General features: G+C 72.1%; 52 protein-coding genes. 16 read left to right on the top strand and 36 right to left on the bottom strand.

Annotated features, from left to right (window positions below; genetic code table 11):
• Both ACFYOB_RS37915 and ACFYOB_RS37910 read right to left on the bottom strand, forming a co-directional pair.
• Positions 1-641: ABC transporter ATP-binding protein (locus ACFYOB_RS37915; RefSeq protein ID WP_388568634.1), on the bottom strand; the 641-nt coding region annotated here is incomplete at its 3' end.
• A gap of 32 nt (positions 642-673) precedes the next feature.
• Entirely contained in the window at positions 674-1,345 is a 672-nt protein-coding gene (locus tag ACFYOB_RS37910) for a DUF4097 family beta strand repeat-containing protein (RefSeq protein ID WP_388568643.1), read from the bottom strand.
• 243 nt (positions 1,346-1,588) lie between these two features.
• On the opposite strand from ACFYOB_RS37910, the gene ACFYOB_RS37905 reads away from it, so the two are divergent.
• A complete protein-coding gene (locus tag ACFYOB_RS37905; RefSeq protein ID WP_388568640.1) occupies positions 1,589-2,338 on the top strand; it encodes a helix-turn-helix domain-containing protein in 750 nt (249 codons plus the stop codon).
• 15 nt (positions 2,339-2,353) lie between these two features.
• On the opposite strand, the gene ACFYOB_RS37900 is transcribed toward ACFYOB_RS37905, so the two are convergent.
• The 8 genes from ACFYOB_RS37900 to ACFYOB_RS37865 form a co-directional block, all read right to left on the bottom strand.
• The gene (locus ACFYOB_RS37900) at positions 2,354-3,619 is read right to left on the bottom strand and encodes an FAD-dependent monooxygenase (protein WP_388568631.1); all 1,266 of its coding nucleotides are present in this window, start codon (positions 3,617-3,619) and stop codon (positions 2,354-2,356) included.
• A gap of 16 nt (positions 3,620-3,635) precedes the next feature.
• The gene (locus ACFYOB_RS37895) at positions 3,636-3,908 is read right to left on the bottom strand and encodes an acyl carrier protein (RefSeq protein WP_328930729.1); all 273 of its coding nucleotides are present in this window, start codon (positions 3,906-3,908) and stop codon (positions 3,636-3,638) included.
• Positions 3,909-3,938: 30 nt separating this feature from the next.
• Positions 3,939-5,201: a ketosynthase chain-length factor gene (locus ACFYOB_RS37890; RefSeq protein WP_388568627.1), complete on the bottom strand. Its 1,263-nt coding sequence runs from the start codon at positions 5,199-5,201 to the stop codon at positions 3,939-3,941.
• Positions 5,198-6,466: a beta-ketoacyl-[acyl-carrier-protein] synthase family protein gene (locus ACFYOB_RS37885; RefSeq protein ID WP_388568624.1), complete on the bottom strand. Its 1,269-nt coding sequence runs from the start codon at positions 6,464-6,466 to the stop codon at positions 5,198-5,200. The genes ACFYOB_RS37890 and ACFYOB_RS37885 overlap by 4 nt, the downstream gene beginning before the upstream one ends.
• Before the next feature lie 108 nt (positions 6,467-6,574).
• Positions 6,575-7,546, bottom strand: a complete 972-nt coding sequence (locus ACFYOB_RS37880; RefSeq protein ID WP_388568622.1) for an aromatase/cyclase — start codon at positions 7,544-7,546, stop codon at positions 6,575-6,577.
• Positions 7,546-8,349, bottom strand: a complete 804-nt coding sequence (locus ACFYOB_RS37875) for an SDR family NAD(P)-dependent oxidoreductase (protein ID WP_388568620.1) — start codon at positions 8,347-8,349, stop codon at positions 7,546-7,548. Before ACFYOB_RS37875 ends, ACFYOB_RS37880 begins: the two co-directional genes overlap by 1 nt.
• Positions 8,346-10,061, bottom strand: a complete 1,716-nt coding sequence (locus ACFYOB_RS37870) for an FAD-dependent oxidoreductase (protein ID WP_388568617.1) — start codon at positions 10,059-10,061, stop codon at positions 8,346-8,348. The genes ACFYOB_RS37875 and ACFYOB_RS37870 overlap by 4 nt, the downstream gene beginning before the upstream one ends.
• A 70-nt stretch (positions 10,062-10,131) precedes the next feature.
• A complete protein-coding gene (locus tag ACFYOB_RS37865; protein ID WP_388568613.1) occupies positions 10,132-11,733 on the bottom strand; it encodes a class I adenylate-forming enzyme family protein in 1,602 nt (533 codons plus the stop codon).
• 104 nt (positions 11,734-11,837) lie between these two features.
• Between ACFYOB_RS37865 and ACFYOB_RS37860 the strand changes: the two genes are divergently transcribed.
• Entirely contained in the window at positions 11,838-12,299 is a 462-nt protein-coding gene (locus ACFYOB_RS37860) for a nuclear transport factor 2 family protein (RefSeq protein ID WP_388568610.1), read from the top strand.
• 13 nt (positions 12,300-12,312) lie between these two features.
• Here the strand turns inward: ACFYOB_RS37860 and ACFYOB_RS37855 are convergent, their stop codons facing one another.
• The 11 genes from ACFYOB_RS37855 to ACFYOB_RS37805 all read right to left on the bottom strand — a co-directional run bounded on the left by ACFYOB_RS37855 (position 12,313) and on the right by ACFYOB_RS37805 (position 23,317).
• Complete coding sequence (locus ACFYOB_RS37855) at positions 12,313-13,575, bottom strand: beta-ketoacyl-[acyl-carrier-protein] synthase family protein (protein ID WP_388568607.1); 1,263 nt, start codon at positions 13,573-13,575, stop codon at positions 12,313-12,315.
• The gene (locus ACFYOB_RS37850; protein WP_388568605.1) at positions 13,572-14,333 is read right to left on the bottom strand and encodes a thioesterase II family protein; all 762 of its coding nucleotides are present in this window, start codon (positions 14,331-14,333) and stop codon (positions 13,572-13,574) included. The genes ACFYOB_RS37855 and ACFYOB_RS37850 overlap by 4 nt, the downstream gene beginning before the upstream one ends.
• Before the next feature lie 44 nt (positions 14,334-14,377).
• A complete protein-coding gene (locus ACFYOB_RS37845) occupies positions 14,378-15,199 on the bottom strand; it encodes a BTAD domain-containing putative transcriptional regulator (RefSeq protein ID WP_388568602.1) in 822 nt (273 codons plus the stop codon).
• Between the two features lie 271 nt (positions 15,200-15,470).
• Positions 15,471-16,241 (bottom strand): 4'-phosphopantetheinyl transferase family protein, encoded by a 771-nt coding sequence (locus ACFYOB_RS37840; protein WP_388568599.1) that lies wholly within the window; start codon positions 16,239-16,241, stop codon positions 15,471-15,473.
• Positions 16,238-17,902 (bottom strand): beta-ketoacyl synthase N-terminal-like domain-containing protein, encoded by a 1,665-nt coding sequence (locus ACFYOB_RS37835; protein WP_388568597.1) that lies wholly within the window; start codon positions 17,900-17,902, stop codon positions 16,238-16,240. Before ACFYOB_RS37835 ends, ACFYOB_RS37840 begins: the two co-directional genes overlap by 4 nt.
• A gap of 16 nt (positions 17,903-17,918) precedes the next feature.
• Entirely contained in the window at positions 17,919-18,605 is a 687-nt protein-coding gene (locus ACFYOB_RS37830; protein ID WP_388568595.1) for a phosphopantetheine-binding protein, read from the bottom strand.
• Positions 18,606-18,640: 35 nt separating this feature from the next.
• The gene (locus tag ACFYOB_RS37825; RefSeq protein WP_388568593.1) at positions 18,641-19,300 is read right to left on the bottom strand and encodes a ScbR family autoregulator-binding transcription factor; all 660 of its coding nucleotides are present in this window, start codon (positions 19,298-19,300) and stop codon (positions 18,641-18,643) included.
• A gap of 67 nt (positions 19,301-19,367) precedes the next feature.
• Positions 19,368-20,234 (bottom strand): BTAD domain-containing putative transcriptional regulator, encoded by an 867-nt coding sequence (locus ACFYOB_RS37820; RefSeq protein WP_388568591.1) that lies wholly within the window; start codon positions 20,232-20,234, stop codon positions 19,368-19,370.
• Positions 20,235-20,510: 276 nt separating this feature from the next.
• On the bottom strand, positions 20,511-21,170 hold the full coding sequence (locus ACFYOB_RS37815) for a ScbR family autoregulator-binding transcription factor (protein WP_388568589.1): 660 nt from the start codon (positions 21,168-21,170) through the stop codon (positions 20,511-20,513).
• Between the two features lie 111 nt (positions 21,171-21,281).
• On the bottom strand, positions 21,282-21,953 hold the full coding sequence (locus ACFYOB_RS37810; RefSeq protein ID WP_388568586.1) for a ScbR family autoregulator-binding transcription factor: 672 nt from the start codon (positions 21,951-21,953) through the stop codon (positions 21,282-21,284).
• A gap of 101 nt (positions 21,954-22,054) precedes the next feature.
• The gene (locus tag ACFYOB_RS37805) at positions 22,055-23,317 is read right to left on the bottom strand and encodes a cytochrome P450 (RefSeq protein WP_388568584.1); all 1,263 of its coding nucleotides are present in this window, start codon (positions 23,315-23,317) and stop codon (positions 22,055-22,057) included.
• A gap of 461 nt (positions 23,318-23,778) precedes the next feature.
• Here ACFYOB_RS37805 and ACFYOB_RS37800 point away from each other — a divergent pair, with 461 nt between their 5' ends.
• Positions 23,779-24,783, top strand: coding sequence for a ScbA/BarX family gamma-butyrolactone biosynthesis protein (locus tag ACFYOB_RS37800; RefSeq protein ID WP_388568582.1), 1,005 nt, complete (start codon positions 23,779-23,781; stop codon positions 24,781-24,783).
• 50 nt (positions 24,784-24,833) lie between these two features.
• Here ACFYOB_RS37800 and ACFYOB_RS37795 read toward each other — a convergent pair whose 3' ends face one another.
• A complete protein-coding gene (locus ACFYOB_RS37795) occupies positions 24,834-25,790 on the bottom strand; it encodes an NAD-dependent epimerase/dehydratase family protein (protein WP_388568579.1) in 957 nt (318 codons plus the stop codon).
• 68 nt (positions 25,791-25,858) lie between these two features.
• Here ACFYOB_RS37795 and ACFYOB_RS37790 point away from each other — a divergent pair, with 68 nt between their 5' ends.
• Positions 25,859-26,626: an SDR family NAD(P)-dependent oxidoreductase gene (locus ACFYOB_RS37790; RefSeq protein ID WP_388568577.1), complete on the top strand. Its 768-nt coding sequence runs from the start codon at positions 25,859-25,861 to the stop codon at positions 26,624-26,626.
• A gap of 39 nt (positions 26,627-26,665) precedes the next feature.
• Here ACFYOB_RS37790 and ACFYOB_RS37785 read toward each other — a convergent pair whose 3' ends face one another.
• The gene (locus ACFYOB_RS37785) at positions 26,666-27,310 is read right to left on the bottom strand and encodes a dihydrofolate reductase family protein (RefSeq protein ID WP_388568575.1); all 645 of its coding nucleotides are present in this window, start codon (positions 27,308-27,310) and stop codon (positions 26,666-26,668) included.
• 124 nt (positions 27,311-27,434) lie between these two features.
• Positions 27,435-28,271, bottom strand: a complete 837-nt coding sequence (locus tag ACFYOB_RS37780; RefSeq protein ID WP_388568572.1) for an alpha/beta fold hydrolase — start codon at positions 28,269-28,271, stop codon at positions 27,435-27,437.
• 169 nt (positions 28,272-28,440) lie between these two features.
• Here ACFYOB_RS37780 and ACFYOB_RS37775 point away from each other — a divergent pair, with 169 nt between their 5' ends.
• Complete coding sequence (locus ACFYOB_RS37775; RefSeq protein ID WP_388568637.1) at positions 28,441-28,854, top strand: MarR family transcriptional regulator; 414 nt, start codon at positions 28,441-28,443, stop codon at positions 28,852-28,854.
• Positions 28,855-28,867: 13 nt separating this feature from the next.
• Here the strand turns inward: ACFYOB_RS37775 and ACFYOB_RS37770 are convergent, their stop codons facing one another.
• On the bottom strand, positions 28,868-29,686 hold the full coding sequence (locus ACFYOB_RS37770) for a thioesterase II family protein (RefSeq protein WP_388568570.1): 819 nt from the start codon (positions 29,684-29,686) through the stop codon (positions 28,868-28,870).
• Positions 29,683-31,044, bottom strand: coding sequence for an AMP-binding protein (locus ACFYOB_RS37765; RefSeq protein ID WP_388568567.1), 1,362 nt, complete (start codon positions 31,042-31,044; stop codon positions 29,683-29,685). Before ACFYOB_RS37765 ends, ACFYOB_RS37770 begins: the two co-directional genes overlap by 4 nt.
• 159 nt (positions 31,045-31,203) lie before the next feature.
• Between ACFYOB_RS37765 and ACFYOB_RS37760 the strand changes: the two genes are divergently transcribed.
• Positions 31,204-31,701, top strand: a complete 498-nt coding sequence (locus ACFYOB_RS37760) for a DUF1772 domain-containing protein (protein WP_388568564.1) — start codon at positions 31,204-31,206, stop codon at positions 31,699-31,701.
• A gap of 4 nt (positions 31,702-31,705) precedes the next feature.
• Here ACFYOB_RS37760 and ACFYOB_RS37755 read toward each other — a convergent pair whose 3' ends face one another.
• Entirely contained in the window at positions 31,706-32,251 is a 546-nt protein-coding gene (locus tag ACFYOB_RS37755; protein ID WP_388568562.1) for an anthrone oxygenase family protein, read from the bottom strand.
• A gap of 99 nt (positions 32,252-32,350) precedes the next feature.
• On the opposite strand from ACFYOB_RS37755, the gene ACFYOB_RS37750 reads away from it, so the two are divergent.
• Entirely contained in the window at positions 32,351-32,848 is a 498-nt protein-coding gene (locus ACFYOB_RS37750) for a GNAT family N-acetyltransferase (protein WP_388568559.1), read from the top strand.
• On the opposite strand, the gene ACFYOB_RS37745 is transcribed toward ACFYOB_RS37750, so the two are convergent.
• The 4 genes from ACFYOB_RS37745 to ACFYOB_RS37730 all read right to left on the bottom strand — a co-directional run bounded on the left by ACFYOB_RS37745 (position 32,841) and on the right by ACFYOB_RS37730 (position 35,591).
• The gene (locus ACFYOB_RS37745) at positions 32,841-33,836 is read right to left on the bottom strand and encodes an AraC family transcriptional regulator (RefSeq protein ID WP_388568556.1); all 996 of its coding nucleotides are present in this window, start codon (positions 33,834-33,836) and stop codon (positions 32,841-32,843) included. The two genes, ACFYOB_RS37750 and ACFYOB_RS37745, sit on opposite strands and share 8 nt — an antisense overlap.
• A 21-nt stretch (positions 33,837-33,857) precedes the next feature.
• Positions 33,858-34,694 (bottom strand): NAD(P)H-binding protein, encoded by an 837-nt coding sequence (locus tag ACFYOB_RS37740; protein ID WP_388568552.1) that lies wholly within the window; start codon positions 34,692-34,694, stop codon positions 33,858-33,860.
• Between the two features lie 67 nt (positions 34,695-34,761).
• Positions 34,762-34,971 (bottom strand): DUF4287 domain-containing protein, encoded by a 210-nt coding sequence (locus ACFYOB_RS37735; RefSeq protein WP_388568550.1) that lies wholly within the window; start codon positions 34,969-34,971, stop codon positions 34,762-34,764.
• Positions 34,972-35,039: 68 nt separating this feature from the next.
• A complete protein-coding gene (locus ACFYOB_RS37730; RefSeq protein WP_388568548.1) occupies positions 35,040-35,591 on the bottom strand; it encodes a dihydrofolate reductase family protein in 552 nt (183 codons plus the stop codon).
• A gap of 163 nt (positions 35,592-35,754) precedes the next feature.
• Here ACFYOB_RS37730 and ACFYOB_RS37725 point away from each other — a divergent pair, with 163 nt between their 5' ends.
• Entirely contained in the window at positions 35,755-36,564 is an 810-nt protein-coding gene (locus tag ACFYOB_RS37725; protein WP_388568545.1) for an alpha/beta fold hydrolase, read from the top strand.
• Positions 36,565-36,637: 73 nt separating this feature from the next.
• Positions 36,638-37,186 (top strand): flavoprotein, encoded by a 549-nt coding sequence (locus ACFYOB_RS37720; RefSeq protein ID WP_388568543.1) that lies wholly within the window; start codon positions 36,638-36,640, stop codon positions 37,184-37,186.
• 28 nt (positions 37,187-37,214) lie between these two features.
• Here the strand turns inward: ACFYOB_RS37720 and ACFYOB_RS37715 are convergent, their stop codons facing one another.
• The 3 genes from ACFYOB_RS37715 to ACFYOB_RS37705 all read right to left on the bottom strand — a co-directional run bounded on the left by ACFYOB_RS37715 (position 37,215) and on the right by ACFYOB_RS37705 (position 40,131).
• Positions 37,215-37,721, bottom strand: coding sequence for a DinB family protein (locus ACFYOB_RS37715; protein WP_388568540.1), 507 nt, complete (start codon positions 37,719-37,721; stop codon positions 37,215-37,217).
• 33 nt (positions 37,722-37,754) lie between these two features.
• Positions 37,755-38,927, bottom strand: a complete 1,173-nt coding sequence (locus ACFYOB_RS37710) for an epoxide hydrolase family protein (RefSeq protein WP_388568538.1) — start codon at positions 38,925-38,927, stop codon at positions 37,755-37,757.
• 418 nt (positions 38,928-39,345) lie between these two features.
• A complete protein-coding gene (locus tag ACFYOB_RS37705) occupies positions 39,346-40,131 on the bottom strand; it encodes a TetR/AcrR family transcriptional regulator (RefSeq protein WP_388568535.1) in 786 nt (261 codons plus the stop codon).
• A gap of 92 nt (positions 40,132-40,223) precedes the next feature.
• Between ACFYOB_RS37705 and ACFYOB_RS37700 the strand changes: the two genes are divergently transcribed.
• From ACFYOB_RS37700 to tpg, 7 genes are all read left to right on the top strand, one after another.
• Entirely contained in the window at positions 40,224-41,471 is a 1,248-nt protein-coding gene (locus ACFYOB_RS37700; RefSeq protein WP_388568532.1) for an FAD-dependent monooxygenase, read from the top strand.
• 105 nt (positions 41,472-41,576) lie between these two features.
• A complete protein-coding gene (locus ACFYOB_RS37695) occupies positions 41,577-42,035 on the top strand; it encodes a carboxymuconolactone decarboxylase family protein (RefSeq protein ID WP_328930769.1) in 459 nt (152 codons plus the stop codon).
• A gap of 213 nt (positions 42,036-42,248) precedes the next feature.
• Positions 42,249-42,896 carry a ScbR family autoregulator-binding transcription factor gene (locus tag ACFYOB_RS37690; RefSeq protein WP_388568529.1) on the top strand — a complete coding sequence of 216 codons (648 nt, stop codon included), beginning with the start codon at positions 42,249-42,251 and terminating at the stop codon, positions 42,894-42,896.
• A gap of 170 nt (positions 42,897-43,066) precedes the next feature.
• Positions 43,067-44,323 carry an AAA family ATPase gene (locus ACFYOB_RS37685; protein WP_388568526.1) on the top strand — a complete coding sequence of 419 codons (1,257 nt, stop codon included), beginning with the start codon at positions 43,067-43,069 and terminating at the stop codon, positions 44,321-44,323.
• On the top strand, positions 44,320-45,246 hold the full coding sequence (locus tag ACFYOB_RS37680) for a ParB/RepB/Spo0J family partition protein (protein WP_388568524.1): 927 nt from the start codon (positions 44,320-44,322) through the stop codon (positions 45,244-45,246). Before ACFYOB_RS37685 ends, ACFYOB_RS37680 begins: the two co-directional genes overlap by 4 nt.
• A 123-nt stretch (positions 45,247-45,369) precedes the next feature.
• Positions 45,370-47,625: a telomere-associated protein Tap gene (gene tap, locus ACFYOB_RS37675; RefSeq protein ID WP_388568521.1), complete on the top strand. Its 2,256-nt coding sequence runs from the start codon at positions 45,370-45,372 to the stop codon at positions 47,623-47,625.
• Between the two features lie 3 nt (positions 47,626-47,628).
• Complete coding sequence (gene tpg, locus ACFYOB_RS37670) at positions 47,629-48,183, top strand: telomere-protecting terminal protein Tpg (RefSeq protein WP_388568518.1); 555 nt, start codon at positions 47,629-47,631, stop codon at positions 48,181-48,183.
• Between the two features lie 138 nt (positions 48,184-48,321).
• Here tpg and ACFYOB_RS37665 read toward each other — a convergent pair whose 3' ends face one another.
• Together ACFYOB_RS37665 and ACFYOB_RS37660 are read right to left on the bottom strand one after the other, a co-directional pair.
• Positions 48,322-48,795 carry a MarR family transcriptional regulator gene (locus tag ACFYOB_RS37665; RefSeq protein WP_362403307.1) on the bottom strand — a complete coding sequence of 158 codons (474 nt, stop codon included), beginning with the start codon at positions 48,793-48,795 and terminating at the stop codon, positions 48,322-48,324.
• Positions 48,792-49,508 carry a hypothetical protein gene (locus ACFYOB_RS37660; RefSeq protein WP_328930776.1) on the bottom strand — a complete coding sequence of 239 codons (717 nt, stop codon included), beginning with the start codon at positions 49,506-49,508 and terminating at the stop codon, positions 48,792-48,794. Before ACFYOB_RS37660 ends, ACFYOB_RS37665 begins: the two co-directional genes overlap by 4 nt.
• Positions 49,509-50,657: the final 1,149 nt, after the last annotated feature.

Here is a 50,657-nt window from a genome sequence, read left to right as displayed (position 1 = left end):
CCGTCGTGGAGCACGGCGATGCGGTCGGCGAGCTCGTCGGCCTCCTCCAGGTACTGGGTGGTGAGGAAGACGGTGACGCCGCCCGTGACGAGCTCGCGGATGATCTGCCACATGTTGTGCCGGGAGCGCGGGTCGAGCCCGGTGGTCGGCTCGTCGAGGAAGATGATCCGCGGGTCGCCGACCAGCGTCATGGCGATGTCGAGACGGCGCTTCATGCCGCCGGAGTAGGTGGAGGCGGGTTTCTTCGCGGCCTCGGTGAGGTCGAAGCGCTCCAGCAGCTCGGCGGTGACCCGCCGCCCCTCGCTCTTGGACAGGTGGTGCAGGTCCGCCATCAGGAGCATGTTCTCCTCACCGGTGATCAGGCCGTCCACGGCGGAGAACTGCCCGGTGACACCGATCGCGGCACGCACCGCCTGCGGGTCGGCGGCGACGTCGTGGCCGCCGACGTGGATCTGGCCACCGGCGGGGTCGGGGGAGATGAGGGTGGAAAGGATCTTGACGGCGGTGGTCTTGCCGGCGCCGTTGGGGCCGAGCAGGGAGAAGATCGTTCCTTCGGGGACGGCCAGGTCGACGCCGTCGAGGACGGTCTTGTCGCCGTAGGACTTGCGCAGCCCGTTCGCCGCGATGGCCAAGCTGGTCATGAGGGTGCTCCTTCTGCAGGCTGCGGGCGGTTTCAGAGGCTGCGGGCGGTGATGTCGCCGTAGGCGGTGGTCGCGTGGATGTTCAGGCCGGCGGCGGCGCGGTCGGTGTTGTTGAGCGCGTTGTGGATGCGGCCGTAAGAGGTGCCCGCGTCCAGCGAGGCGGAGACTCCACGGGCGGCGCCGACCGAGATGTCACCGGCCTCGGTGCGCAGTTCGACCGTGCCGCGCACGGCCTCGGTGATGCGCAGGTCGCCCTTCTGGGTGCTGATCTGTGCGGGGCCGCCCAGGCGGCCGACCGAGACGTCACCGGCCTGGAGGGTGAGGTGGGCGCTGTCGGTCTCGTCGAGCTTGACGGTGGCCTGTGCGGCCTCGAAGGCGACGTCGCCGAGACGTCCGACGCCGCGCAGTTCGGCGAGGGCGGCCTTCGCCTCGACGCGGGAGCCGGCCGGCAGCTGGACCGTCACCTCGACGGAACCGGAGTTGCCGAGGATCCGGTTCTTCGCGGCCGGGGCCCCGATCCGCAGGACGCCGTCGGCGTATCCGACCTCGATCTGCTCCGCCGCCTTCACGTCACGGCCCTTGGAGGCGTCCGCGGGCAGGACCTCGACCGTGGTGTCGGCCCGGTCCGCGGCGATGAACCGGATACGTCCCGCGGGGATGTCCAGGACGGCGGCGATCGGCGCGGCGGTGTCGAACTTCTGCAAGGCGTTCTCCTTCATCAGTAGCGGGCGCTCCGTCGGCCCGCTCTTTCCGATGAGGGAAAAGCTACGTTGCGTTCAAAGACTGGGCAACACACTCGTTGCGCAGAATTGCTATCATTGCAGGTCATGGCAAGGAAATCGTTGCAACAGTCTGAGATCTAACGCAACAAACCCCACCCCGTTCGTTGCAATGGATTGGAAGTGAACGCTATACTGGAGACACCACGCACCACGAAGGAGATCGCGATGCCGGGAGGCAGACTCACCCAGCAGGAACGTCAGCAGATCGCGGTGGGACTGGCCGACGGCCTCGCCTACGCGGAGATCGCCAGACGCCTCGACCGCCCCACCTCGACCATCACGCGTGAGGTGATGCGCAACGGCGGCCCCACCGTCTACCGCGCCGACCTCGCCCACCGCGCCACCGAACGCCGCGCCCACCGCCGGCAGTCCGTACCCCGGGGGTCGGAGGCGGCACCGCAGGCCCACGGACGCGACGCCGAGGCCGTGCGCGAGTACGAGGAGGCGTTCACCAATGTCGTCACAGCAACGGGCGCGCCCAAGATGATGTCCCGGGTGCTGGCCTGCCTGTTCACCACCGACTCGGGCAGCCTCACCGCGTCCGAACTCGCCCAGCGCCTCCAGGTCAGCCCGGCGTCCGTCTCCAAAGCGATCACGTTCCTGGAGAGCCAGGGCCTCATCCGCCGGGAACGCGACGAACGCCGCCGCGAGCGCTACGTCGTCGACGCCGACGTCTGGTACCAGTCGATGCTGGCCAGCGCCCGCGGCATCGCCCAACTCGTCGACACCGCACGGCAGGGCGTCGACGTCCTCGGCCCCGGCACCCCGGCCGCCACCCGCCTCGAGAACGTCGCCCGCTTCCTCGACTTCGTCGCCGAGAGCACCATCCGCGCCGCGAACCAGGCGCGCGACATCCTCCACACGAAACCCGCAACGGCCACGGCCAGCACTGCCACGCCGAGCCCGGACCACTGACGGACAGCCCTCCGCCTAGACCTTCGCGGCAGCCGGGCGGACGGTGAACAGGTCGGTCCGCACCCCGAGCGGATCGGTGCCGTGGGCGACCCTGCGGGCGATCCGGGCGCCGACCGGGGTGCGGCTGACGGCGGCGGCCGCCCGGGTGCGCACGAGGTCCGTGAGCGGGCCGCCGCCCGCGCCGAACACCGCGCCGGTCTGGACCCGCTGCATCCGGTGCACCGCCTGCGCGACGGGCCAGCGCCGCCGCTGGTAGGGGGCGAGCCGCTCCCGGGAGACCTGGCCCGCGTTCAGCGCGTCGACCAGGACGGGATGCAGGGCGGCGGCGTCCTGGAGGGCCAGGTTGACGCCCTGGGCGCCGACGGGCCCGTGCGTGTGCGCGGCGTCCCCGAGCAGGACGAGGCCGTCGCGGGCCCATTCCCCGGCGTGCGAGGCGAACACGTCGAGCAGGGTCAGCTGGGCCGGCGAGGACAGCTGTTCGTGCAGCAGATCGGCGAACTGCGGGAGCGTCCGGGTCAGTTCCCGGCGTACGTCGGTCATGCCCCGCGCGACGACGTCCCGCCAGCTGCCGTGCGGCAGGGTCCAGCCCACCCGCAGCCGGTCGGGATGGGACTCGTGGACGAGCACGACGCTGCCGCCGGCCCGGTGCACCCTGACCCTGCCCGTCGTGCGCCCGGGCGCGTGCAGCGAGAACCACACGGCGTCCTGGGCGAAGGCCTCCGAGCGCCCGGCGGCGATACCGGCGAGCGCGCGGGTCTTGGAGTACCGCCCGTCGGCGCCGACGACCACGCGGGCGCGGACCTCGGTGGGAGCGTGGTCGGGTCCGCGCGTGACCACTCCGGTGACCGGGGCGCCGGGACGCTTCTCGACGAGCGACGCGAGCCGGTGGCCCTCCAGGTACGTGAACCCGGGCAGCGCGCGGCAGGCATCGAGGAGTTCACCGAGCAGGAAGGGCTGCGGCAGGGCCAGCAGATGGTCGTACGGGGCGGGCAGGCGCCGGTAGTCGATGTCGAGCAGCAGCCGCTCGCCCTGGACGACCTGGAACCCGTCCAGGATCCGCGAGCCGCGGCGCCGGGCCGGTGCCAGTACCCCGAGGTCGTCGAGGACGCGCTGTCCTCCGGGCTGCAGGATCTCGCCGTGGAAGTCCCGGCGGAAGGCGGTGGCCCGCTCGACCAGCGTGGTGCGCACCCCCGAGCGCAGCAGCATGAGGGCCAGGGCGAGGCCCGCCGGACCCGCGCCGACGACGCACACGTCGCTCTCCCGTACCTCCGTTCCGTGCACGGCCCGTACGTCCATGTCAGACCGCGGCCCGCGAGGCGGACAGCGCCCGGTTGACCATGTCGAGGTAGCGGCGCGGCGTGTAGGCCTCGTCGAGCTCCTCCTCGTCGAGCATGACCGCGTAGTCGCGCTCGACCCGGCCGGTGATCTCCAGCAGGGCCAGCGAGTCGTAGCCGAGGTCCCCGAAATCGCAGTCCAGGATGTCGCCGTCGAGGTCGGTCCCCTCGGCCTGGCCCGCGCACTCGCGCACCAGCCTGACCAGGTCCGCCAGTTCGATCTGCTCCTGTCCCATGGACGTCTCTCCTCTGTGTCGGTGGTGGTGTCAGGCGGCCCGGACGACGGCCGCCGCGTTGAAGCCGCCCCGGCCCCGCGCAAGTACCAGGACGGTGCGCAGCGCCACGCCCGTGCGCGGAGCGGTGGTGACCAGGTCCACGGGACAGTCGGCGGCGGGCCGCTCGGTGCCGGTGGTCGGCGGGATCACCTGGTCGCGCAGGGCGAGCAGGGCCGCCGCCAGGTCGAGTGCGGCGCCGCCCGCGGACAGCCGCCCGGCCATGCTCTTGGGCGCGGTGACCGGCACCCCGTACGGTCCGAACACGGAGGCGATGGCCTCCGCCTCGGCCCGGTCGGCTGCCCGCTCCCCCGCGGCGTCGGCGAACACGAGGTCGACGTCGGCCGGTTCCAGCCCGGCGTCGGCGAGCGCCAGGCGCGCGGCGTCGGCCAGCCGCGGCCGCTCCGGCGAGGCGTCGAAGGTGGCCGCGTGCCCGGCCAGGCTCCCGTACACGTGGGCCCCGCGGCGCTCCGCGCTCCGCGCGTCCTCCAGGACGAGCAGGGCTCCGCCCTCCCCCACCACGTGGCCCGAGGCGTCCTCGGCGAACGGCAGGTAGGCCCTGGCCGGGTCGTCGACGGTGGTCATGGAGCCGCCGGCGAGGTGCGCGGCCCAGCCCCAGGGGCACAGGGCCGAGTCGAGGCCGCCGGTCACCACGAGCCGTGCGCCCTTGCGGAGCTGTCGGCGGGCGTGCGCCACCGCGTCGAGACCGCCGGCCTGTTCGGAGACGACGACGCCCGACGCGCCGCGCAGCCCGTGCTTGATGGAGATCTGGCCGCTGTTGACGGCGTAGAACCAGGCGAAGGACTGGTACGCGCTGACGTGCTGCGGGCCCTGGCTCCACAAGGCCTGCAGTTCGCGGTGGCCGAACTCGAATCCGCCGGAGGAGTTCGCGGTGACCACGCCCGCCCCGTAGGCGGGCAGTTCCGTGACATCGGCGCCCGCGTCGTCGAGTGCCTCCTGGGCGGCGGCCAGCGACAGCCGGGTCACCCGGTCGGTCTGCGGCAGCAGGCGGCTGGAGACGTGGTCCTCGTCGACGAAGCCGGGCACCTCACCGGCCAGCCCGGCCGGGTAGGGGGAGGCGTCGAAGCGGGTGACGGGCCCGATGCCGCTCTCGCCGCGGAGCACGGCGGCCCACCAGGTCTCGGTGCCGAGCCCGCCCGGGGCCGCCACCCCGATCCCGGTGAAGACGGCTGTGGTCACCGGGGCCGCGGCGGTGTCGGTGTCTGCGGGGGACGCGGGGGCTGCGACGGCGTTCATGCGGCTGCTGCCTTCAGGCTCGGACGGGTGAGGATCATGGCGCTCTGGAAGCCGCCGAAACCGCTGCCGACCGTCAGGGCGGTGTCCGTGCGCTGTTCGCGGGCGGTGAGCGGGGTGTAGTCGAGGTCGCAGGCCGGGTCGGGCTCGTGCAGGTTGGCGGTCGGAGGCACCACGCCGTGCTCGATGGTGAGCGCGCAGGCCGCCACCTCCAGGGCGCCGACGGCCCCGAGGGAGTGACCGATCATCGACTTGATCGAGCTGACGGGCACCTCGTGGGCGCGGGCACCCAGGCTCTTCTTGAACGCCTCGGTCTCGTGCCGGTCGTTCTGCTTGGTGCCGGAGCCGTGGGCGTTGATGTAGTCGACCGCGCCGGGGTCCAGTCGCGCCTCGTCGAGCGCGGCGCGGATGGCCTCGGCCATCTCCGCTCCGTCGGCCCGCAGCCCCGTCATGTGGTAGGCGTTGCTGCGCGAGGCGAAGCCGGCGATCTCGGCGTAGACGTGCGCGCCGCGCCGCCGGGCGTGCTCGAACTCCTCGATGACCAGGACGGCCGCGCCCTCGCCGAGCACGAACCCGTTGCGGGTGCGGTCGAAGGGGCGCGAGGCGCCGGCCGGATCGTCGTTGCGCGGGGTGGTCGCCTTGATCGCGTCGAAGCAGGCCAGGCTGATGGGCGAGATGGGCGCCTCGCCGGCGCCCGTGACCATGACGTCGGCGCTGCCCTCGCGGACCAGGTCGACGGCGTGCCCGATCGCGTCCAGGCCGGAGGTGCAGCCGGTGGACACCAGGGAGACGGGTCCCTGTGCCCCGGCGGTGCGGGCGACCTCGGCCGCCATCGAGGACGGCACGAAGTAGTCGTACAGGTGCCGGGCGGCCCGGCCGTGGTCGACCAGCCACCGTCCGCCCCGGTCGCTGATGACGGCGTACTCGCGCTCCAGGGCGGTGGTGCAGCCGAGCGCGCTGCCCAGGGTGACCCCGCACCGGGCGGGGTCGAAGGATCCCGCCAGCCCGCTGTCGGCCAGCGCCTCGCGGGCGCTGACGACGGCGAACTGCGCGGCCCGGTCCAGGCGTTCGGCCTCGGCGGGGCCCAGCCCCTGCTCCAGCGGGTCGAAGTCCGCCTCGGCCGCGACCCGGGAGCGGTACGGCGCGGGGTCGAGGAGCGTGATGGCACGGGTGGCGGTGCGCCCGGAGGTCAGCAGGGACCAGAATTCCTTGGTCCCGGGCTTCCCCGGGGCGACGACCCCGATGCCGGTGATGACCACACGTCTCATCGCCTTGCCCCCACGAGTAGTTTCCGCTGACGCTCCTCCCGAGCCTCGACGACCGCGCTGGAGGGCGGCTGGAGCCGCCGCCCCCGGCCCGATCCGCGGGCCGGACCGTCAGCGCGGCGGCGCTGCCAAGCTCTCCGCGTGCCGCTTGGCGTACGTGAGCGTGGCGGTGCTGTTGCGCCCCAGCGCCGTACGGATGTAGTCGCGGGCGGAGCGCAGGTCGGCGCCATCCCCCAGGACGCGGGTGATGGCCTCCTCGCGCACCACCACCCGGTGCTGCGAGGTGGCGGTGGTCCCGTGCTCGTCCCCGGTCACCGTCCAGCAGCCGGTGTGGGCCTCCATCAGGGCCGGCGTGCGCGTCTGCTTGTAGACGATGCGGCCGGTCGCGGGGAAGCAGACCCGCACCGATTCGGTGGTGTGCGCGGACCCGTCCGCCGTCAGGGTGTCCATCGACATCACCTGCACCGCCCCCCGCTCGGTCACGTCGAGCCGCGAGACGTGCGGCAGCAGCCGCGGCCAGTCGCCGACCCGCTCCAGGAAGGCGTAGACCGCCTCCGGGGGCGCGGCGATGTGCACGGTGTCCTCGAAGGACATCACCAGGGCGTCCAGCTGCCCCCAGCGTTCCCCGAGCCGGGCGAGGTTGCCCAGTTCGGCCCGGCTGTTGGTGTCGGTGGCACGGTTCACCCACTCCACGTCCTCGGCCCGGTCGCCGGCCACCGAGAACTCGTGCAGCAGGGTCAGCTTCGAGCGCGCGGCGCCCAGCGGCTCCACGATCCAGGTGCCGGTCATCGCCGACAGCGGGGCCGCGGGTATCTCCTGGCGGAACTCGATCCGCCGGGCGGCCGCGTCCAGGCGGCGGCGCGAGGTCCAGGACTTCGCCTCGCCGTTGGCCGTGGCCCACACCGCCAGGTGCTCGTGCACGCCGTCGAAGGCGAGCCGCTCCACGTGGACGTTGGGCGGGAAGTACAGCGGCCACTTGGCCGCGTCCGCGATCAGCCCGTAGACCACGCCCGCGGGGGCGGCGACCTCGGTCGTGTGGACCGTGCGGTGGATGCGCCCGGTCTCCGGTGCCAGGGACGTCATCAGAAGTTCCCCAGACCGCCGCAGACGTTCAGCGCCTGGGCCGTGATCGAGGCCGCGAACGGCGTGGTCAGGTAGCCGACGAGACCGGCGACCTCCTCCGGGGTCGAGTAGCGGCCCAGCGGGATCTTCGCCTCGAACTCCTCCAGCACCTCGTCCACGGACTTGTCCCACACGTTCGCGTACGCGGCGCGCACCCGGGCGGCCATCGGCGTCTCGACGTACCCCGGGCAGACCGCGTTGACGGTGGTCCCGGTCGTCGCGAGCTCCTTGCCGAGCGACTTGGTGAAGCCGACGACGGCGTGCTTGGAGGCCGTGTACGGCGCGGCGAGCACCACGCCCTGCTTGCCCGCGGTGGAGGCGATGTTGATGATGCGGCCGTACGGGCCCTTGCCGATCCCGCCGTTGCGGAGCACCTCGCGGGTCACCAGGAACACACTGTTGAGGTTGGTGTCGATGACCTCGTGCCACAGTTCGTCGGAGAGTTCGGCGGTCCGGCCGCCGCCGCTGCGCCCGGCGTTGTTGACCAGGATGCCGATGGGGCCGAAGGTCTCGACGGCCGCCGCGACCAGCGCGACGACGTCCTCCTTGTTCCGGACGTCGGCTGCCTTGCCCTCGACCTCCAGGCCCTCCTCCCGCAGGTCCTCGACGGCCTGCTTGACGGCCGTCTCGGTGCGGGCGCAGATGAACACCTTGTGGCCGCGCCGGCCCAGGTCCCGGGCCACGGCCAGGCCGATCCCGCTGGTCGCGCCCGTGACCAGTGCCACGGAAGTGGCGGGCACCGTCTGTTCAGTCGTCGCCGTCATCGTCGTCCCTCCAGGACTCGGGTGGTTGCCTCGACCGTGTCGGCAGGCGCTGGGGAGGCGACGGAGGAGCGCTGGAGAAGCACCGGGCCGAGCACGGACAGGGCCCGCTCCAGCCGTCGCCCGGTCAGCTCGGGGCCGCTCGCGGCGAGATAGCCGTCGGGGCGGATGAGCACCCAGCCGCCGGAGGCGAGCCCCAGCGCGTCGCGCAGCAGTCCGTCCGGGTCGGGCAGCGGAGCCGGCGCGGTGCCGGGGCGGGCGCCGACGGCCCGGACCGAGAGCCACTCCCCGGCCACGCCGGCGGCGGCCTCGGCGGCCAGGCTCGCCTCGTCGCCGTCGGGCGCGTACAGCAGCGTCCAGCGGGGGTCGCGCAGTTCGGCGTGGAGCGCCGCCCGGGCAGGGCCCGCGGGCAGGCCGGCCGCGATCGCGGCGGCGCGCGAACCGGCCGGCGGCCGCAGCCCGCCGTCCGTGGTGGTCAGCGGGGAGTCGGGGTAGCCCAGCAGCAGCCCGGACATGCCGCCGAGCACCTTGCGCTGGATGGCGCGGCGCAGCGGCGGGGCGCCCCGTACGACGGAGAAGACGGCCGGGAGCATCACCCCGGCCAGCGCGTTCTTGAACTGCACCAGGAAGGTGGCCTGCCGGGTGGAGCCGAGCAGCTTGCGGCCGACGGGCACCCGCTCCTGCCCGTACGTGGCGAGCAGCGGCCGCCCCGCCTGGCCGCGCGCGACCATGGCGAGCTTCCAGGCGAGGTTGTACGCCTCCTGGATGCCGGTGTTCATGCCCTGGCCGGAGGCCGGGCTGTGCACGTGCGCCGCGTCGCCCGCCACGAAGACCCGGCCCTGGTGCATGGCGGGCACCATGCGCTGCTGGAAGGTGAAGACGGAGCTCCACTCGGGTTCGCCGACCAGCACCTCGCGCCCGAGTCCCGCGCTGAGCCGCTGCGAGAAGCGGGCGGCGCTCTCGCGCGCCTGGGCGGGGCTCGCGATGCCGGGGCTCGCGACGGGAGCGGTGTCGAGCAGCCGCCAGTGGCCCTCGCGCTGGTAGGGAACCATCATCAGGGCCTGGCCGCCGGTGTGCACCCAGTAGATGGTGTCGGGCGGCAGGTCCATGGCCACCTGGGCGTCGGCCAGCTCCCAGGTCTCGCTGGACTCGCCGATCAGCGGCAGCCCGAGCTCCTTGCGCACGGTGCTGTGGCCGCCGTCGCAGCCGACCAGCCATGCCGCCCGGTACTCCTCCGCGCGGCCGTCGCCGTGCTCCAGGCGGGCCCGTACGCCGTCCGGGTCCTGGCTGAGGCCGGTCAGCCGCACGTCCCATTCGACCGTGACCCCGAGCCGGCCGCAGGCCTCGCGCAGCAGTTCCTCGGTGCGGGTCTGCTCGATGACGACGGTGAAGGGGAAGCGGGTGGGCATCGAGGAGTAGTCGGCCTCCAGCCGCACCAGGCGCCGCCCGCCGGCGTACATCGTGAACGCCTTGTTGTGCCGCCCGCTCGCGAGGACCGGTTCGGCCACGCCCATCTGGTCGAAGGTCTCCAGGGTCCGCGGGTGGACGGCGACCGCGCGGCTGGTGCGGGCGGGTCCCGGCGCCGCGTCGACGAGACGTACGCGCACTCCGCGGCGGGCCAGTTCGTGGGCGGCGGTCAGGCCGACGGGGCCCGCGCCCACGACGAGCACCGAGGCCGGGTCCGGCACGGGCTGCCGTCCGACGAAGGTCACCATGATGGTCGCTCTCTTCCAGGGGTCGGGGGCAGAAGGTCGGGGCAGGTGTCCGGGGGCGGGTGTCCCGGGGTCAGACGGCGGCTTCGGCGGCCGCGCGGCCGCGCAGGGCCTGGCGCAGGGCGCGCCGTTCGGGCTTGCCCACGGGCGTGCGGGGCACGGCGTCGACGACCTCGACGCGGCGGATCCGCTCGAAGCGGGCGAGGCGCCGGTTGGCGCCGTCCACGATCGAGTCGAGGGTGTCGAGCAGGCCGGGCGCGGTGGGGTCGCGCAGGACGATCCCGGCCCAGGTGACGGCCCCGTGCACGGGGTCGGGCCAGCCGACGACCACGCAGTCGGCCACCCGCGGGTCCTCGGCGAGCACGCTCTCGACGGCGGTGGGCGAGACGAGTTCGTTGTCGTGCTTGAAGACGTCCCCGAGCCGGTCCACCAGGAACAGCTCGCCGTCCTCGTTGAGGTAGCCGACGTCGCCGGTGGAGAACCAGCCGTCCGGACCGGCCCCGGAGCCGTCGGGGCCGTCCAGGTAGCCGGCCATCAGCTGGGGCCCGCGCACCTGGACCTCGCCGGTGGCGTACACGTCCATCGGACGGCGGGTGTCCAGGTGCACGATGCGGCATTCGGTGCCGGGCACGGTCCGGCCCACCGAGCCGCGGTGGCCGCCGTCGCCGGGGCTCTGGCAGTGCGAGAGCGGGGAGAGCTCGGCCATCCCGTAGCCCTGGATGACGGGCACGCCGAGCCGGACGGAGAGCGCGTGGGCCGTGGCGGGGGCGAGCGCGGTGCCGCCGGAGAGGACCGCGGTCAGCTCGGGCCCGGCGGGCACGCCCTCGGGCCGTGGGCCGGTTCCCGCGAGCATCCCGGCCAGCCGTTGCAGCCGGGCGGGCAGCCCGTAGTAGTGCGTGGCGCCGCTGCGGGCGGCCAGGGCGAGCGAAACCAGCGGGTCGGGGTCGGCGCACAGGACCTGGCAGGCGCCCGCGAACACGGCCGAGTTCAGGTGCATGGTGTGGTAGAGCGGCAGGTGGTTGAGGGTGACGGAACGGCTGTCCAGGTGGTGGGCGGCGGCCGTCTGCGCGGCGTTGGCGACCAGGTTGCGGTGGGTGAGCCGGACCCCGCGGGGCCGCCCGGTGGTGCCGGTGGTGAACTGGATGCAGGCGTCGGCGTCGAGATCGGGGCCGGGCCCGGTGAGCCCGGCGGGAACCGTGCGCGGCGCGGCGGCGAGGGCCACGGCGAGCGGGACGCAGTCCCCGGGCACCACGCCGTCGTCCGCGTCGGTCACCACGACCGCGCGCAGCGCCGGCAGCCGGTCGCGCAGCTTCGTGAGCACCTCGGCGGTGGCCGACGGCACGAAGGCGACCTCGACGGCGGCGGCCGTGAAGACGTGCACGAGCCCCGCCTCCCTGATGAGCGGGTTGACCAGCACGGCCGTACCGCCGCCGCGCATGGCTCCGTAGTACGCGGCGGGGAACTCCGGGCCGAGGACGTTGGCCACGCCGATCCGGGCTCCGGGGCCGCCGGCGAGGTGGGTGACGCACGCGGCGTACCGGTCGGTGAGGGCGTCGAGTTCCGCGAAGGTGGCCGCGGAGGAGGCCGTGCGCACGGCGCAGCCGTCCGGGTCGCGCTCGGCGGCGCGGCGCAGCAGGCCGTCCAGGGGCAGCGATGGGTACGCGAATCTCGGCACGGCGCTCCTCCTGATCGGACTGACCGGACGTGTCCCCATGGTCCGTCCGGGCGCTTGAGGAGGGTTCGAAGAGTGCTCGATGTGCCGTGCAGAGGCTGTACACCATGACCACATCCACCGGAGCGACGGACCTGTCCACCCGCGAGCAGCCCGAGTTCGGTGTGCTGTACGCCGAGATCCAGCAGTTCTACGCGCACCAGATGCAGCTCTTCGACTCGTTCCTGGCCGAGTCGTGGGCCGGTACGTTCACCGAGGAGGCCGTCTTCGACGTGCCGACGCTGCCGCACCCGGTGCGCGGCCGGGCCGGGCTGGCCGCCTGCGTGCGGCACAACGAGGAGGCGGCGCGGCGGACCGGTGAGCGGCTGCGGCACTGGCTCGGCATGCTCGACGTACAGCCGCGGCCCGACGGCACGGTGCACACCCGCGCCTACGCGCTCGTGTACCTGACCCCGCCCGACGGGGAGCCCACGGTGCACCGGGTGTGCGTCATGGAGGACACGCTGGTGCGCCGCCACGGCCACTGGCGCACCGCCCACCGTGTGGTCTCCCGCGACGACCTGCCGTAAGGACCACCGGCCGTCAGACGCGGGTCACCACCAGCGCGCTGTGCGTGCCGCCGAAGCCGCTGCCCACCGTGAGAGCGGTCCGCACGCGCTGCTCGCGCGCGGTGAGCGGCGTGTAGTCGAGGTCACAGGCCGGGTCGGGCTCGTGCAGGTTCGCGGTCGGCGGGACCACTCCGTGCTCGACGGCGAGCAGGCAGGCGGCCACGGCGAGGGCGCCGAGCGCCCCCAGCGAATAGCCGATCATGGAGGCGACGGCGCTGACCGGTACGTGGTGCGCGTGCGCGCCCAGGGCCCGCTTGAGGGCCACCGTCTCGTGGACGTCGCCGCTGCGGGTCCCCGAGCCGTGCGCGGCCACGTGGCCGACCGCCCCGGGGTCCAGGCGCGCCTCGTCCAGCGCGGCGCGGACGGCCTCGGCGAGATCGGCGCCGCCGGCGCGCAGCCCGGTCATGTGGTAGGCGCTGCTGCGCGAGCCGAACCCGGCGATCTCCGCGTACACATGGGCGCCGCGGCGCCGCGCGTGCTCCAGCTCCTCCACCACGAGCATGGCCGCGCCCTCGCCCAGGACGAACCCGTCACGGGTGCGGTCGAAGGGCCGGGCGGCGGCCTGCGGATCCTCGTTGCGCTGGTGCGAGGCGATGCGGACGGCGTCGAAGGAGGCCAGCGTCATCGGCGAGATCGGCGCCTCGCTCCCCCCGGCGACCATCACGTCGGCGCCGCCCTCGCGGATCAGGTCGACGGCGTGCCCGATCGCGTCCAGGCCCGAGGTGCAGCCGCTGGACAGCAAGGACACCGGGCCCTGGGCGCCGACGGTACGGGCGACCTCGGCGGCCATGGAGGAGGGCACGAAGTAGTCGTACAGCCGCTCCGCCACCCGTCCGGGCTGCGACGCCGGGCAGCCGGTGGCGCGGCCCGCGGCGGCGGCGAACTCCCGGTCGAGGGAGCTCGCGCAGCCGAGCGCGCTGCCCAGGGTGACCCCGCGGCGCAGCGGATCCGGTACATCGGCCGGCCCGCCCAGCCCGCTGTCGGCCAGAGCCTCCCGGGCCCCCGCCACCGCGAACTGGGCACCGCGGTCGAGCCGCAGGGCCTCGGCCAGGCTGAGCCCGCAGGCCAGCTCGTCGAACTCGGCCTCGGCGGCGACCCGGGAGCGGAACCCGGAGGCGTCGAAGCGGGTCAGGGCGCGCGTGGCGGTCCGCCCGGAGGTGAGCAGATCCCAGTAGCCCTGCACACCGACACCGCCCGGCGCGACCACGCCCAGGCCGGTGACGACGGCCCGCCTCACCGGCCCCGCGCCACGGCCGGCGCGGGCGTCGTCGCCCGCTCCACGACACGCGCGGCCCGCCCGATCAGCCGGGGCAGGGCCTTGTCGCGTACGAAGAAGTGCCCGCCCGGGACGGTGCGGTGGGCGAACGGGCCGGTGGTCCAGCGCGCCCAGCCGGCCAGCGCCTCGGGGGTGCCAAGCCGGTCCTCGCGCCCGGCGACGGCCAGGACCGGCACCGGGAGCGGGCCCGCGTCCCCGGGTTCCCGGGCGGCGGCGCGCAGCGCTCCGGCGAGCCTGAGGTCGTCACGCAGGACGGGGAAGACGGATCGGTGCCACAGGTCGCCGGGGGCGGTTCCGGCCGGCACCGCGTCGAGGGTGTCCAGGACTTGGAGCAGTTCGGCGTCGGGCAGGTCCGCGCAGGTCGCGAGCGCGGCGGGCGCGTCGGGCGGGGGCAGGGCGCCGATCGCGAGCAGGGCGGGCAGCGGCAGCCCGCGCGCGTGCAGGTGCCGGGCGAGGGTGTAGGCGACCATGCCGCCGAGGCTGTGGCCGTACAGCACGTACGGCTCCCCCGCCCGTACGACCGATTCCACCAGCGGGGCCAGGTCCGCGAGGAGGGCGTCCCGGTCGGTCACCCGTGCCTCGCCGCGCCGCCCGTCCCGCCCGGGCAGCAGCCACGCCTTCGTCTCCACTCCCGGCCCGACCAGCCTCGGCCAGCGGTGGAAGGCCGAGACCCCGGCCCCCGCGTGCGCGAAGCACAGCACCCGTACGCCCATCCCCATGCCCTTCTGTGTCGAAATCCGGTCCGTCGTCGGCCTGTCGCGCCTTACGCCGCGTACAGGTTGAAGGTCGAGCCGCGGCGCGGTCCCGCGGCCACGTCCAGGGCCGGGTCGACGGCGAGCATCGCATGGTGCAGCCGCTGCAGCTGCGGCGAGGGCTCGACCCCGAGCTCCTCGATCAGCCGGGCGCGGAGCCTGCGGTAGATGTCGAGGGCGGTGGCCTGGCGGCCCGAGCGGTAGAAGGCCACCATCGCCTGCGAGTGCAGCCCCTCGTGCTGCGGGTGGCGGGCGATCATCTCCTTCAGCTCGGCCAGGAGTTCGGTGTGCCGGCCCAGCCGCAGGTCCACGTCGATGCGCCGCTCGGTGGTCACGAGCCGGCTCTCCTCCAGACGCATGACCTCGATCTCCAGGATCGGCCCCACCCGTACGTCGACCAGCGCGTGCCCCTGCCACAGGCCGAGGGCACGGCGCAGCAGCACGGCCGCGGTCTCGTCGTCCCCCTTGTCGAAGGCGCTCTGGCCGCTCACGACCAGCTGCTCGTATTCGTGGACGTCGACGGACTCCGGCGGCATTTGCAGGAGGTAGCCCCCGTGGCGGGTCGCCAGCAGCTCCTTGGCATTTCCCGGGGCCCCCGGCCCCATGGCCGTGCCGAGCCGCCGGCGAAGTTGAAGTATGTACGTCTGGAGGGTGGTCAGCGCGCTGTGCGGAAGCTGCGTCCCCCATATTTCTTCCATAAGTGTCGGTACGGGCATGACCCGGCCAGGGTAGAGCGCGAGCAGCGCCAGGATCTGGCGCGGCTTCCTGGCGGTCGGAACAATCGAGCCCCCGTTGACCTCGGCACTCAACGGACCCAGAACCTGAATCTTCATGGTCTCCTCCGTCACTAACGTCGAGTTCCCGTCGATTTCCAGCCTTCGACTCGTGCACGGTAGCGGGACCCAGGGAATAGCCGCCAAAACCTTGAGCAGCCGTCGAGCGGCCTTCCAATCCATTGAATTCCGGGCCCCTTCCGCTCCGGCGGAATGTCTAATTCAGGACGTCGGTCCGGCATTCCGGTTATCACCTCCGATTCAACCGCTACTTGATATCTCCTCGAATTGTCGGGGGAAGTCGAGAACCGGCTGAGAGGCGAGGGGTGTTTCAGGTCAGGGCGAGGACGCGGGGCGTGGCGCGCCCCCAGGGGAATCCGGTGCGCAGGTGCGCGGCGGGCGGCCCCACCCCGTGCGGCGTGCCGGTCTCGACGGCGACCGCGGCGACCGTCTCCGCCGCCGGCTCGAACTCCAGGAAGCGCCAGCGGTCCGGCCGGCCGTCCCCGGCCACGGTGAGGACCGGCGGACCGCCTTCGTCCGCCCGCGTGAAGGCGTACTCCTCCTGGGCCGGGCCCGGTCCGAGGCCCAGGCCGCGTGCTTTCGCGTACGCCTGCCTGAGCGTCCACAGCCGCAGCGCGCGGCGGGTGCGCGAAGGCCCGGCGGGAACGCGGGCGATCCAGTCCCGCTCCGTCCGCGCGAAGCCCTCGGCGACGCTCTCCAGGGCGGCCGCGCCGCGGCCCGTGTGCTCGACGTCCACGCCGATGCGGTGGCCGCGGGCCACGCCGACGAGCGTGTGGGCGTGGGTGCGGGACAGGCTGAAGTCCAGCGCGCCGCCGCGCGGCAGTCCTTCCGCCGGGGGCTGCAGGAAGGGCCGTCCGTGCGCGGGGCGCCGCAGGTCGGCCTCCGCCTCGGGAATTCCGGTCTCCAGGGCCAGCACCCGGCGCAGGAGCGTGTGAGCCACGAGGTACCGGCGCCGGTCCCGTTCGAACAGGAAGCGGGTGGCGGTCTCCTGCTCGTGGACGTCGAGCCAGTGCGCGGCGAGGGTGGCGGCGAGCCCCGGGGCGAGATCGGCCTCGGGGCAGAACCAGAGGCTGACGCTCACCGTGCCGGCAGCCACAGGGCGGTGCGCAGCAGCGCGGACGGCGGCATGGGCACCGAGACGGCCCCCGCGCCGGGTACGGCCTCCAGCGCGGCCCAGTCCACGTCGACCCCGGACAGCCACAGGTCGCGCAGCTGTTCCAGTCTGCCGCCGTGCCACAGGGCGGCGAGGTAGCCGGCGGTCTCGGCGGCCTCGCCGAGTCGCATCGGATCCCGCTGCCCGCCGCGCAGGTCCGCGCACGAGGCGTCCTCCAGCACCCGTACCAGTTCCTCCACGCCGTGCACGACGACGGCGATCCGGCAGTCCATGGCGGCGCGTCCGGCCCGCAGCCCGCGCGCCACCGCCGCAATGCCCGGTACCTCGTACCCCGCCCGCATCCACTCCGCCAACCGCTGCGCGGTGGCCTTCACATGGCGTGGTGTCGGGCCGGACAGCACCACCAGCTGCGCGCGTCCGGCCGGGCGCGCGGAGCCGTCGTACTGCGACGACGTCGGCGGATACTCCTCCAGCACCACCTGGGCGTCGACTCCGCCCGCACCCCGCAGGCCCGCGACCGCGCGGCGGGGCTCCGACGGGTCGGGATGCGTCCAGGGCTCGGCGACGGCGCGGCCGGGAGCGGGGACCAGGACGCCGTGGCGCAGCTGGAGAACGGCGCGCATGAGCAGCGCCAGTCCGGTGGCCGGTCCGCTGCGGCCCACCGAGGGCTGCGCGCAGGCCGCCGTCTCGCGCAGGCCGAGGCCCTCCTCGGTGACCGAGGCCCGCTCCAGGGCCGCCCCGAGCATCCCGGACTCCGCGTGCGCCGCGGCGCTGCCGCGCACGACGGCGTGGACGGTGTCGCCGTCCGCGAGGGCCCGTTCCAGCGGCTTCAGCAGCAGCGCCCCCACGGCTTCGCCCGTCCCGGGCCGCAGGCTCCACCGGTGCAGGAGCAGGTGGACGCCTCCGACGAGCGCTGCCGCGCACTCCCCGCGCTCCAGAGCCGCGAGCGCGAGGTGCAGCGCCGTCGGCACGGAGGCCTCGGCGGTGTCCACGCACTGGCTGGGTCCCGTCAGGCCGAGCACCCGGGACACGCTGTTGGCCATGTCCCAGTGCCCGCCGCCCGGTTCGGCGCCCGCCTCGGCGGCGAGCAGCGGCCAGTCGCCCTCCCCCGCGCCGACGAACACCCCCACACCGCGCGCGGTGCCGTCGGGGGCGCGCAGCGCGTCGAGCCGGGTGCCGGTGCATCCGGCGTCCTCGAACGCCTCCCAGGCCGTCTCCAGCAACAGGCGGGCGCGCGGGTCGGTCAGCGCGGCCTCCCGCGGGTCGAGCCCGAAGAACTCCGCGTCGAAGTCCGCGACCCGCTCCAGGTAGTGGCCGGGCTCCGTACCGGGCCGGCCGGGCGGCGGCGCGGCGGCCGCGCCGCGGCCGGTGCACAGCAGCCGCCAGTACGCCGCGAGGTCCGGGGCCTGCGGAAAGCGGCCGGCCATCCCGACGACGGCCACGGGGGCCTGCGCCGCCGTCAGGTCCCGCGCGGCGGTTGCGTGCGGCGGCGAGGGCAGCGGGGGCATCTCCGGCGCGCCGCCCGCGAGCGCGGGGCCGGCGGCCACGGCGGGCGTCAGCAGCGCGACCGCCTGCCTGCGGTCCAGGGTCCCGTCCTTGAAACGGGTCAGGATCTCCCGCTCGTCCATCCCGGCTCGTCTCCCGTCAGACCTGTGCCCGGCGCGGCAGCAGCACGAGCGCCTCGGCGACGCTGAGCCGTCCGTCGCGCAGGGCGTCCAGCAGCAGTTCGAGTTCCCGTACGGCCGGGGGCGTGGCCCGTGCCCCGCTGCGCCGGGCGACGTACGCCGCGAGCGCGTCCAGGTTCGGGTACTCGTGCAGTACGACGGCGCGTTCGTCCAGGCCGAAGATGCGGTTGACGACCGCGACGAACTCCGCCCCGAGGAGCGAGTCCACCCCGAGCGTCGCGAAGGGGGCGGCCGTGTCGAGGGCCCAGCTGTCGCAGCACAGGATCGCGGTGAGCTGTTCGCGCAGCACCTCGACGATCTCCTCGGCGGGGACGGCGGTGGGGACGGGATCGGGGACGGCGGTGGGGACGGGGGCCGGGGCGGCCGTTCCGGGCGCCTGCCCCCAATCCGTGGTCCCGGCCGCCGCGGCCGCCCGTGCGACCTCCCGGGCGAAGGCCGCCGGGGTGGGGTGGTCGTAGAGGTCGGTGGCGGGCACCCGAATCCCGTAGCGGGCGCTGACCACGGCCACGAACTCCGTGGTCAGCAGCGAGTCGAGGCCGAGGAACTGGAAGGTCTGCTCGGGGTCGATCCGCTCCGGGTCGACCCGCAGCACGTCGCCGAGCACCGCGATGAGGTCGGACAACACGTCGGCGCGATCGTTCGTCATCGGTGGCTCCTCCAAGCCGTCGTCGGTGGCGCGGGTCAGACGGCGCTGGCCGAGAACTCGCGCGGGTACGCGGTGTCCGGCGCCGCCGTGCGGAAGTCCTCCACCCTGCCCTCGGGGACGAGGACCGGCAGGAGCATCGACCACAGCGCGGCCACCCGGCGCCGCAGTTCCGCGGAGGGCATTCCGGTGCCCGCCATGACCTCGATCCCGCATGCGGCCGCGGCGACGAGCGACTCGACGCTCTCCCAGGAACACCCCTCGCGCAGTTCGCCCGAGTCCCGGGCCTGGCGCAGCAGACCGCAGACCGCCGCGACCCAGACGCGGTGGAAGTCGGTGACGGGCGGCTGCGTGCCCGTGCACTCCTTGGTGATCCGGAAGCTGGCGGGCACCGCCGGCTCCTCGTGCAGGGCGCGGGCCAGCCAGTGCGTCGTGTCGACCAGCGCCTGCAACGGGGAGAGCCCGGATTCGCGCAGCGTGCGCATGTGCGCGTGGAGCAGGGCGCAGCCGCATTGCTGGACGGCATCGGCGAGTTCGTCCTTGGAGGCGAAGTGGAAGTACAGCGCCCCCTTGGTCACACCGGCCGACGCGGCGATCCCGCTGAGCGTCGCGTTCGCGTAGCCGTTGCGGTTGAACAAGTCGGCCCCGGCGTGGACGAGCTTGCGGCGGGTCCGCTCCGACCTCTCCTGCACCGCCATGCCTCCTCGGCCCGTTGCCCGGCCCCGCGGCCGGCGCGTGGTCTGGGTTGTCGTGAGAGCGCCCATGTCAGCCCACGCGCACGAGACGCTCGCCGTTGGCCTCCGGCGCCTCCAACGGGCTCTCGGGGCCTGCCATCAGAATGGACCGCTGCAGCCGGCGCAGTGCGGCCGACGGCTCCAGGCCCAGTTCCCGTACGAGCGTGGCGCGCAGCCGCTGGTACACGTCGAGGGCCTCGCTGCGGCGGCCGGAGCGGTGCAGCGCGAGCATGAACTGGCCGTGCAGGTTCTCGTGGGTGCGGTACCGGCTCGCGAGCACGGTCAGTTCGGCGAGCAGCTCACGGTGCCGGCCGAGCCGCAGGTCGGCCTCGATGCGCTGGTCGAGCGCGCACAGCCGGGTCTCCTCCAGCCGCCTGGTCTCCATGTCCAGCTGGATGCCGCCGTGCACGTCGGCGAAGGCGGGGCCGGACCACAGCGACAGGGCGTCGCGCAGCTGGCGGGCCGCGCCCGGGAAGTCACCCGCGTCCATAGCCCGGTAGCCCATGCCGGAGAGCCGCTCGAACTCGCGGACGTCACTGACGCCGCCGCCGCTGTCGAGCAGGTAGCCGCCCGGCAGCGTGACCAGCACGTCCTTGGCGGTGCGCCGACCGCGTCCGGCGCCGGGGGTCCCGTCCTCGGTTCCGGTGTCGGCTCGGGCGCCCTGTTCCAGGGCGTTCGCGATCAGGGCGCGCAGCTGCAGCACGTAGGTCTGGAGCGTGGTGCGCGCGCTGCGGGGCGGCGCACCGGCCCACAGTTCCTCGATGAGGGCGGACACGGGCACCACCTGGTCCGCGTGAAGGGCCAGCAGCGCCAGCACCTGACGCGGCTTGGGAGCGGTGGGTGTGATGGATATTCCGTTCTCACGCACCGCCAGTGCGCCCAGTACATCGATGTCCACGCCGTACTCCCCTGCCTGGTCGGTGGGTTGAGGGATCGACTCTCGCCGCACTCAGTAAAAAACAGGACCGACGGTTTGTCAATATCAAACCGGTCGCGCTGTTTTGCTGCTCAAGAGGGCGGTCACCCGTCGACAGACGCCGTCTCAGATCGGCCCTGACCTGCGGATTCATCGAAGCTCCGGGGCGCCCGGGAAGCGGCCCCCAATGTGCCAGGCATCCCTCGCGCCGACCTCAAGGGCGCGCGGACTCACCTAAAAAGAGACCATCCGGTCCGCTTATTGGTGGTCGTCGTCGGCTGCCTGCGGCCCGGCCGCCGGCTCCGCGCCCGACCCCTCGGCCACCAGCACTCCGAGTACGTGCTCTGCGGCGAGCCTCGGCAGCAGCAGCGCCCAGAAGCGGGTGAGCGACCTGTGCGACACCCAGTCGGGCTCGCCGGCGCCCAGCACCTCGAAGCCCACGGTCGCCGCCACGACGGCCAGCGCCCCGTCCTCGGGTGACACCCCGTCGGCCAGCTGCTCGTCCCGCTCCGCGGCGCGGAACACGTCCTGCACCCACCCCTGCCAGATCCGCCGCAGATCGCAGCCGGCGTCGCGGCGCCAGTCCGCGCACAGACCGAACCCGGCCCGCACGACGACGTCGTGCGCCAGCAGCGCCGCCAGTCCGTGCGCCCCGTCGATGAGCAGTTGCAGGGCGCCGCCGGAACGGCCCGGCACGGCCGCGGTGATCCGCCGTACGGCTTCCACCGCGCGGCCCTCGACGGCCTCGGCCAGCTCCGTCTTGCTGCCGAAGTGGAAGTGCAGCCCTCCCGCGCTGACCCCCGCCTTCCGGCTGATGGTCGCGATGGAGGCGGTGACGAAGCCCTCCTCCGCGAAGATCTCGGCGGCGGCGCGGATCAGGGCTTCACGCGTGCGGGCGGCACGTTCCTGCTTGACCATGAGTTCTCCACAAACCGCTGACGCGGTTTGCCCAGGGGATTACAGCGTTCGCGATCATGGTCGGCGAGAGCACTGAAGGATCACTCGAAGACCACTCGCGCGAGCCGCGCGTCAGGGGAGGGCCGGCTCCCGCGGCTCCGCGGACTCCAGCGCCTCGATCTCCGCCACGACCCGGGCGCCGCGGTCCGCGCCCATGTCGAGGCGGGCCAGCACGGCGGGCGTCGCGATGCTGGGGTAAAGGTGCTGGTAGACACCCGAGATCCGGTACTCGATGTCCTCGCGGTCGGTGAGGGTCTGCGAGTAGACCTGCGCCCCGGTCCAGCAGGCCGAGATGATCCAGGCCGTCTCCGCCGGGTCCACGTGCGGCAGCAGTTCACCCTGCGCCTTGGCCTGGGCCAGCCGTTCCTCGGTGAACTCGATCCATCCGGGCACCGATCCGCCGCCGAAGATCTCGCGCATGTCCGGTCCCAGCGAGAGCCGGGCACCGGCGCTGAGCATGGGCTGGTACTTCATCCGGTGCGCGAGGACCAGGGCGACGTCGAACAGCTCCTGCAGCTTGCTCTCGCGGGGCGGCACGCCGCCCTCGGCGAACTGCTCGTCCAGTACGCCCTGGGCCAGCTCCTGCTTCGACGCGAAGTGGAAGTACAGCGCGCCCTTGGTGACACCCGCCCTGGACAGGATGTCCGCGATCGTCGCGGCCTCGTATCCACGCTCGTCGAAGACCGCCGCGGCCGCTTCCAAGATCGCGCGACGCGTACGTACCGCACGCTCCTGCCGTGCCACAGTGCCTCCGAATGTCCGTGCGTCCCTGCGGATCGGTCCCATACAGGATCCATCTCCCATATAAAACCAACCAGAAGGTCCTTACTTTATCAAGCACAAAGTCACGAGTGTGGGACTCCAGATTCCTGTACGGTGTCCGGCCCGAGCCGTACGGGCAGCTCCCGAAGTCCGTTCGAGATGAACGACTCCACGCGCCCCAGCCCCTGCGGCGGGACGGCGAGGGACATCCCGGGAAAGCGGCCGAAGAGGGCGGACACGGCCACCGCGGCCTCCAGCCGGGACAGTGTCGCGCCCATGCAGTAGTGGGGCCCGAACCCGAACGCCATGTGGTCGCTGCGGGTGGCCCGGGTGATGTCGAAGTCGTCCGCGTCGGCGCCGTGGACCTGCGGGTCACGCCCGGCCGAGGCCAGGGAGACGATGATCGGGTCGCCCTTGGGGATCACCGTTCCCTCGACGTCGATGTCCTCGACGGCGTACCGCAGGATGGCGTTGGCGGCGGGCGGCTGCCTGCGCAGCGTCTCCTCGACCGCGTCCTCCCACGAGGCCAGTCCCGACCGGATCAGTTCCAGCTGGGACGGGTGCGCCAGCAGTTCGTGCACCGCGCTGGAGATCAGGTTCACCGAGGTCTCGTAGCCCGCGGTGAAGAGCAGGATCAGGTTGTCGACGAGCTCCTTCTCCGTCAGCTGGGCGCCGTCCTCGTCGTCCCGGGCGGCGATCAGACCGCTGGTCAGGTCTTCCGCGGGGTGGGCGCGCTTGTGGGAGACCAGCTCGCCCATGGTCTCGTAGAGGTCGACCCCGTTGCGGTGCGCGTCCTCGGCCGATATCGCGGTGTCGAAGAAGCCGTTGATGATCTTGTAGAGCCTGGCCCGCGCCCACTCGGGGATGCCGAAGAGCTCGAAGATGATGCGCGTGGGGACCTCGTGCGCGAAGTGCGCCCGCACGTCGACCGGCTCGTCCCCGGGCCGTCGGGCGAGTTCGTCCAGGACCTCGGCGACGACCTCGTCGATCCGCGGACGCATCGCGGCGACCCGGCGCAGCGTGAACGCCTTCAGCGCCAGCCGGCGCAGACGGGTGTGCTCGGCTCCGTGCGCGGTGATCATGTTCTGCACCGAGACCCAGATCGCCAGCGGCCACTCGGGGCCGACCTCTCCGCTGATCCAGGCGGGCCAGTGCCGGTAGGCGTCCTTCGAGACGCGCGGATCGGCGAGCAGTTTCCTGAGGGCGTGGTGGCCGGCCACGGCCCACCCTTGCACCCCACCCGGAAGGGTCACCCTGACCGCCGGACCCAACTCCCGCAGCCGTGCGGCCTCGGCATGGATGTCGCGGCCCGACGGGTCGATGGCGAAAGGGCATTGACGAAGCATTGCGGTGCCTCCTGAGGTCGGCGGTCCGGGAGTCGAGTGGCCTCGGCTCCCCACTTTCAAAACCGCCTGTCCGGTTCGTATACACCCAGTGGCGGGCCCAAGTGTGGCACCTCCACGACCACACCGCCAAGCGCGCTCCCCGCAGGCGGCGAGCCCCGACGACAGGGGTACCGAAAGCGGCCGACGGCGCAATCCCTCCCCTGCGACACGCTCGCCCTCCGACCGGAATACCAATTCCCACTTGGGGCGGAGCCAGCGATCCCCACCCAGCGTGATCCGACCGTGACTTGCCTGGTGGGGGCTGGATCGGGGCGATCGGTACACCCCTGTCCCACCCCTAACCGGGGTGACGTGTGCGACAGGCGATCCCCAGTATCACCTTGCAAACAAAACCGGAGAGTACGTATCTTGCGCTTGGGAGTGCTCATCCCATCCGTCAACCCGGCTCTGTGGAGAGGTCCATGACCCTGCTGACGTTCCAGAAGAACGCCCCCGTGCTGGCCGACCAGACCGCCGGAGCACCATGGACGCGCTGTAACGAACTTCCCCAACTGACCACCACCGTGCCGAGGGAGTACGTGCACCGCAGCTCCCTCGCGGAGGTCTTCCTGACCGGGTGCACGAAGACCGGCGACAACGTCTTCTCGCTCACCGGCCAGTGGCCCCGTGCCCACACCTTCTTCACCAGCGCCGACGGCACCAGCCACGACCCGGTCCAGGCCGGGGAAACGATCCGTCAGGTCGGCCTCTTCCTCTGCCACGCGGAGTACGGGGTCCCGCTGGGGCACAACGTGCTGCTGTGGACCCTCGGCTTCGAGTCCGACCTCTCCCAGCTGCACATCGGCTCCAGCCCCACCGAACTCGAACTCATCGCGACCTGCACCGACTTCGCCTGGAAGGGCAACAGGTTCTCCGGCTTCCTGCGCGTGACCATCCGCCGCAACGGCGTGGTCGCGGCCTCCGGGACGGCGCTCTTCAGCTGCGTCCCCCCGGCGGTGTACCGCAGGGTCCGCGGCGAGCGCGGCCCCGGCGCTCTACTCGAACCGCTGGCCCGCGAGACGCCGGTCCCCGCGGCGACCGCGGGACGGCTGCTGCCGTTCGACGTCGTCCTCGCCCCGTCGGACCGGCCGGACCGCTGGCTGCTGAACCCCGACCTGGGCCACCCGATCCTTTTCGAGCACGCCAATGACCACCACCCGGGCATGGTCCTGGTCGAGGCCGCCCGCCAGGCCGCCTACAGCCTGCTGCCCGACGCCGCCTTCACCCCGTCGGGCATCGAGACCGCGTTCCACAGCTACGCCGAGCTCGACGCCCCCTGCTGGATCGACGCCCGGGAGCTCCCGGCCGCCGAGGGTTCCGGGGTCCGCATGGTGGAGGTGACCGGCCACCAGGACGGCCGCAAGATATTCACGGCGACCGTCACGGGCACCGTCGGTACGGAGCACGGCGGCCGACGCCGGGTGTGACTCCGGCGCAAGACCCTGCCGTCGGGCGCTGCTGAACCGCTGTGCGGGGATCAGCGGCTCAGCAGTGCCCGGTACCAGGGGGCGTGGCGCGCGAACGCCTCGGCGAAGACCGGCCCGGGCTCGGCCGGGACGCGGGACCACAGGCGCGTGCTGTCGTACCAGTGGTCCACGGCCAGCAGCGAGATGCGGCGTCGGGTGACCGGGTCGTCGGCCGCGCCGAGCAGTTCCAGCGCCTGCGCGACGGTGAGTTCCCCGCGCGGAGCCTCCAGCCCCAGCTCCCCGGTCACCGTCGTGACCAGCTCGCGTGCGGAGACCGGCTGCGGGTGGCTCGCGTGCAGCACCTGCCCGCCGACGGCACCGACAGGCAGCCGGACGAGCGCCGCCAGCGCCCCGGCCAGGGCGTCCACGGACACCAGGGACATCCGCGCACGGCCGCCGTCCAGCCAGTACGGCAGCTTGTCGAGCAGCTGGACCAGGGCCGGGATCATCCACGTGTCGCCGTCGCCGTAGATCAGGTGCGGGCGCAGCACGGTCCCGCCCGCGGCGAGCACCAGCCGCTCCCCCTCCAGCCGGGTGACGCTGGTCGGGGACGTGGGTGCCTCGGTGAGCACGCCCTCGGCCTCGCCCCTGTGGGCGACGTCCTTGTAGACGGCGGCGGTGCCGAGCTGCACGACCCGCCCCACACCCGCCCGCCGGGCCTCGGCCAGCAGCGCCCGGGTGCCTTCGGCGTTGACCTCGCGGCACTCCTCCTCGGTGCCACCGATCCGCGCCGCGAGATGCATCACGGTCGTGACGCCGTCGCAGATCCCGCGCAGGGACGCGGGGTCGGTGAGGCTTCCCCCGGCGACCTCCGCGCCGGCCCACTCCGCGGGCGCCGACGTCCGGTGGGTCAGCAGCCGCAGCGACGCGGGGGACGCACCCCGCCGGGTCTCGGCCAGCAGCCGCTTCACGACGTGGGAGCCGACGAAGCCGGTGGCTCCGGTCACGAGTATCCGTTCGGTGGTCAACTACTGCCTCTCACCCAAGCCTTGCCAAAACGATCATGTGAAAAACGGTGGTGCTACTGTCGTACACCATGACTGCTGGTAGAGGCCTCCTTGAGGGAAAGTCGACTCTGATCACAGGCGCCAGCGCGGGTATCGGCTCTGCCGCAGCCCGGGTCTTCTGCCGTGAGGGGGCCGCCGTCACGCTGGTCGCCCGCCGGGAGCGCCAGTTGGCCGAGCTCACCGCCGAACTCGTGGCCGCGGGACACCGGGCCCAGTACGTCGTCGCCGACGTGACGGACCCCGCAGCCATGGCCGACGCCGTCTCCGCCGCCGTCGACACGTACGGAGCCCTGGACGCCGCCTTCAACAACGCGGGCGTCGGCGCGGAGCCCAAGCCCATGCACCTGCTGGACGAGGACGTCTACGACTCCGTCATGGACACCAATGTGCGCGGCGTGTGGAACTGCATGCGCGCCCAGGTGAAGGCGATGATCGGCCGCGGCGGTGCCATCGTCAACAACAGCAGCACCGGCGGGCTGGTCGCCACCCCCGTGTCCTCGGTCTACATCGCCTCGAAGCACGCGGTGATCGGTCTGACCAAGGCGGCCGCGGCCGAGTACGCCGCCCACGGCATCCGGGTCAACGCCATCGCGCCCGGCTCGACCCGCAGCGAGATGGTCGACGACTGGCTCGGCCGGCACCCCGAGATGGAGAAGGTGCTCCTCGACTCGGCGCTGCTCCCGCACATCGCCGACCCCCACGAGATCGCGGAGGCCGCCGCCTGGCTGTGCAGCGACCGCGCGTCATTCGTCGTGGGAACGACCCTGGCGGTGGACGGCGGCTGGACCACCCGCTAGTGCTCTGAGCGGGAAGGTCCGCCGGCCGGTCCCTCCTGTTCATCTTCGCCAGAACAGGTGGTGCGTCACACCGCTCGGGCTGGGCACGACGTCGAGGTGGAACCGGTCGAGCAGTTCCTCGGGGGACTCCCAGAGTCGCACTCCGGATCCGAGCCGCACCTGCGAGACCGCCACATGCATGGTGTCGACGAGGTCGGCGTCGAGGAACTCCCGGATCGTGGTGGCCCCGCCGCCGAGTCGTACGTCCTTGCCCTGCGCCGCATCCCGCGCCTGTTCGAGAACCGTGGCCGGGTCACCGTCGACGAAGTGGAACGTGGTGTCGGAGAGCGTGAACGACGGACGCTTGTGGTGGGTCATGACGAACACCGGGGTGTGGAACGGCGGCTCGTCACCCCACCAGCCACGCCAGTCATGGTCCTGCCAGGGCCCGCGCTGAGGCCCGAACTTGTTGCGGCCCATGATCTCCGCACCGATGTTGCGCGCGAAGTCTCGCGTGAAGTAGTCGTCGAGGCCGCGACTCCCCCCGGGGTCGGTGCGCATGGGCCAGCTCGCCGTGGCGCCGGCCCAGGCGAACAGCTCCCCGGGATCGGCGTCGCCGAACGGTCTCTCCAGGCTCTGGTGCTCACCGGCACCGAATCCGTCACTCGAGACGCTGAAGTTCTGGACTCTCAGCAGCTGATCCATGTACGTCCTCCTGCGTTGTCGACAACGATGAGACTGACCGGGTCGGGCAAACTCATCGGCGCGCCGGTGACCGGCGGAAAATTGCCCCCTTCCGGTTCGGAGCAGCAGAGCCGGCAGCCACCCCTCACACGGTTTCGAGCAAGGCCCGAAGCGTGGCCGCGTAGGCCCTCGGGTGGGTGGTGTTGCCGTTGTGTCCGCCGGGGAACGTGCGTATCTCGGTGTCCAGCAGGTCCGCCAGAGCCGTGGCGCACTGGTGGTCGAAGACGGTCGCCGCGGTGGTCGCGCCCAGCGCCGGGAGGATCCGGGTCGTGGTGCGGGTGAGCTCGGCCGGGTCGAGGGTGTCGTGGATGATCGCCGAGAAGTCGTGCTCGATGAAGTAGCCGAAGTTGGCGCGCCGCCGGTCGTCCAAGGGCTGGGCGGTGAGACCGGGCTCCGCGTCCCGCCGGGAGAGGTCTATGCCGAGCACCCGGGCCATCTCCGGGAAGGCGGCGGACAGTCCGCCCGTCCGGTAGGTGGCCTGGAGGGCGGCGAGCTCCGCCTCGTGGTGGGCGCGGGCGGCCGGGGGGAGCAGCCTCGGGGCGACCGGCTCGTGGGCGACCAGGGCGGCGACCTGCTCGGGGTGCCGGGCCGCCAGGTGGAGGCCTATCACCGCGCCCAGGCTGCAGCCGAGCATCAGGACCGGCTCGTCGGTGACTGCTGCCAGCAGGTGGTGCACGTCTTCGGCGTGCTCGGCGAGCGTCGTGGTCCGCCCGGGCTCGTCCGCCCGGCTGCGCGAGAGACCGCGCCGGTCGTAGGTCAGGACGGTGTACGCGTCGGTGAGGTGCGGGACCAGGTCCACGGTGCGGTCCGCGTCGCCCTCGCCGCTCTGCGAGATGAGCAACAGCGGGCCGGAGCCCTGAAGTCGGTAGTGCAGCGTCGCCCCGGGAACCGGGAGGGCGGCAGCGGTAACGGCTGCGGACATGGCGAACTCCTTCGTACGGCCGGCGCGGATCCTTCGTCCGCTGCTCTGCGACCAGCCTAATCCATCGAAACAGATACATCAATAGAGATGCATCTCCATCGATACATCTTCGCTGATGTAGCTTGTCGGGGTGGATGGCATCGAACTGTTCCTGCTCGGCCGGGCCCTGATGAAGCTCGGCGAAGAGGCCCTGCCCGAACCCCCGGGCGGCTCCGGCCAGTACGCCGGCAGCACCCGCGCCGTGGTGATCGTGGCAGGCGACATCGCCACGCACCCGGACACCACCGTGGGCGAGACCGCCCTGCGCACGGGCCTGCCGCAGAGTCAGGTCTCGGGCGCCGTCGCCCGCCTGCGCGAGGCCGGGTCCGTGGAGACGGCGCCGGACCCCGCCGACCGCCGCCGCACGCTGGTCCGCCAGGCCCCCGGGGTCTCCGCGCGGGTGGCCGCCGTCCGGACCGCCGGCTCCTCCAAGGTCGAGGAGGCCCTCGCGCGGGTCCTGGGCGAGACGGAGGCGGAGCGGCTGCCCGAGGTCACCGAGGCACTGGAGGTACTGGCCCGCCACCTGGTGCGCGACGGCGGCTGAGCCGTTCAGCCACTCAGCGAACGGCCGCCCCGAAGGACACCAGGTCCTCCGCGATGGCCCGTGCCACGGCCTCCTGGTGGTCGGTGAGGTAGAAGTGCCCGCCGGGAAATCCCCGGAAGGTGAACGCACCGTCGGTCAGCTCCCGCCAGGCCATGGCCTCGGACGGGCTCACCCGCGGGTCCGCCTCACCGGTCAGCACACTCACCGGGACGCGCAGCACCGGCCCGGGCTCGTAGCGGTAGGTCTCGACGGCCCGGTAGTCCCCGCGCAGCGCCGGCAGGATCAGTGCCCGGAGCCCCTCGTCGGCCAGCAGCAGCGGGTCGGTGCCGGCCAGCGCGCCGAGCTGGGCGAGCAGCGCTTCGTCGCCCCGCGTGTGGTGATGCTCCTCCTCACGGTGGATCAGCGGGGACCGCCGCCCGGACAGGATCAGCCCACGAAGCCCGCCCCCCGCCGGGCCGCCGCCGGATCCGCCGTCCGGTCCCCCGGCCGCCTCCAGCCGCCTCGCCAGCTCGAAGGCGACCACCGCTCCCATGCTGTGCCCGAAGAGCACCAACGGCCGGTCCCGCCAGGGCCGCAGCGCCGCCCGCACCCCCTCGACCAGCGCGTCGACCGTGTCCGGCACGGGTTCCCCGAACCGGTCGTGACGGCCCGGGTACTGCACCGTCAGCACCTCGGCGTACGCGGCGAGGGCCTGGGACCAGGGGAAGTAGAAGGCGGCGTTCCCACCCGCGTGCGGCAGCACCACCAGCACCGGGGCGGGTCCCTCCGGCGCGGGGTGGAAGCGCCGCAACCAGGGGTCGGGCCGGACACCCGCTGTGAGGCCGCGCGTCATCGCCCCTCCCCCTGCTCCCCCGGCTCGTCCGCCAGCAGCAGCTTCTTCTGGGGCTTGCCCATGGCGTTGCGCGGCACGGCGGCGACGAAGCGGACCTCGCGCGGGCGCTTGTGCACCGAAAGGTGCGCGGCGACGAAGTCGGTGAGCTCGGCGCCGGTCACCCCCTCGGCGACGACGAACGCGACGATCCGCTGGCCGAGGTCCGCGTCCGGGACGCCGACCACCGCCGCCTCGCTCACCTTGGGATGGTCCAGCAGCGCGTTCTCGATCTCGCCCGCGCCGATCCGGTATCCGCCCGACTTGATCATGTCGATGGAGGCGCGGCCCACGATCCGGTGGACGCCGTCCGCCTCGTCGAGGGCCGCGATGTCGCCCGTGCGGAACCAGCCGTCCTCGGTGTACGCGGCGGCGGTGGCCTCCGGCCGGCCCAGGTACCCCGAGAACAACGTGGGTCCGGTGAGTTGGAGTTCCCCGATCTCGGCGCCCGGCTCGGCGGCCACGCGCGTACGGATGCCGGGCAGCGCGGTGCCGACCGTACCGGGGCGGACCTCGCCGCCCGCCCGGCCGCTGATGGTGATCAGGGTCTCGGTCATCCCGTACCGCTCGACGGGCCGGTGTCCGGTGAGCCGTTCCAGGTCCCGGAAGACGGGCGCGGGCAGGGCGGCGCTCCCGGACACCAGCAGCCGGGCCCCGGACAGCGCGGCAGCGGCCTGCGGTTCGCGGGCGATACGGGACCACACGGTCGGCACCCCGAAGTACAGGCTGCCGCCCGCCCCGGCGTAGGCCTCCGGCGTGGGCCGACCGGTGTGCACGAGGCGGCTGCCCGTACGCAGGGCGCCGAGCACACCGAGCACGAGCCCGTGCACGTGGAACAGCGGCAGGCCGTGCACCAGGGTGTCCTCGGCGCTCCACTGCCAGGCCTCGGCCAGCGCGTCCAGGTCGGCGGCGATCGCCGCGCCGCTGAGCACCACGCCCTTGGGAGCGCCCGTGGTCCCGGACGTGTACAGGATCAGCGCGGGGTCCTCGGGCGCCGCGGCCTTCCCGGTCCAGGTGGGGGAGCGCCGGGCGAAGTCCACCTCGACCGGGGCCGCCCCGGAGTCCCGCAGGATGTGCTCGCGCTCGGCCGGCCCCGCGTCGGGCGGCAGCGGTACGCAGGCCACCCCGGCCAGCAGCCCGCCGACCACGGCGGCCACGGTCTCCAGGGAGGCCGTCGCGGTCACCGCGAAGGCGGGCGCTCCGGCGATGTCGGCCGCGACCGCGCGGGCTGCGCCGAGCAGGTCCTCGTAGGAAGTGGAACGGCCGGCGACGGTGACGGCGTCCGGCCGGTCCCCGTACACCCCGTCGAGCGCGGTCAGCATTGGTTCGCCAGCTCCCCTTCCCGGACGGCCGTACGGCCCTTGCGCCCCGTACGCGCCTGCAAGCGTCCGGACGGCCCGCACGCTTCGGCCAGCCTACGGCCGTTGTCCCCTTATGATCGGCGGGACTTGACAGGTTCGCCGACCTCGGGGGAGTCCGACGTGGAAACGGCACGGTTCGTGTCCTTGCTCGCCGCGACCATCACCACGGGCCTGGTCAGCGGCCTCTTCTACGGGTTCTCCGTATCCGTGATGCCGGGCCTGCGGCGCACCGGCGACCGGACCGTCATCGAGGTGATGCAGCGCATCAACGTGGCCATCCTCAACGGCTGGTTCATGCTGGGCTACCTCGGCGCCCTCGTCTTCACCGGTTTGGCGCTGGCGCTGTCCGTACCGTCCGACGGCCGCGCGGCACTGCCCCAGCTGATCGGCGCGTTCGTCTGCTACGTGCTCGCGCTGGCGCTCACCGCCAGGGTGAACATCCCGCTGAACAACGCCCTGGAGAAGGCCGGTCCGGTCGACCGGATCCCCGACCCGGCCGCCGTCCGCAGCGCCTTCGAGCAGCCCTGGGTACGGGCCAACGTGTGCCGGACGGTGCTGTGCACGGTGGCGTTCGGCCTGCTCGCCTGGGCGCTGGTCCTGCACGGTCAGGGCGGTTAGGAAGTCAGGAAGGCCGGCCGGCAACCGCGGCGGTGGCGCGCCCGTAGTGGACCAGGGTGCGGGCGAGCGCGACCAGGGCCGCCGTGCAGAGCAGGGTACGGACGATGTTCGTGGCGACCCAGGTGGTCTTGAACTTCTCCACGATCGAGAAGTCCGTCATCTGCGCCACCGGTCCCCCGCTGGCGAGCTCGTTGTTGAGCGGGATGTTCACGGTGAAGGTGATGACGAGGGCGGCCAGGTACGCCGAGGCGGCCACCGCCACCCACAGGGCGGTCCCGCGCCGTCCCGCGCGGTACTCGGCGACCGCCGATACGACGGGGGCCGCCAGGGCGAGCAAGAAGACCGCGCCGAAGAGGGCGTTCCCGTCGATGGCGGCGTTGAAGTTCCGCATCGCCGTGACGTAGGTCCCCTCGTCGCCGGCCGCCAGGCCCGGCATCACCGAGAGGTCGAAGGCGAGGAACAGTCCGGCCATCAGGCCCACGAGGACCGTCGAGACGATGGCCAGAGCGGTGGCGGTCCGGGTGCTCCCGGCGATCGGACTGGGGCTCATGATGCTTCCTTGTCTGAAGGATCGAAGGATCGATGGATCGGAACGGCGAACAGTCCGGCCGGCCTTCGCGGTGCTCCCGGCAGGTCCTACGCTGACCACATGATCAGCTCATCTCTCCGCCTGGAACCCGTAACCGCCGAAAATTTCGACGCGGTCTGCGCGGTACAGGTCCGCCCCGACCAGGGGCACCTCGTCTCCCCGGTGATGAAGTCCCTGGCAGAGGCGTACGTCCACGGCGATGTCGCCTGGCCCCGGGCCATCGTCGACGGCGACGAGGTGGTCGGCTTCGTCATGGCCTTCCTCGACATCGTCTGGGACCCGGCGAAGGACCCGGCCGGCCGCCGCTCCGGCATCTGGCGTCTGAACATCTCCGCCGGCCGGCAGGGCAAGGGCTACGGCCGATTCGCGGTCGGCGCCGTCGTCGAGGAGATCCGCCGCCGCAACCTCGGCCCGGCGTACGTCTGCTGGCACACCGGCGAGGGCAGCCCCGAGCCTTTCTACCTGGGCCTGGGCTTCCGCCGCACCGGCGAACTCAGCGGTGACGAGCCGGTCGGCGTCCTGACTCTGGACGCGCCGGCCGGGGCACGCACTACGTGAGCACCACCGTGCGCGGCGGCCCCGCGGGCACCGGCGCCGCCGACGGCGGGACCGCCCCCGAGCGGAACTGCCGGGGACTGACTCCCCGTACCCGCTTGAAGGCCGTCGACAGGGCGAAGGCGCTGCTGTAGCCGACCCGCCTGGCCACCGTCTCGACCGTGGCGTCCGGCTCGCGCAGCAGGTCGGCTGCCAGGGCGAGCCGCCAGCCGGTCAGGTAGCCGACCGGCGGCTCGCCGACGACCTCCGTGAAGCGCCGGGCCAGCGAGGCCCGGGAGACACCGACCTTGAGGGCCAGTTCCTCCACGGTCCAGCCGTGCGCCGGGTTCTCGTGCAGCATCCGCAGCGCCGGGCCGACCACGGGATCGCTCTGCGCCCGGTACCAGGCCGGGGCACCCGAGCCCGGGGCCGCCAGCCAGGTGCGCAGTACGCCGATCAGCAGCAGGTCCAGCAGCCGGTCCAGGACGACCTCCTGGCCCGGCTCGTCCCGCGAGATCTCGGAGGCGAGCAGGGTGATGAGCGTGGCGTCCGCGGCCCCCGCCGGCCGGACCAGGATCGTGGGCAGCGCGCCCAGCAGCCTGCGGCCCAGCTCGCTCGGCGCCTGGTAGGTGCCGCTCAGCATCACCGCCGACCCGGCGTCCTGGGAGGCCGCGCCCCAGGTACGGACGCCCAGCGCCATGGAGTCGGTGACGTCCACGCCCCCCTCCGTGCTGCACCGCTGGTCCGGCCCGACCGTGATCTGCACCGGGGTGTCCGGGGAGTCGGCAACCGTGTACGGCTCGGGCCCCCGTACGACGGCCACGTCACCGGGGCTGATCCGCACCCGTTCCCCCTCGTCGGGCAGCAGCCACGCCGAGCCGTGCACCATCGTCACCACCGACAGCGGGGCACGGTCCTCGATGCGCACGGACCACGGCGGGTTGAGAACGGACTTGAGGAGGAAGGCGCTCCGGGCCTTGGGGCCTTCGAGGAGACCGGTCAGCGTGTCCATGCGGCCATCCTCCCTTCTCCGTCAGGACAGCGGGTCCCAGACGCCGGTCGCCGCCGCCTCGCGGGCGAAGTCGGCGAAGTCCCGCGGCGGGCGGCCCAGTACCTCCTCGACCCCGTGCACCCGGTGCGCGTTGCGCCCGTCAAGGATCAGGGTGAACAGCTCGGCGAAGTCCTCCGGCAGGTCGTTCTCCCGCAGCACCGCGCGGTAGTCCGCGTCCGAGACCGGCACGTACGCGATCTCGCGCCCGGTCACCTTCGACAGTTCGGCCGCGACGTCGCAGAAGCTGAGCAGGCGCGGGCCGGACAGCTCGTAGGTCCTGCCGATGTGCCGGTCGTCGGTCAGGGCGGCGACCACCACGTCGGCGACGTCGTCGGTGTCGACGAAGGCCTCGACGGCGTCCGCCGTGGGCAGGGCGATCTCGCCGGCCAGTACGGGCTCCAGGAAGAAGCTCTCGTCGAAGTTCTGGTTGAACCAGCTGGACCTGACGACGGTCCAGTCGGCGCCGGAGGCCTTCAGCGCCTCCTCACTGCGCTGCGCCGCTTCCTCACCGCGCCCGGACAGCAGCACCAGGCGTCGCGCGCCGGCGGCCACGGCGAGCTGGGCGAAGGCGCCGACCTGCTCGACGGCGCCGGGGAAGGCCAGGTCGGGGTAGTAGGTGACGTACACCCGGTCCACTCCCTCCAGCGCGGGGAGCCAGGTGGCGTGTTCGTTCCAGTCGAAGGCCGGCTCGCCGTTGCGGGATCCGACCCTGACCGGGCGGCCCAGTGCGGCGAGCTTCTCGGCGACGCGCCGGCCGGTCTTTCCGGTGCCCCCGATGACGAGGGTGGTCTGCGTGGCGTTCTTCGTCGTCTGCGTCATGAGTACAGTCAAGCCTCGCAACGCGAGACGGAACATAGCCGAAGAGCTCACTTGCATACGCGTGCGTCTAATCGCCCGTCTCGGCGAGGGTGTGCGCGACGAGGGCGTTGGCGTGGCCGTGACCCAGCCCGTGCTCGGTCTTGAGCCAGGAGACGAGCTCCATGTGCTTGGTCAGGGGCGAGGACCGGATGAGGTCCTTCCATTCCGCGATCGGGCGGCCGTACTTCTTCTCGATCGAAGGGAAGTAGCTGGCGGGGCCCTTCACCGGCTCGGTCATGTCGTGGTTTCCCGTCTCTGTGTGCGAATGCGCGGATGTCGTCCGGACGGCCGTTGTCGGCCGCACTCTCAGGCCGACGGCGCGGCAGGGGCGTACGCGTGGACCTGCGCGCCGCTGCCGAGGTCGGTGGTCCCGACCAGCCGGAAGGTCTTGACCGGGGAGTCCTCCCCGAAGAGCTTCTTGCCCTTCCCCACCACCACCGGGAGGGTCCACAGCCGCAGTTCGTCGATGAGGTCATGGGCGAGCAGGGTGTTGACGAGCTGCCCGCTGCCGTAGACCAGGAGGTCACCGCCGTCCTGGCGCTTGAGCGCCGCGACCTCGTCGGCGAGGTCGCCCGTCAGGAAGGTGGCATTCCACTCGGGGGTGTCGAGGGTGCTGGTGGCGACGTACTTCGGCATGGCGTTCATCCGCTCGGTGCCGGGGTCGGCGCCCTCGGCGCGGGCGGTCCAGGCCGGCGCCATGCCTTCGTAGGTGATCCGGCCCAGCAGCAGGGCGTCGCTGGCCGCGAGCTGCTCGCCCGCGAACTTCTCCGCCGCCTCGTTCCAGAACGGCATGGACCAGCTCGGGTTCTCGACGACACCGTCGAGCGAGATGAACACGGAGGCGATGACCTTGCGCATGACGATTCCCCTTGTATGTATACGGCGTCCACATCGGACGCTCCGCAGCCTAACCGAAGATGTGGACGCCGTCCACATGTTCTTTCCCCTCGGCCACAGAGGTAGACACGGACCCCGACCGAAACTCATCGCCCACCGCGAAGAAGAATCGGATGATCATCAGATGATGTGGACCGAACGCACCGTCACCCGGCACCACGTGCGCCTCTCCTGCCTCGACAGCGGCGGCCCGGGCACCCCCGTGGGCCCGGGCACCCCCGTCGTCCTGCTCCACGGACTCGCGGGCCACGCGGGCGAATGGGACGCACTCGCGGCCGCCCTCGCCCCCGGCCGCCGGGTCGTGGCCGTCGACCAGCGCGGCCACGGCGCCTCCGAACGCCGTCCGGCGGACGTCTCCCGCGCGGCCTACGTCGCGGACGTGGTCGCCGTCATCGAACAACTGGAGCTGGACCGCCCGGTCCTGGCCGGCCAGTCGCTCGGGGGCCACACCGCCATGCTGACGGCGGCCGCCCACCCGGACCTGGTCCGCGGCCTGGTCCTGGTAGAGGCGGGCGCGGCCGCCGCCGACCCCGGCGCCCCGCAGGAGATCGGCGACATGCTCGACGCCTGGCCGCTGCCGTTCCCCTCGCTCGCGGCGGCCCGGGAGTTCCTGGGCACCGACGCCTGGGCCGCGGGCCTGGAACAGCGGCCGGACGGCTGGTACCCGCGCTTCGACCGGGACGTCATGGTCCGCGCGATCACCGAGAACACGACCCGTGCGTGGTGGCCGGAGTGGGAGCGGGTCACCTGCCCCACCCTGCTCGTCCTCGGCGAACGCGGCATCATCCCGCCGGCCGAGTCGACGCAGATGCTCCGCCGCGCGAGCGCGCCCACCACAGCGGCCTCCGTCCCGGCCGCCGGCCACGACGTCCACCTCGACAACCCGGCGGCCCTGCACGCCTTGGTCTCGACGTTCCTGGAGACGCTCCCCTAGAAATCGGGGCCCATGACCCCAACCCGGCTCCCTCAAGTATGGTTTAGGTCAAGGCATATGATCATATGGCGGCATGACCACGAGGACTCTCTACCTGCTCTGCTCCGCCGCCCCGCCCGTCTTCGACGTGGCCCATGCGATCGAGGACGCCCAGACCCGAGGCTGGGACGTGTGCCTGGGGCTGACTCCCAGCGCGGCGCACTGGCTGGCCGGGAGCCTCGACGGGCTGGCCGCCCTGACCGGCCACCCCGTCCGCTGGCAGTACAAGTTGCCCGGCGAGCCCGACGTATGGCCGTCGGCCGACGCCCTGCTCTTCGCCCCGGCCACCTTCAACTCGGTCAACGCCTGGGCCCTCGGCCTCACCGACCGGTTCGTCGTCGGCGTCGCCGCCGAGGCGATCGGCAAGGGCACCCCCGTCGTCGCCATGCCCTGCACCAATGCCGCCCTGGCCGCGCACCCCGCGTTCGAGCAGTCCCTGGCCGTCCTGCGCGGCACCGGAGTCGAACTGCTCTACGGCGAGGGCGGCTTCGTACCCGGCCCGGCCGACCAGGACGAGTCCCCGCACTTCCCATGGCAGCTCGCCCTGGACGCCGTGGACCGCGCGGGCACGGCCATGGCCTAGCGGACGGGGTGCTCCGTCTCCCGCGGCCTCACTCCCCCGTCGTCCCGTCGATCGCCTCGCGCAGCAGGTCCGCGTGCCCGTTGTGCCGGGCGTACTCCTCGATCATGTGGGCCAGGATGTAGTGCAGCGAGTACGGCTGGTCGCCGAAGTGCCCCGTCACGTCCAGGGACTCGGCGGCCTCCACGATCGCCCGCGAGCGTGCGCAGGTCTCCTCCCAGATCCTGAACGACTCCTCCGGATCCGCGTCCTCCACGTGGAACTCCGTCCACTCCCCGGCTTCGTTCCTCGGGAAGTAGCCGCGCACGTCCTCGCCGCCGAGGACGTTGCGGAACCACCCGCGCTCCACCTCCGCCAGATGCCGCACCAGCCCGAGCAGGCTCAGCCCGGACGGCGCCACCGCCTTCCGGCTCAGCTGCTCGGGGGTCAGCCCCGCGCACTTCATCATCAGGGTGTCGCGCTGCCACTGCAGGATGCTGGTCAAGGTGGCGCGCTCGTCGCCCACCAGTACGGGCCGGGTCCGCTGTTCGTCGATCATCGGGTGATCATGCCGGACAGCGGCCTGCGGAGCTCACCCGAGCTCCCGGAAGAACTCCCGTACGTCCGCCACCAGCAGCTCCGGCACCTCCATGGCGGGGAAGTGCCCGCCCCGGTCGTACGAGGTCCAGCGCACGACCCGGTCGGTACGCGCGGCCACGTGCCGCAGCGGGATGAAGTTGTCCCGTGGGAAGTCGGCGAGCGCCGTCGGCGTCCCCGACACCTCCGGCGGCTGCCCTGCGTAGTCCGCGTGCGCCCGCTCGTAGTAGATACGCGCGGCGGAACCGGCCGTCCCGGTCAGCCAGTAGAGCATCACGTTGGTGAGCATCTGGTCCCGGTCGATCGGACACCTGGAATCGCTCCACTCGGCGAACTTCTCACCGATCCAGGCCAGCAGCCCGACGGGCGAGTCGTTCAGTCCGTACGCGAGGGTCTGCGGCCGCGTCGCCTGGATGTCGGCGTACCCCTGCCGCTCGCGTGCCCATACCCGGTAGCGCTCCCAGGAGGCCAGCGTCCGCTCCCGCTCGGCGGGACTAAGCGCGGCCAGCTCCTCGGGCCGCGGCTCGGCGGTGGCCCCGCCCCCCGGCAGCAGGTTCAGGTGCACACCGACCACGTTGCCTGGCCGCAACCGCCCCAGCTCCCTCGAAACGGCGGCCCCCCAGTCGCCGCCCTGCACCCCGTACGCCTCGTACCCGAGCCGCTGCATCAGCACCCCGAAGGCCCGAGCGACCCGCTTGAACTCCCAGCCCGCCTCGGTCGTCGGCCCGGACAGCCCGAACCCGGGGATGCTCGGCAGCACCAGGTGGAAAGCGTCGGCCGGATCACCGCCGTGCGCCCGCGGATCGGTGAGCGGGCCCGCGACCCGCTGGAACTCCACGAAGGACCCGGGCCAGCCGTGGGTCATCAGCAGCGGCCTGGCATCCGGCTCGGGGGAACGCAGATGCGCGAAATGCACCCGGGCCCCGTCGATGACCGTGGTGAACTGCGGCCAGTCGTTCAACCGTGCCTCGGCCGCACGCCAGTCGTACTCCTCGCGCCAATACCGTACGAGCTCCCGTACCTCGCCGAGCGGCATCCCGTACGCCCACCCCACCCCGGGCAGCTCATCGGGCCACCGCACCCGTCGCAGCCGCTCGTCGAGGTCGTCCAACTCCGCCTGCGCCACATCGAGCCGAAACCCGCGCAGCCCTTCTCCAAGATCGCCCATAGACCGGCCATGCTAGGCCGCCCCTCGACGGCGTTAACGGCGTTAACGCTGCCGCCCTAACACCCAGGCACCGTTAACGCCGTTAACGCTTGCCCCGCCCACCCAACGCTCACCCCGCGCCGCCATTAACGCCGTTAACGCCGCCGCCCGAACAACCAGCGACCGTTAACGCCGTTAACGCTGCCGCCCGAACACCCAAGGACCGTTAACGCCGTTAACGCTGCCCCGCCCACACCAACGCTCCACCCTCGCTGCCATTAACGGCGTTAACGCCGTTAATGCTGCCGCCCCGCCCCGCCCCACACCCCACCCCCTCGCCCGAAGGAGGCGGGACCGTTAACGGCGTTAACGCCGTTAACGCCGACCCGCTCACAACCCCGATGCTCCGCCCGGCCACCGTTAACGGCGTTAACGCCCCTCAGCCCTGCGCCCCATCCGCCCGCCGGGCAACCAGCAGCCCGAGCCCGTCCAGGATCCGCTCCAGCCCGAACTCCAGCGCCTGGTCCCGCCCCCCGTGCTCCGCCGCCGAGGCCAACGCCGCCCCGAGCGCCGGAAACTCCGCCCTGTGCGTCCGCATCACCTCACCCAGCATCACCGCGAGCTGCGCATCGGGCCCCTCCCCCGCACCGGCCCCGCCACCCGCACCCGCACCGGCCGCCCGCTCCTGCTCCGCGATCCCCCGTACGTGCCCGGCCAGCAACACGACCGCGTCCATCGCCTCGGCACCGCTCAGCCCGCACCCGTCCAGCGCCGCGAGCGCCCGCTCCATCCACCCCAGCTCCCGCGGCCCCATCACCCGCACCCCGACCGTCGCCTCCAGCATCCACGGATGCCGCCGGAACCCCCCGAGCAACTCCCGCGCCCACACCTCCAACCGCTCCCGCCACCCCCCGCCCGCGGGTTCCACACCCGCACCCGGACCCGGACCCGCCCCCAACGCCGCAGGCACCGGCATCGCGCTCTCCACCATCAACGCGACCAGCTCCGCCTTCCCCGGCACATACCGGTACAGCGCCATCTTCGTGACCGCCAACTCCCCGGCCACCCGCTGCATCGACACCGCGCCCAACCCCTCCGCGTCAGCGATCCCGACGCCCGCCAGAGCGATCCCCTCCAGCGTGAGCCCCCGCTTCGGCCCCCGTGCGGGCTTGGCCGGCGGCCCCCACAACAACCGCACGGCCGCCCCCCACTGGTCGTTCGTCATCGGATCCCCTTGTGCTCGCACCAAAATTGCGTCTACCGTACACGGTAACGCTTCAGTGTCCGCCGGACACAGTTAGTCGAGGGAGTCCCCCCATGCACCAGCAGCAGCCCACGCACCGGCCCGCGGCCGACGCCCGCACGGTCCTCATCTCCGGCGCGAGCATCGCCGGCCCCGCCCTCGCCCACTGGCTCGGCCGCCACGGCTTCCGCCCCACCGTCGTCGAACTCGCCCCCGCCCTCCGCCCCGGCGGCCAGGCCGTCGACTTCCGCGGCGAGACCCACCTCTCCGTCCTCCACCGCATGGGCATCCTCGAAGACCTCCGCCGCATCCAGACCGGCGGCTCCCCCATGACCTTCGTCGACGCCGACGGCAAGCAGCTCCTCCACCTCCCCGCCGAGTTCGCGGGCGGCGACATCGAAGTCCTGCGCGGAGACCTCTCCCGCGTCCTCTACGAAGCCTCACTCCCCTTCACCGAGTACGTCTTCGCAGACTCCGTCACGTCCCTCAACGAGACCGCCACCGGCGTGGACGTCACCTTCCGCAACTCCCCGCCCCGCACGTTCGACCTAGTCGTCGGCGCCGACGGCCTCCACTCCAACGTCCGCCGCCTCGTCTTCGGCCCGGAGGCCGACCACGTCACCCACCTCGGCCACTACGCCGCCACCTGGAGCCTCCCCAACCAACTGGACCTGCGCCCCGGCACCGGCTCCATCGGCTACAACGCCCCCGGCCGCCTGGCGAGCGTCGGCGTCGACCACACCGACCCCACCCGAGCCCGCGCCTTCTTCGTCTTCGCCTCTCCTGAGCTCACCTACGACCGCCATGACCCCGAAGCCCAGAAGGCCCTCCTCCGTCGGAGCTTCACCGGTCTCCCCTGGCAGGTGGACCACCTCCTCGCCTCCCTCACCACCGCCGACGACCTCTACTTCGACTCGATCAGCCGCGCCGACGTCCCCACCTGGTCCACCGGCCGGATCGCCCTCCTCGGCGACGCCGCCTGCGGCGCGACCATCGGCGGCATGGGCACCGGCACCGGGATCGTGGCCGCGTACGTCCTGGCGGGCGAGCTCTCCCGTTCGCCCGAGGACCACCGGGCCGCCTTCACCCGCTACGAATCCCTGCTCCGCGCCTACTCCCAGGGCTGCCAGAAGAGCGGCGACCGGACGGGCCCCTTCCTCGCCCCGTCATCGAAGCTCGGCCTGCGCCTGCGCAACGGCATGCTCAGCCGACGCCGCATCCTCGACTGGATGCTGAAGGCGGGCGCGGACGTCACCACGCTCCCCCTCCCTGCCTACGCGACCACCCGCGAGGGCGCCGGAACCACCCCAACGACTCGCTGAAAAGAAAAGTCCCGAGAGCGGTCACATTCCCGCCCGCTGCTGCGTCAGTGCATTGAAGGGCCCCACCGAAGCCCCGCACCGGAACCACCACCCAGGGAGATCGCAATGAACGCACGCATGGGAAACCCGGCCCTCGTCGTCCCCGGCGCCATGGCCGCCCTCATCGCGGTCGGCAAGACCGTCACCGACACCGGCATCAGCGAGCGCACCCTCGAACTCGTCCACATACGGGCCAGCCAGATCAACGGCTGCGGCGTGTGCCTCGACATGCACCACAAGATCGCCAAGAAGCACGGCGAGACCGACGACCGCATCCACGTCATCGCCGGCTGGCGCGACACCCCGTACTTCTCCGACGCCGAACGCGCCGCCCTCGCCCTCGCCGAGGCCGTGACCCGCGTCGCCGACCGCAGCAACGCCGTCCCCGACGACGTCTACGAGGAGGCGGCCAAGCACTACGACGAGCAGCAGCTCGCGGCGCTCCTCCTGTCCATCTCCATGGTCAACGTCTGGAACCGCATCAACCTCGCCACCCACCAGCAGGCGGGCACCCCTTGGGCCTGACCCGGGACGCCCGCTCCGCCCGGGGGACCGTTAACGGCGTTAACGGTCCGCCACCGTTAACGGCGTTAACGCCGTTAACGCCCCACGCCCACCCATCCACCCTCCCACCCACCCAACAAAAAGTACTGGGTGACTGGTTTTCTTCACCGTACGCCGATTAGATTGACCCCCCGCGGGATCCGCCCGCACACCGACCGACCAGGAGACGCGCACGTGGCGAGGGTCAGACAGGAACGGGCCGAGATCACCCGGCAGGCCATCCTGGACGGCGCGGCGATCGCCTTCGACCACTCCGGCTTCGGCGGCACCAGCCTCAGCGACGTGGTCAAGCACGCCGGAGTCACCAAGGGCGCCCTGTACTTCCACTTCCCGTCCAAGGAAGCCCTCGCCCGCACCCTGATGGACGAACAGTTCCAGGTCTCCGAGGGCGTACCCGCCATCGAGAACCCGGGGCTCCAGACGGTCATCGACCTCACCCACCAGATGGCGTTCGGGCTGCGCACCGACGTCCGCATCCGCGCCGGCATCCGCCTGGTCATCGAGTTCGGCTCCTTCACCAACCCCGACCCCACCCCGTACAACACCTGGATCGACACCTGCCACGGCTGTCTGACACCGGCCCAGGAACGCGGCGACATACTGCCGTCCCTCGACGCGTACGACCTCTCGACCTTCCTGGTCGGCTCGTTCACCGGGATCCAGGTCACCTCGCACGTCCGCACCGGCCGCGAGGACCTCCACACACGGGTCATCGACCTGTGGAACCTCCTCCTCCCCGGAATCGTGCCCGCGCACCGGATCCCCCAGTTCGACCCGGCGGGCTCGCCCGAGTGCCGGGCCGGGCTCTCTCTTCCCGCCTGACTGCGTATCCAGGGCGGCCTCGCACACGCCGTGGCGAACCACGGGGGTGCTCGCTACGGCGTGTGCGAGGCCGCCCTGTCGCGTATCCAGAACCGGAAACGCGTCAATTCGTTAGCAAAACTCAAGCGTGGCGCCCACGCGCACCCCCGGACGTTAGTAAAGTCCCTCTCATGATTTCGCCCTCGTCTCAGAGCGACCGAGAGAAGGTCGTCTCCAAACTCCCCCCGTGGCTGCGCCAGGAGTTGAAAATCCGCACCGCCCAACTGCGGGTGGACATCCAGGACGCCGTCCACCAGGGGATCGCCCACTGGAGCGCGCTCGCCTCCGCCCCCTCCCCCGTCGACACCTCCGGCGCCGAATCGTTCTCCACCTGGCTGCCCGCCGGCCAGTGGGAGTCCTTCCGCACCGACTCCAAGGACCGCGGCGTCTCCCTCATCCAGGGACTCGCCCAGGCCGTCAGCCTCTGGCTGGAGATGAACCCGGCCCCCACGGTCAAGCGGCCCTCCGTCGTACGCCGCATCATCGTGTGCAACCAGAAGGGCGGAGTCGGCAAGACCGCCATCACCGCCGGCACCGCCGAGGCCCTCGCCGAGGACACCTCGACCCTCCACCCCGTACGCGTCGCCCGCCAACTGGCCCGCATCACGGCGGACGAGGACCACCAGCCGGACCTGGCGTCCGCCTCCCTGGACCTGGAAGACCTCCCGGGCCTGGGCATGCGCGTCCTGCTCATCGACTTCGACCCCCAGGGCCACCTCACCAAGCAGCTCGGCCAGCAGCCGCTCCCGATCGGCGGCGACAGCCTCACCTGCCACATGGCAGGCGAAGCCAAGGGACCGCTGTCCGACCTCATCGTCCCCATCGTGGACGACCGCTTCGGCGACCGGCTGCACATCCTCCCCGCCTGCACGGACGCCTTCCTCCTCGACGTCCGCCTCTCCACCGTCCGTGCCCGCGAGGCCGCCCTCGAACGCGCCCTGGCCCCCGTCGAGTCCGACTACGACGTCATCCTCGTCGACTGCCCCCCGAGCCTCGGCCTGAGCATGGACGCGGCCATCTACTACGGCCGCCGCCGCGACACCGAACAGCCGGGCGCCTCCGGAGCGCTGATCGTCGTACAGGCGGAGGACTCCTCGGCGGACGCGTACGACCTCCTCACCTCCCAGATCAACGACCTGCGCGACGACCTCAGCCTCGACATCGACTACCTCGGCCTCGTCGTCAACCTCTACGACGGCCGCCGCGGCTACATCGCGACGTCCTCCCTCCAGGCATGGCTGGACATAAAGGATCCCCGGGTCGTCGCCGTCGTCCCCGACCTCAAGGAACAGCGCGAAGCGGTCCGCGTGAAGCAGCCCCTCTTCGTCTACGCCCCCAAGGGCGACCAAGCCGTCGCCCTGCGCGCCCTCGCCCGGGAGATCTCATGAGCAGCAAGGCCGACAAGCTCGGCGTCTCGGCATCCTTCGCCCGGGCCCAGCCGGTGGGTGTCAGCTCCCGCCGCGCGGCGATCGCGGAGGCCACCGGCGCGCCCACCTCGGGGGTGGTCCCGCCGTCCGAGGTGCCCATCGACGCCCTCGCCCACAACCCGTTCAACCTCCGCGAAGACCTCACGGAGCTCGAAGAACTGGCGGCGTCCCTCACCGCCCGGGGGCAGCTCCAACCCCTCGCGGTCGCCACCCGCATGGCCTTCATGGAAGCCCACCCGGGCACCACCGACGGCCTGGGCCGCGCCCCGTACGTCGTGATCGACGGCAACCGTCGGCTGGCTGCAGCCCACCTGGCAGGCCTGAAGACCATCCAGATCCACGTCAACGACTCCCTCTCCACCTCCGCGGCGGACATCCTCGAATCGGCCCTGATCGCCAACGTCCACCGCGTGGACGTGGCCCCCATGGACCAGGCCCGCGCCCTCCAGGAACTCGTCGACGTCCACGGCTCCCAGGCCCAGGTCGCCAAGCGCCTCGGCAAGACGGCGGCCTGGGTCTCGCAGCGGCTGACCCTCCTGAACCTCACCCCCACCCTCCAGGAGAAGGTGGAGACGGGCGAGCTCAAGGTCGAACCGGCCCGCCGCATCGGCCGCCTCCCCCAGGAAGCCCAGGAGGCCGCCGCGGAGGAGACCATTAACGCCGTTAATCCCCCCCGCCAACGCACCGCCCCCGTTAACGGCGTTAACGCCGTTAACGCCCCGCCCACCCCGGCCCCTACTCCGTCCCCCGCCCCCAGCCCCGCCCCCACCCCCCGGATCACGATTTCCACGATCTCCCCGGAAACGATCGCGGACGCCCTCACCGCGCACCTCACCCCGGACGACCTCAAGGCCGTCACGGAACTCCTCATGCGGCGAATCTGAGCTGGGCATCCGAGGCACCACCCACGCCGGGGGCGCTGACGGCATTAACGCCGTTAACGCCCCCACGTGCGTTTCATGTGCGTTCAGCGGTGCGATTCACATAGGCTCTGGGTGGAGGTACCGATGCCGAACAACCGAAACACCCACCCCGACGCCAACGAGCAGGAGGGCCTCTTCGCAGCGGTCGACGCCCTGCTCGAAGAGGTCGCCCAGGACCCGCTCCCCCACCCGGACGAGCGCAAGCGCCTGCGCGAGGCCGCCGGCCTGAGCCAGGACCAGATCGCCAAGGCCCTGACGGTCCGCCGCGAAACGGTGACGTCCTGGGAAACCGGCCGTACCTCCCCCCGCCCTCCCAAACGCGCGGCCTACGCCCGCCTCCTGGAGGGCCTCTCCACCCTCCACCCCATTAACGGCGTTAACACCACCGCGCCGCAGCCCCCCACGCCCACCCCCACGGCCGACGCCGAAGGCACAGCGCTGCCCACGCCGCCGACCCCCACCCCCGAAACTCCGGCGCCTGGAGCGCAGCCCCAACCCCCCGCCCCCCACCCGGGTTCCGGGGCGGAGCCCCAGTTCCGGGAAGGGTCAGGTAAAGAAACAGCGCCGCAGGCACCCACCCGCACACCCACACGTACCCGCACCGCACCCCCCACCCCCCACCGGGCCCCCGGGCCGAAGCCCCAGCCCCCCACACCGACCACGCCCCCGGCAGGGAACGGCCCCCTCGCCGTCCTGGACGGCGCCGGCCACGCCCACACCACCGGCGGCCTGATCCTCGACCACCCCACCACCGGCGGCCTCCCCGCCCTCATCGCCTGGGCCCTGGGCCCCGCCGCCGACCTCCGCTCCCCCCGCCTCCACCGCAACGGCAAGGACGGCGACCCCCTCCTCGTACTCACCCCCGCCGCCACCGAGGCCCTGGGCCTCCCCCTCACCCTCGAAGACCGCCGCGCCCTCCGCCTCCCCGACAACCACCCCGCGCTCAAGCAGCTCGCCAAGAACAAGTGGCAGCTCACCCGCCGCGGCTTCGGCCCCTGGGCCCGTGTCTACCGACCGGCCACCCCCACCACCGGCCGCCAGTGCGTCCAGCTCGCGATCCTCCCCTGGGGCGCCCTCGACCCCCGCGCCTGGGGCGAGGACACCGCCGACCTCCCGGCCCCCGAACTCGCCGAGCTGCTCACCACCTACGCCTACCGCGTCCTCACCCCCCGCGGCTCCACGGCCGTCACCGGCCTGGAGCTCATGACGGCCCTCCGTCCCCCCACCCGCGCCGCCCGCAACGCCGAGACCAACACCTGGGAATCCGCACCCGTCCCCGGCTCCCTCACCCGCCCCGTCGACCCGGCCCCCCCGGAGGCCCCCGACGAACACCCCGTGGTCGCCTCGCTCTACCCCCGCTCCCACCAGCGCACCCCGGACCAGGTCCTCGACGAAGAGGCCTACGACTGGATCCGCGACCCGGAGCTCCTCACCGACGAGGAGTGCTCCCGCACCCATGCCGTCGGCATCGACGTCAACATGGCCTTCGCCGCAGCCGCGAACCGCCTCACCGTCGGTCTGGGCCCCGCCACCCACACCAAGAGCCCCCGCTTCGACCCGACGACCCCCGGCTGCTGGCTGGCGGACCTCTCCGCGATCTCCCTCGACCCCCGCCTCCCCAGCCCCTTCACTCCCCACGGCAAGCCCCCGACCGGCCCCGCCTGGTACGCCACCCCGACCCTCGCCTACGCTCAGGAGCTCGGCCACGAGGTCCACCCCACCGAGGCCTGGCTCCGCCCCGAGTGCGGTCCGTACCTCGACGCCTGGTACACCCGCCTCCGCGACGCCTACATGGCCACGATGGCGGACCTCGGCGTCACCTCGGCCATGCCCGAATCCGAGTTCCTCAAGGCGATGACGACGCACAAACAGGACGCCCCCATCCCCACAGCGGTCCTCTCGGCGATCAAATCCACCGTCAAGGGCGGCATCGGCAAACTCCGCGAACGCCCCCAGGGCGCCGGCTACCGCCCCGGCGAGCGCTGGCCCGCCCTGGAACGCCCCACCTGGCGCCCCGACATCCGCGCCGCCGTCATCTCCACGGCCCGCGTGAACATGCACCGAAAGATGAACAAGCTCGCCACAACAGCCGGCCTGCACCCCATCGCGGTCCTCTCCGACTGCGCGGTGTACCTCTCCGACGGCCCCAGCCCCCTCGACTTCCTCCCGCGTACCCCCGACGGCAAGCCCCTCCCCGGCGGCTTCCGTCTCGGCGTCAGCCCCGGCATGGTCAAGCACGAGGGCACCCAGCCCCTCCTCTGGGCCGTCGGGATGCTCGACGAAGGCCTCAACCCCGCCCGCCACATCAAGGGCCACGACGCAGCAGCAGACGGCGAGTAACACATGTCCGACATCTCCGACAGCCTGACCAAGGCCGACGAACAGCACTTCACCCGGCCGATCCCCAAATCGGCGGGCGCCCAATTCCGCTTCCTGCTCAAACAGCTCAAATCGACAAAAGCCGTGGCAACGACGCTCGGCATCTCCCAACGCACCGTCGAGCGCTACGTCAAGAACCAGATCAAGCAGCCCAAGCCCGAGCTGGCCGCCCGCCTCGAAGCCGAGGTACGCCGCCGCTGGCAGCCCCTCGTGCGCAAGCGCGCCCGTGACAAGGCGGCCAGGACCACCGGGCTGGTCATCGAGACCCGCGCCCGCTTCGGCTTCACCGCGGCCCCCGGCACTACCGACGACGGCCGCATGCGCCGCATCACCCAGCACCTCCCGCCGGAGTACGCGGGCCGCCTCTTCGCCGCCCAGGAATCCGGCGCCGCCGAGGCCCAACTCCGGCAGATCGCGGCCGAAGCCCTCCAGGAGATCTACTTCAAGGACAACGGCGCCCGCGCCACCAGCCTCCTGGTCGAGTTCACGGACATCGACTACGTGGACTTCGCCTTCTGACCAAGGGGCAGGAGACCCAGGGCCCGCCAAACGGCCCTCAGAAGCCCCTCCCAGCCCCTTCCTGACCCCTCAAAACCCCAAAGGGTCCCGGGACATCCCGGGACCCTCATTCACCCCTCACAAGCCCGCCGAGGCGCCTTACCCCACGGCGTGCAACGTCCTGCGCCGCTTGGACTCCGCAGCCTTCTTCGCCGCGGCCTGCGCGGCCCGCTTCTTCCGCTGCTCGGCCAGCTGATCCTGATACGCCGCCACCGCCTGGTGGTAGCTGGCGACATACCCCCGCGCATCGAGCCGCTCCTCGGCCGCCATGTCGTTCACAGCGGCGACAGCGTCCTCGAAGGAGTTGTACCCGGCCAGCATGGGATTGATCTGGTACACACCGTTGCGGACCTTCCGCACCAGCTTCGCGAGCTCCAGACTCCGCAGAGCCGCGTTGACGCTCGGCCGGCTCAGCTCCAGCAGCCCACCAACGGTGGCCTGGTCGATGAGGATCCGCCCGCCCGGCTCGCTCAGCGAACGCAGCTTCAGCAGCACACGGTAGGCCGCAGGCGGAAGGTCGAGGTCGGAGAGAAGCCCGTCGGCGTTGACCGCAGCGAATCGCAAGGTGCTCACTGAGCTGTCCCTTCTTCCGTGCGCTTCGCCCGGCTCAGCCGACGCGCAGCGCGCTCTTTGGCCCGTTCGGCCCTCAGTTCCTCGATGGCCTGCCGCATGTGGTCCAGCGACGGGAACCGCACCAGGTCGGGCAGGCTCGTGTCGCTGCGGATCTGCGAGATGGTGCTGTGCTGCTCCACCTTCACGAACTCACCCGTCATCTCGGTTCCCGGGATGAACTCGGCCACCCGGTAACTGTAGGGCGGGTTGAACTGGTACACACCCCGCCGCACCTTGAAGACGATCCCATGAGACATGACGGTGTGCAGTGCCTCCGACGTCTTTGTCCGACTGACGTCCAGGATGGTAGCCATCTCCTCCTGCGTAAGAGGAATCCGCCCCCCCGCTCGCTGGCAGGCGATGAGCAGCAGGATCAGCCTCAGGGGCAAGGCTTCCCGGAAGTACTGGGCGATAACCAGGAAGAACTCAAGGCTGTCCATCGAGAACGCATTCGGCTGATTCTGCGTCCCGTAGAACTCCAGCGGCTTGCGCTCGCCGTCCAGCGTCAGCTTCCGGCTCGGGTACCGCTTCGCCAGACTGTCCAGGTCCTTGACCGGAGCCAGCGGCTGACTCCACGCCGAGATCGCATCATCAACGGGGAGATCAGGACGCGGCGCACCCGCCGGACTCCGCCGACGCCGTTGTGGCTCTGATGACACGAGGCTGCTCTCCACTTCGTTGATCTGCAGGGAGAGTATGTCAACAAGGGTGACACAAGTGTCACGCTCATTGACGTTCGGCGTGTCTTATGTCCCCCCAGCAGGGACACATCTCGGCCACCCCCTCCCCACCGGCTTCACGCCAACCCTCACCCAACCCCACCCATCCCCCCAGCAGTTCACCGACACATCCCCGCTAAAACGTCAGCCCCCCCGACGTTTTAGCGCAAATACCGTCAGCCTCGCTGACGTTTTGCACGCGTTCTGTCCCCCTACCAGCGACACATCCCCCCAGTTATGTCCCTTCTGAGGGGACATAACTTTCCCCCCACACCCGCCCTGACCTGCGGCAACGCATCTCCGTACCTTATATAGGCCGTCGCCTGCCGCGCTGCGCGAACTGAAGGCCGTCTCCAACCCGTCCGCCAACCCAATTTCCTGACACCCCATCACTTCCCAAACCCCCATCCCACCCCCACCCAGCCCCCAACCCCCAGGCAATCTGACCGATTCCCATCTTTATCCACGCAGCACTTTGAAGCACCCTCCCCTTACCCGTTAACGGCGTTAACGCCGTTAACAACCCCAACGCCCCGCTCCTGCATCGAGAGCAGAGGACCCCCGAAGCAAGCGGAACCAAAACGGGTTGGAGCAAAGCAGAGAAGAGAGGGTCCCTTCACCGGAGCGGAGCAGAGGCTCACAGTCCGAAGGTCCACCCATCGAACGAAGCGAGGCGGTTCAAAAGCACAGCGCGCAGCGCTGTAGGACCCGAAGCAAAGCCGAGAGTTGTCGAAGGCGGGACGGCTCCCTGCCGGAAGCAGGACGGCCAAGCGAAGCGAGGCCTGGAGGCGTAGCCGGAAGGACAGGGTGTGGGAGCGCAGCGGACACACCCAAAGCGGCTAAGACGTCAGCCCAGTGAAACGGAGTCACTTTTCGCGCTCCGCCCAGGGCCCGTGAAGCGGGCTGACCGGGTGGAGCGAAGCGAAACTCGGTCCAGTCCGAAGCGAAGCGCAGGACCCCGGCCCGAAGGGCCGGCCATAGCTGGCGAAGCCAGCCCTGCCGAGCGAAGCGCGGCGGTTCATTGGCATAGCGCGCAGCGCTAAGACCCGAAGCGAAGCGGAGGGTCCTCCCGCCGAAGGCGGTCCTCCCGCCGAAGGCGGGACG

It is taken from the genome of Streptomyces sp. NPDC006463 (assembly GCF_042870715.1).
Taxonomy (GTDB): Bacteria; Actinomycetota; Actinomycetes; order Streptomycetales; family Streptomycetaceae; genus Streptomyces.
Note: the sequence above shows the minus strand (reverse complement) of the source record. Positions and strands in the feature narration are given on the sequence as shown.

What these genes read in the sequence shown, in the direction of transcription:
- tap (WP_388568521.1), top strand. Translation starts at nt 45,370, where the DNA reads ATGCCGAACAACCGAAACACCCACCCCGACGCCAACGAGCAGGAGGGC.
- ACFYOB_RS37825 (WP_388568593.1), bottom strand. Translation starts at nt 19,300, where the DNA reads ATGGCGGTGCAGGAGAGGTCGGAGCGGACCCGCCGCAAGCTCGTCCAC.
- ACFYOB_RS37695 (WP_328930769.1), top strand. Translation starts at nt 41,577, where the DNA reads ATGAACGCACGCATGGGAAACCCGGCCCTCGTCGTCCCCGGCGCCATG.
- ACFYOB_RS37850 (WP_388568605.1), bottom strand. Translation starts at nt 14,333, where the DNA reads ATGGGGATGGGCGTACGGGTGCTGTGCTTCGCGCACGCGGGGGCCGGG.
- ACFYOB_RS37780 (WP_388568572.1), bottom strand. Translation starts at nt 28,271, where the DNA reads ATGTCCGCAGCCGTTACCGCTGCCGCCCTCCCGGTTCCCGGGGCGACG.
- ACFYOB_RS37805 (WP_388568584.1), bottom strand. Translation starts at nt 23,317, where the DNA reads ATGCTTCGTCAATGCCCTTTCGCCATCGACCCGTCGGGCCGCGACATC.
- ACFYOB_RS37750 (WP_388568559.1), top strand. Translation starts at nt 32,351, where the DNA reads ATGATCAGCTCATCTCTCCGCCTGGAACCCGTAACCGCCGAAAATTTC.
- ACFYOB_RS37815 (WP_388568589.1), bottom strand. Translation starts at nt 21,170, where the DNA reads ATGGTCAAGCAGGAACGTGCCGCCCGCACGCGTGAAGCCCTGATCCGC.
- tpg (WP_388568518.1), top strand. Translation starts at nt 47,629, where the DNA reads ATGTCCGACATCTCCGACAGCCTGACCAAGGCCGACGAACAGCACTTC.
- ACFYOB_RS37710 (WP_388568538.1), bottom strand. Translation starts at nt 38,927, where the DNA reads ATGGGCGATCTTGGAGAAGGGCTGCGCGGGTTTCGGCTCGATGTGGCG.
- ACFYOB_RS37845 (WP_388568602.1), bottom strand. Translation starts at nt 15,199, where the DNA reads ATGAAGATTCAGGTTCTGGGTCCGTTGAGTGCCGAGGTCAACGGGGGC.
- ACFYOB_RS37765 (WP_388568567.1), bottom strand. Translation starts at nt 31,044, where the DNA reads ATGCTGACCGCGCTCGACGGGGTGTACGGGGACCGGCCGGACGCCGTC.
- ACFYOB_RS37860 (WP_388568610.1), top strand. Translation starts at nt 11,838, where the DNA reads ATGACCACATCCACCGGAGCGACGGACCTGTCCACCCGCGAGCAGCCC.
- ACFYOB_RS37835 (WP_388568597.1), bottom strand. Translation starts at nt 17,902, where the DNA reads ATGGACGAGCGGGAGATCCTGACCCGTTTCAAGGACGGGACCCTGGAC.
- ACFYOB_RS37745 (WP_388568556.1), bottom strand. Translation starts at nt 33,836, where the DNA reads ATGGACACGCTGACCGGTCTCCTCGAAGGCCCCAAGGCCCGGAGCGCC.
- ACFYOB_RS37735 (WP_388568550.1), bottom strand. Translation starts at nt 34,971, where the DNA reads ATGACCGAGCCGGTGAAGGGCCCCGCCAGCTACTTCCCTTCGATCGAG.
- ACFYOB_RS37720 (WP_388568543.1), top strand. Translation starts at nt 36,638, where the DNA reads ATGACCACGAGGACTCTCTACCTGCTCTGCTCCGCCGCCCCGCCCGTC.
- ACFYOB_RS37885 (WP_388568624.1), bottom strand. Translation starts at nt 6,466, where the DNA reads ATGAGACGTGTGGTCATCACCGGCATCGGGGTCGTCGCCCCGGGGAAG.
- ACFYOB_RS37715 (WP_388568540.1), bottom strand. Translation starts at nt 37,721, where the DNA reads ATGATCGACGAACAGCGGACCCGGCCCGTACTGGTGGGCGACGAGCGC.
- ACFYOB_RS37775 (WP_388568637.1), top strand. Translation starts at nt 28,441, where the DNA reads ATGAAGCTCGGCGAAGAGGCCCTGCCCGAACCCCCGGGCGGCTCCGGC.
- ACFYOB_RS37755 (WP_388568562.1), bottom strand. Translation starts at nt 32,251, where the DNA reads ATGAGCCCCAGTCCGATCGCCGGGAGCACCCGGACCGCCACCGCTCTG.
- ACFYOB_RS37685 (WP_388568526.1), top strand. Translation starts at nt 43,067, where the DNA reads ATGATTTCGCCCTCGTCTCAGAGCGACCGAGAGAAGGTCGTCTCCAAA.
- ACFYOB_RS37790 (WP_388568577.1), top strand. Translation starts at nt 25,859, where the DNA reads ATGACTGCTGGTAGAGGCCTCCTTGAGGGAAAGTCGACTCTGATCACA.
- ACFYOB_RS37890 (WP_388568627.1), bottom strand. Translation starts at nt 5,201, where the DNA reads ATGAACGCCGTCGCAGCCCCCGCGTCCCCCGCAGACACCGACACCGCC.
- ACFYOB_RS37705 (WP_388568535.1), bottom strand. Translation starts at nt 40,131, where the DNA reads ATGACGAACGACCAGTGGGGGGCGGCCGTGCGGTTGTTGTGGGGGCCG.
- ACFYOB_RS37830 (WP_388568595.1), bottom strand. Translation starts at nt 18,605, where the DNA reads ATGACGAACGATCGCGCCGACGTGTTGTCCGACCTCATCGCGGTGCTC.
- ACFYOB_RS37880 (WP_388568622.1), bottom strand. Translation starts at nt 7,546, where the DNA reads ATGACGTCCCTGGCACCGGAGACCGGGCGCATCCACCGCACGGTCCAC.
- ACFYOB_RS37770 (WP_388568570.1), bottom strand. Translation starts at nt 29,686, where the DNA reads ATGACGCGCGGCCTCACAGCGGGTGTCCGGCCCGACCCCTGGTTGCGG.
- ACFYOB_RS37680 (WP_388568524.1), top strand. Translation starts at nt 44,320, where the DNA reads ATGAGCAGCAAGGCCGACAAGCTCGGCGTCTCGGCATCCTTCGCCCGG.
- ACFYOB_RS37875 (WP_388568620.1), bottom strand. Translation starts at nt 8,349, where the DNA reads ATGACGGCGACGACTGAACAGACGGTGCCCGCCACTTCCGTGGCACTG.
- ACFYOB_RS37725 (WP_388568545.1), top strand. Translation starts at nt 35,755, where the DNA reads ATGATGTGGACCGAACGCACCGTCACCCGGCACCACGTGCGCCTCTCC.
- ACFYOB_RS37870 (WP_388568617.1), bottom strand. Translation starts at nt 10,061, where the DNA reads ATGGTGACCTTCGTCGGACGGCAGCCCGTGCCGGACCCGGCCTCGGTG.
- ACFYOB_RS37730 (WP_388568548.1), bottom strand. Translation starts at nt 35,591, where the DNA reads ATGCGCAAGGTCATCGCCTCCGTGTTCATCTCGCTCGACGGTGTCGTC.
- ACFYOB_RS37740 (WP_388568552.1), bottom strand. Translation starts at nt 34,694, where the DNA reads ATGACGCAGACGACGAAGAACGCCACGCAGACCACCCTCGTCATCGGG.
- ACFYOB_RS37800 (WP_388568582.1), top strand. Translation starts at nt 23,779, where the DNA reads ATGACCCTGCTGACGTTCCAGAAGAACGCCCCCGTGCTGGCCGACCAG.
- ACFYOB_RS37700 (WP_388568532.1), top strand. Translation starts at nt 40,224, where the DNA reads ATGCACCAGCAGCAGCCCACGCACCGGCCCGCGGCCGACGCCCGCACG.
- ACFYOB_RS37905 (WP_388568640.1), top strand. Translation starts at nt 1,589, where the DNA reads ATGCCGGGAGGCAGACTCACCCAGCAGGAACGTCAGCAGATCGCGGTG.
- ACFYOB_RS37895 (WP_328930729.1), bottom strand. Translation starts at nt 3,908, where the DNA reads ATGGGACAGGAGCAGATCGAACTGGCGGACCTGGTCAGGCTGGTGCGC.
- ACFYOB_RS37785 (WP_388568575.1), bottom strand. Translation starts at nt 27,310, where the DNA reads ATGGATCAGCTGCTGAGAGTCCAGAACTTCAGCGTCTCGAGTGACGGA.